Below are 56,906 nucleotides of genomic sequence, written 5' to 3'. Positions count from 1 at the left end.
CATCAGCGGGCCGGTATAGTTCACCTGCGCATTGAGGCACTTGCGCGATCCACGGGGCAAATAAAGCGCCACTTCGCCCTCGCCCACCAGGCCAACGCTTGGACTGGTGCCACCATAGACACTGGCATAGGCGACGATAGCGCCCTCGGGATAGGCCGACACGCGCTCGAAGGCCCGGGCGCCCCAGGTGATGAGCTTCCGCCCTTCCTCGGCGCGCTGCGCCATCGAGGTCAGGCCATGCAGCACCGCGACCAGCCGGCGACCACCTTCAGCAGTCGAAATCACTGAACCGTAGCCGGCCGCCTCCGTATGGCCGGTCTTGAGTCCGTCAACGCCGATCCCCAGCTCCACCAGCGAGTTGCGGTTGGGCTGCTTGATGCCATTCCACTCCATCTCCGGCTCGGAGAAATAGTGGTAGTAATCCGGAAATTCGCGGATCAGGTAGCGCGCCAGGTCGGCGAGATCGCGGGCGGTAACATACATGTTCGGGTCAGGCAGCCCGGTCGGGTTGGTGAAATGAGAATCGGTCAGACCGATCTCTTCCGCCAATTCATTCATCATGGCGGCAAAGCTGCCCTCCGAGCCTGCTATGCCTTCCGCCAGCACGATCGCAGCATCGTTGCCCGATTGGATGATGACCGAACGAACCAGGTCCTCTACCGGAATCTTGGAATTGAGGTCGGCGAACATGGTCGAGCCGCCCGAGGTCGCGCCACCCGTCCGCCACGCGTGTTCCGACACGAAGAACTGGTCGGTCATCCTGAGGCGGCCGTTGCGGATCTCGTTGAACACCACGGCAACCGTCATGAGCTTGGCCATGCTGGCCGGCTCCATGGGCAGGTCGGCGTCCTTCTGGAAGATCACCGTGCCGGAGTCATGATCCATCAGAATGGCGAACTTGGCCTGCGTGTCAAAATCCGCCTGAGCCAGCGCTGGCGCAGTCATTGCCAGCGCGATCGCAAGACTATGCAGAAACTTCTTCACGTCGCCCCCATTCACCACTTCACCACGACTGCCAGGATCTACCAGTGCCGCAGAAGAATGGCTTGCTGCATGCGCGGAGAGGAGACGGTGGTTCAGTTCAGTTCTAGATCATTGAGCCCAAGTTCGCGAGCCAGGTCGAGAACATCTATGCGTGATACGCCGGCCTTGAGATGGGTCAAGGTCAAGCGCGTCGCAAGCCGACCGTTGACCGTTACCGCTTCCTCCTTCACCGCGCCCAGCACGGCAAAGCGCTCTGCCAGGGCGATGGCATTGTCCTGGTCAGCAAAAATGCCGAGCCCGAGCTCGATATCGCGCGCATCCATATCGACAGACTGAACCCAGGCATCAAGCTCAGTAGCGCGCGTCGCCATGGCGTTGACCGCGGCATGGGCGCTGCCAATGGCTGCATCCTGCTCCTGCGGGGTGGTATCGGCATAGGAGAACAGGCTGCCGAAGAAGTTGCCCGCGATGTCCGCAAGGCTGTTGGTGTTGTCGGCCTGGGCAAACTGCGTGTTGCCGCCGCCGAAATCGGCGGGGCCGGAATAGCTAGCCACCAGCATGCGGGTATCGTCGCCTTCGAGCGGCGCGGGACCTACATATTCAGCCCTGATCTGGGTGTGGCCGCTATTGACATAACCCAGCATGGTGGCGGCGCGGTAGCTGAGGTCCATGATGCGACCGGGCATGTAGGGACCACGATCGTTGACCCGAACGATCACCGAACGGCCGTTGGCCTGGTTGGTCACCCGCACATATGACGGCAGAGGCAGCGTCGGATGCGCCCCGGTAATGGCATTGGCGGAGAAGATTTCGCCATTGGCGGTGCGGCGACCATGGAAGTCGGCGCCATACCAGGAAGCATCGCCGGTGGCGGCGTAATCGGGCTGCTCGGCCGGCGTATAGGTGCGACCGTTGACAGTATAGGGCCGACCAACCTGGTAGCGGCCCCCACCCTTGGGAGGATTGGGATTGGTCGTGACGCGCGGGGACGCGGAGCCATATTCAGAACCAAACGCGGCGCGATTGACGGTGGGGCCAATCCCGCCGCCACACGCTGCGATCATGGGCGCGATGAGCGTCGCGAGGGCGACAAGGCGAACGGCATGGCGCCAAGGGGTCGTCACGGTACGCAATACTCTACACTGACTACACGCGAGCGCGGATCATAGCCCGATCAGGCAGCGCTCGCAGTCAGTTAGCGGTTTTCTGGTTTCGGCCAGGTTAAGGGCAACAGAGTGTTAGCGGTTGGCGTAGCATTTGATGCCAATGCGGGTGTGATCCGGGACAAATGCAACCCGCGGCCCCGCTTGCGAACTTGCGGATATAAAGATATCTTTATGTCATCGGACGAAACGACTTGAACCGAGATGACTGGCATGACCCTTCCCCAGCAGCCGCCCCATATCCCCGACTGGAACGAGGTCCGCGCTTCGCTGACCCAGGCGGCGCGCGAGCGCATCCTGATCCTGGACGGCGCCATGGGCACGATGATCCAGCGGCTCAAGCTGGAGGAAGAGAACTTCCGCGGCGAGCGGTTCAAGGACTGGAAATTGCCGCTCAAGGGCAATAACGACCTGCTGATCCTGACCGAGCCCCAGCGCATCGAGGACATTCACCTCGAATACTACCTGGCTGGCGCCGACATCGTCGAAACCAATACCTTTTCCGCGACCTCGGTGGCGCAGGCCGACTATGCCTGCGAAGAAGCGGTCTACGACCTGAACTACCAAGGGGTCCTCGTCGCCCGCCGGGCTGCCCGACGGGCCGAGGCAATCGACGGCAGGCGCCGCTACGTTGCCGGCGCCCTGGGACCGACCAACAAGACGTCGTCAATGTCCACTGACGTCAACAGCCCCGGACACCGCGCAATCAGCTTCGATGAACTGGTGGCAGCCTATGACGAGGCCCTGCGCGGGCTGATCGACGCCGGCGCCGACCTGTTGCTGTTCGAAACCATCACGGACACGCTCAACACCAAGGCCGGCATTTTCGCGGCGCAGCGGATTTTCGAAGCGCGGGGCATAGATGTCCCGATCATGATATCGGGCACGATCACCGACCTTTCCGGCCGCACGCTGTCGGGCCAGACGCCCACTGCATTCTGGTATTCGGTGCGCCACGCCAATCCCCTGACCATCGGGCTCAACTGCGCGCTTGGTGCCAATGCCATGCGCGCGCATTTGGCCGAGCTGTCCGATGTCGCCGACACCTTCATCTGCGCCTATCCCAATGCCGGCCTGCCCAATGCCTTCGGCCAGTATGACGAGACGCCCGAATTCATGGCCGAGCAGATCGAGGGCTTTGCCGCCTCGGGCTATGTCAACATCGTCGGCGGCTGCTGCGGCTCGACGCCGGACCATATCCGCGCCATTGCCCAGGCGGTGAGCAAGCACAAGCCGCGCGTGGTGCCGGAAGCCGAGAAACTGCTGCGCCTGTCGGGCCTGGAGCCGTTCACGCTGACGCCGGAAATTCCGTTCGTGAATGTGGGCGAGCGCACCAATGTCACCGGCTCCGCCCGCTTCCGCAAGCTGATCACGGCGGGCGACTACACGGCTGCGCTTGACGTGGCGCGCGACCAGGTGGCCAATGGCGCCCAGGTCATCGACATCAACATGGACGAGGGCCTGATCGACAGCAAGCAGGTGATGATCGACTTCCTCAACCTGCTGGCGGCCGAGCCCGACATTGCCAAGGTGCCGCTGATGATCGACTCGTCCAAGTGGGACGTGATCGAGGCCGGACTCAAATGCGTGCAAGGCAAGGCGCTGGTCAATTCCATCTCGATGAAGGAAGGCGAAGAGCAGTTCCTGCATTATGCCCGCCTGGTGCGCGCCTATGGCGCGGCCGTGGTGGTGATGGCGTTCGACGAACAGGGCCAGGCCGATACGCTGGAGCGCAAGGTCGAGATCTGCACGCGGGCCTACAAGCTGCTCACCGAGGAAGTCGGCTTCCCGCCCGAGGATATCGTCTTCGATCCCAACGTGTTCGCGGTGGCGACCGGCATCGAGGAGCACAATGGCTATGGCGTTGCCTTTATCGAGGCGACCAAGGTCATCACCGACACCCTGCCCCATGTGCATATTTCGGGTGGTATTTCGAACCTCAGCTTCTCGTTCCGCGGCAACGAGCCGGTGCGCGAGGCCATGCATGCCGTGTTCCTGTACCACGCCATCCGGAACGGCATGGACATGGGCATCGTCAATGCCGGGCAGTTGGCCGTCTATGAGAGCATCGACCCCGAACTGCGCGATGCCTGCGAGGACGTAATCCTCAACCGTAACCCGGACGCTACCGATCGCCTGCTGGCGCTGGCCGAACGCTATCGCGGTACCGCCGGCAAGGAAGCCGCCGCCAAGGATATGAGCTGGCGCGAGGGGACGGTCGAGGAGCGCATCTCCTATGCCCTGGTCAACGGCATAACCGAATTCATCGACGCCGATACCGAGGAAGCCCGGCAGAAGCTGCCGCGGCCGCTGCATGTCATCGAAGGTCCGCTGATGGCGGGGATGAGCGTGGTGGGCGACCTGTTCGGCTCGGGCAAGATGTTCCTGCCGCAGGTGGTCAAATCCGCCCGCGTGATGAAGCAGGCCGTGGCGCATCTGCTGCCCTACATGGAAGCCGAAAAGCTTGCCAATGGCGGAGCGGAGGGCGAACGCCAGAGCGCTGGCAAGGTGCTTATGGCGACCGTCAAGGGCGACGTGCACGATATCGGCAAGAACATCGTCGGCGTCGTGCTCAGCTGCAACAACTACGAGATCATCGACCTCGGCGTCATGGTGCCGACCGCCAAGATCCTGCAGACGGCCAAGGAGCTTGATGTCGACATCATCGGACTTTCTGGCCTCATCACCCCGTCGCTGGACGAGATGGTGCATGTGGCTGCCGAGATGGAGCGTGAAGGGTTCGACATTCCGCTGCTGATCGGCGGGGCAACGACAAGCCGCGTGCATACGGCGGTCAAGATCCATCCCCGCTACAGTGCCGGACAGGCCGTGCATGTGAATGACGCGAGCCGCGCCGTCGGTGTCGTGGGCAGCCTCCTGTCGAAGGACACCAAGGTCAGCTTCATCGAGGATATCCGCGCCGAATACGCCAAGGCCGCGGCGGCGCATGAGCGGGCGGAGAGCGAGAAGCAAAGGGTGCCGCTGGAGAAAGCGCGTGCCAACGCCTTCAAGCCGGACTGGAGCGCATATACGCCCCCCAAGCCGAGCTTCCTGGGCACGAAGGTATTCGAGGATTTCGATCTCGGGACGCTGGCGCGCTACATCGACTGGACGCCGTTCTTCCAGACCTGGGAGCTCAAGGGCCGTTATCCGGCAATTCTCGAGGATGAGCGCCAAGGCGAGGCAGCACGCCAGCTGTTCGATGACGCCCAGACCATGCTCAAAAAGATCATCGAGGAGAAGTGGTTCAAGCCCCGCGCCGTGGTCGGCTTCTGGCCGGCCAATGCTGAGGGCGACGACATCCGCCTCTACAAGGACGAAGGCCGCAACGAGGAGCTGGCAACGCTGTTCACCCTTCGCCAGCAGTTGGGCAAGCGCGACGGCAAGCCCAATATGGCGCTAGCCGATTTCGTCGCGCCATCTGGTACGCCGGATTATGTGGGTGGCTTCGTAGTCACCGCCGGGATCGAGGAAGTGGCGATCGCCGAACGCTTCGAGCGGGCCAATGACGACTATTCCTCCATCCTGGTCAAGGCTTTGGCCGACCGCTTTGCCGAGGCCTTTGCCGAAGCCATGCACGAAAAGGTGCGCAAGGAACTCTGGGGCTATGGCGCGGACGAGACGTTCACCGCCGAGGAGCTGATTGCCGAAACCTATCGTGGCATTCGCCCCGCGCCTGGGTACCCGGCGCAACCCGACCACACCGAGAAGACCACGCTGTTCCGCTTGCTGGATGCCGAGAAGAATGCCGGCGTGACCCTGACCGAGAGCTACGCCATGTGGCCGGGATCTTCCGTCTCCGGCCTCTATTTCAGCCATCCGGAAGCGTATTATTTCGGTGTGGCCAAGGTGGAGCGCGACCAGGTCGTCGACTATGCCGAGCGCAAGAACATGCCGGTGGCCGAGGTCGAACGCTGGCTTGGGCCAATCCTGAACTACATTCCGGGCCCCGCTATCGTGGCGGCGGAGTAACAATGGCCAAGATCGATCAAATACCCGTCACGATCGTCACCGAGTCCAAGCGCCTTCTTGCGCTCGACGCCGACACGGTTCTCCTCCGCCTGCCGGCCAATTCGGGGCACGGGCACGCGGACGGAGCCAGTTGCGTCGCCTGCGCCATGCGGACCGATGTTCGAGCGCTGCTGTTCGATTTGCTCGAACAAGCCAAGCAGGGGCTGCGACCGGCGTTTCGGCGCGTCGTCGTTGACGCCAGTGCCGTGCCCGACCCGGCGGTGGTCATCGCTGCACTGCAGGGCAAGCTGCCCGCGCAGGCGCTGCGGGACCACACGGTGGCGCGGTTGTTTGTCCTGGCCGGAGCCGCCTAGCCTGAGAACCGCACCAGCGCCGTATCTGCCCTGAGGTACAGCGGGTGCTTGGGCGAACCATCGCCATTGGTGCCAAAGCACCACAGGTCGATACCGTCGGCCCGTAGCGCCTCGACCATCGCCTTGCCAGCCGGAGCCAGGGCCTTGTTGAGCTTGCCATGGCATAGCACAACCAGGTCTGCCCCCGCCGCTGCCTTGCGGATCGCAGGGAGGTTGGCTTCGGAGACCGCGACGACTCCCGGCGCCAGCAGCATCTTGGGATCTGTCGCCCGGTAGTCACCCACATTGGCCTTGATCATCGCCGAGTAGCCTTCGCGCTGGGCGAAGGTCCATTCGCGCGCGCAGGTCGGGTCGTTGGCCGTCGCGTCGGCGGTGCTCGGATTCATGCCGATGAACAGGACATAGCGGTCGGGGAAATGCTCCCCGGTCCAGCGCCGCATCAACTGGCGGTAGCGGGCGTCGGCGCTGAATGTAGCGTCTCCCTTGACGCCCGGCATCAGCGGCAGGCGAACCTTGCCGCCGGGGTCGTGGGTGTCCAAGGTCATGCGGTGAGGTCGCTCGGTGGGACCAGGCCATGGATCAGCGACGCGGTCGTGACCGTATTGGCCAACAGGCACGCAATCGTCATCGGGCCGACGCCGCCCGGGACAGGCGTGATGGCGCCGGCAACTTCGGCAGCTTCCTTGTAGGCCACGTCACCCAGTAGGCGCGTCTTGCCTTCACCGCGTTCCGGCGCGTCGATGCGGTTGATGCCCACGTCGATGACCGTGGCGCCCGGCTTGATCCAGTCACCCCTTATCATTTCCGGTCGACCCACGGCGGCGATGACGATGTCGGCCTGCCGGACCAGGTCAGGCAGGTTGCGCGTCCTCGAATGCGCGATGGTGACGGTGCAGCTCTCGCGCAGCAGCAACTGGGCGATCGGCTTGCCCACCAGGTTGGAGCGACCGACGACGACGGCATGAAGGCCCGACAGGTCGCCCAGCGTATCGCGCAGCAACATCAGGCACCCGAGGGGGGTACAGGAAACGGGGCCCGGCAGGCCGATGGCAAGCTTGCCGACGCTGGCGGGGGTGAAGCAATCGACGTCCTTGGCTGGATCGATGGTGTCGATGATCTTGAGCGGATCGATCTGCTTGGGCACGGGCAGTTGTACCAGGATGCCGTGAATAGCCGGATCGGCATTGAGCTTTCGAACCAGCGCCAACACGTCGGCCTCGCTGGTATCCTCGGGAAGCTCATACTTCTCCGAATGCATGCCCATCTCGACGGTCTGCTTGGCCTTTTGCGCCACATAGACCTGGCTGCCGGGGTCATGACCAACGATGACGACGGCGAGGCCAGGCGTAATGCCGTGCTCGGCTTTGAGGCGGACCACATGGTCGGCAATGCGGCCGCGCAGGCCCGCGGCAAAGCTCTTGCCGTCAATGATTTTGGCTGCCATCGGAGCACCTCGCGAGGAATGGAACTGCATTTGCGCGGCAGCAATAGAAAAAGCCGGCCACGCCGTCCATGGGCCGAGCGACACCTGGCCAAATAAAAGCGACACGCATCAACGAAAAAGGCTGCAACGACATCACTGTCATTGCAGCCTTGTGGAATACTGGCCGACCGCGCTGTTGAGGGCTTGGGGGACAAGCGGCCGACACAACATTCCTCGCTCACCAGCTGCATGGGTCGCTTGCCGTGCCAGTGAACTGCATGAAGAGATGGTGGGTAAATGCGGCGAGAAAAGTGCCCTTCACACCGATGTGAAACGTGACGGGAGCTGGTCGCACTGTTGAAGCGCCGCCGCGAAACTGTCATGCAGGAAGGCTAGACGCTGCGCGACAATCCAGCGCGATTCCGCAAGACGGCAGGTTCAATCCGGAACCTGCAACAGAAAGAGCCACATGACCACGATCAGCCCTCCCCGCCTCGAAAAGCAGTCCTTCACCGACCCGGAGAAGGCTTGGGACTATCTGGCCGAGCTCTACCACCGGAATACCGGTTTCATTCGAGGCCACCTCGCCGCGCTGGCAAAGGGCATCATTCCCGACGGTAAGGTGCGCGCCTGCTATCCCCAGGTGGAAGTCCGCTCCACCAGCTACAGCAAGCACGAGAGCACCCTGCCCTATGGATTTCTCCACACGCCAGGGCTCTATCGTACCACGGTGACCGCGCCCGACCTGTTCCGCACCTATTTCCAGGAGCAGTTCATTGCCATCCTCAAGAACCATGGCGGCACGATCGACATCACCGAGAGCGATACGCCCATTCCGCTGCACTTCGCCGTCAATCCCAGCGAGCGCATCGATGGCGAGGCCCTGAACGCCCTCAACATTCCCTTGCGCGATGTGTTTGACGCGCCCGACCTCGGCAATACGGACGACGAGATCGCAAACGGCACCTTTGTGCCGCCCAAGGGCGGACCCTACCCGCTATCGGCGTTTACCGCGCCGCGCGTCGACTATTCGCTCTTTCGGCTGAGCCACTATACCGGCACAGACGCCCGCCATTTCCAGAACTTCGTCATCTTCACGAACTATGCCTTCTACATCGACGAGTTCTGCCGCATAGCCAAGCAGTACATGGCCGAAGGGCATCCGCACTACGAAAGCTTCATCGAGCCGGGCAACGTGGTGACGGACAATGCCCTGCGTGGCGGCAGCACGGCCGGCACGGCTCCGGTGCGCGCGCCGCAAATGCCCGCCTATCACCTGACTGCCGATCGCGGCCGGGGCATCACCATGGTCAATATCGGCGTGGGTCCGTCCAACGCCAAGACCATAACCGACCACATTGCCGTACTGCGCCCGCATGTCTGGATCATGCTCGGCCATTGCGCCGGCCTGCGCAATTCCCAGGAACTGGGTGACTATGTGCTGGCCCACGCCTATGTGCGCGAAGACCACGTGCTGGACGCCGACCTGCCCCTGACCGTGCCGGTGCCGGCATTGGCCGAAGTGCAGGTGGCGCTCGAACAGGCGGTGCACGAAATCACCGATACCGAGGGCATCGAGACCAAGAAGATCATGCGCACCGGCACGGTCGCGACCTTCGACAACCGCAACTGGGAGTTGCGCGACCAGGCCGAGATCGTGCGACAACTCAGCCAGTCCCGCGCCGTGGCGCTCGATATGGAAAGCGCGACCATTGCCGCCAACGGCTTCCGCTTCCGCGTACCCTATGGGACGCTACTCTGCGTGTCGGACAAGCCGCTGCATGGCGAACTGAAGCTGCCCGGCATGGCTTCCGACTTCTATCGCACCCAGGTTAATCGCCATCTGCAGATCGGGCTGCGGGCGATGGAAATCCTGCGCGACCAGCCCGCGGAGCGGCTGCACTCGCGGAAATTGCGCAGCTTTGCCGAGACGGCGTTCCAATAGCGATTGCACACGCCTCAGGGCGTTATGATGATCTTGCCGACATGGTCCCCATTGCCGAGGCGGCGGAACGCGGCTGCGCCCAGGGACAGCGGATAGATGCCATCGACGACGGGACGCACGAGGCCGGTAAGCGCTAGGCTGTCGGCGGGTGCGGCCTTGTAAACCAGCACGCCCAGCCTGCGCTTGCGTCGGACCAAGCCCGACAAGGCGACGCCGATGAGACCGCCATAGGTACCGCCGATAGCGACGAAGTCGCCGCCCGGCCGCAGGCACCGGGCATAGTGCCGGGCAGGCCGATTGGCCACCATGTCGATGATCAGCGTGTAGCGATCGGCCACCGCGGTATAGTCGGTCCTGCGATAATCAAGGAAATCGTCCGCGCCCAGGGCCATGACGGCATCGCGCTTGTCGCCGCGATCGACCGCCACCACGCGCGCACCGATCTGCTTGGCCAGCTGGATGGCAAAGGTGCCAACGCCACCGGCTGCGCCGTTGACGAGCACGGTATCCGCCGGACCCAGATCGGGCCGCCTGCGGATCGCCTGCAGGGCAAGACTGCCGGCTTGCGGCAGGGCGGCAGCGTCTTCAAAGGACAGGCCCGCCGGCATCGGCGCAAGCGCGGATGCGGCGGCCACGACGAAATCGGCCAGACCGCCCCACTTGCCTTCGGAAAGATCGCCGAAGACCTTGTCGCCGACCGCGAATGCCGTCACCCCCTGCCCGACCGCCTCGATGGTTCCGGCGATATCGGCGCCCAGTGTGCGAAATGGCGGCTTGAACGGGCCCATGATCCGTCCCATCGGCGTGCCCGCCAATAGGTCCCAATCCCAGGAATTGAGCGACGCGGCATGGACGCGGACCAAGACCTCGCCCGCCTTGGGCTGCGGCATTGGAACCTCCTCCAGCCGAAGGACGTCCTCGGGCGCTCCATAGCGGTCCTGCACCAAGGCTCGCATCGTCCATCAACTCCTGCGGCGTTCGAAACGGAGGATCTCGCCCTCGTCCGGATCGATATAGGAGCCCGCGGCCAGAAAGCCACAGCGCCGGAGGACGCCTTGCGAAGCGGTGCCGTCGGCCAGTGTTTCGGCGCGGACGGCTGTTACCGTCTCGTCCCGGAAGGCACGCGCCACCAGCAGTTCCACGGCGTTGCTCGCAATGCCGCGGCGCTGGCACTCGGGAATGACGGAATAACCGATCTCGACGCTTCCATCGGCCGAAGGCGGGCCCTTGTATCCGCAAGTGCCACAGAGCTGGCCATCGGCCACGATGAACCAGGTGACCAGCCCGGGGCGCCAGGGTGCCGCTCCCTCATGCCGCGGATCCAGGCAAAGACTTCCGGCTCGTTGTAGAGCGGCGGCCATGAGCCAGGCGGCGCGACACCCAGCGCTTCGGCCAGCTTCGCGCTGCCGACTTCGACAGCGTCGAGCAGAAACGAATTCGCGGCGACAATGGTGACATTGCCGCCGCGTTCGATGAGGCGGTCGGGGCCGACCGCCAAGGGCTCAGCGGCCCTTGACGACCGAGTAGCCGGCATACTTGGCCGAGGTGCCCAGCTGCTCTTCGATACGGATCAACTGGTTGTACTTGGCAAGGCGATCCGAGCGGCTGAGCGAGCCGGTCTTGATCTGTCCACAATTGAGCGCGACCGCCAGGTCGGCAATGGTGGAGTCCTCGGTTTCGCCCGAGCGATGCGACATCACCGACGTGTAGCCGGCGCGGTGCGCGGTATCGACGGCGTTGAGCGTTTCGCTCAGCGAGCCGATCTGGTTGACCTTGACCAGGATCGAGTTGGCGACGCCCATCTTGATGCCCGAGACGAGGCGCTGCGTATTGGTGACGAAGAGGTCGTCGCCCACCAGTTGCACCTTCTTGCCGATGGCGTCGGTCAGGGCCTTCCAGCCCTCCCAATCGTCTTCGCCCATGCCGTCTTCGATGGTGATGATGGGATAGCGATTGGCCAGGTCTTCGAGGAAGCGCACGTTCTCTTCCGAGGAGAGCGACTTGCCCTCGCCTTCCATCTCGTACTTGCCGCCCTTGTAGTATTCCGTCGCCGCGCAATCGAGGCCTAGGAAGATGTCCTCGCCCGGCTTGTAGCCGGCTTTTTCGATCGAGCGCATGATGAAGCCCAGCGCGTCGTCGGCCGACTTGAGGTTGGGCGCGAAACCGCCTTCGTCGCCAACGGCTGTGTTGTGGCCTTCGGCCGACAGGCCCTTCTTGAGGGTGTGGAAGATTTCCGAGCCGATGCGCACGGCGTCGGCAAGGTTTTCCGCGCCCGCCGGCAGGATCATGAATTCCTGCATGTCGATCGGGTTGTCGGCATGCTGGCCGCCATTGATGATGTTCATCATCGGCACCGGCAGGACATGGGCGTTCGGTCCGCCGATATAGCGGTAGAACGGCAGCTCGCTAGACTCCGCGGCGGCCTTGGCAACGGCCAGGGAGACGCCCAGGATGGCGTTAGCGCCCAGCCGGCCCTTGTTGGGCGTGCCGTCAAGCTCGATCATCGCCTGGTCGACCCCAAGCTGGTCGAGCGCGTCCATGCCCTGGATTTCGTCTGCAATCACCGAATTGACGTTTTCGACCGCCTGGGTCACGCCCTTGCCGGAATACTTCTTGCCGCCATCGCGCAGCTCCACGGCTTCGTGCGCGCCGGTCGACGCGCCCGAGGGCACAGCCGCGCGGCCGAAGCTCCCGTCATCCAGCACCACATCGACTTCGACCGTGGGATTGCCGCGGCTATCGTAGATCTGGCGGCCGGTGACATGGATGATTGAAGACATGGAAAGCCCTTTTCCGGTGGGAATTGCACAGCGTTGCGCCTGTCTAGACGCAGAGTGTGACGAGGAAAAGGGGCAGCTTGCAAATAATTGCCTCACGCCGCAGCAGGGCGTTGCCGGGTCATGAAGCAGGCGGCCGGGGGCTGATCGTTACGACCAGTCCCAAGTGATGAATTCGTAGCCATTGCGCTGGAAGATCTCATCGCGCACCGCCGGGTCGATTTCGGGCACGGGCCTGCCCTGCATTCGCATTTCCTCGAAGGCTGCCGCGTCGGTCGCGGGCGCAAAGATGTTGGCGAGTTGCCCCTCTTCCGCGCCAATGTTGCGCCAGCCATGGATCGACCCGCGCGGGATGAAAACCCAGGCGCCCGCCGAAACCTGCATCTGCGTTTCACCCAGGCGAAAGGAAAACTCTCCGCGCTGCACAAGGAGCACTTCGTCGCTGTTACGGTGCCGGTGGAGCGGGGTTCCCGCTCCTGCAGGCACGGTTTCCTCGAAAACGGCGATGCTGCAGCCCGTATCCTGGCTGAGCAGCTTGAATACAGCTGGACGGCCGGGCTCCATGTTCCAGGTATTTCCAGCACCGGGTGCTACGACATATCCTGTTGCGTCCACCATCGCTCGCCCCTCCACACTGGCCGATTGTCGCGAGATGCCCCCTCGGCCGTCAAGTCTGGTGGATGCAGGCTTGCGGCCATTGCCTCTTCGGGTTACCCCTATTTGTATTAGCGATAACGCAGCGAGCAATCATGACCAAGCCGTTCATCACACAGGTCGCCCATACCTGTATTTTCGCCCACGACCTGGCGGCAACAGAGGCCTTCTATCGCGACGTTTTCGGCATCGCCAAGGCGTTCGACTTCAAGCGCGGCGAGGACTGGATCGGCTTCTATCTCGACCTGGGCCAGCGCAGCTTCATCGAGGTGTTCCGCAAGGCGGAATCGAGTTTTGACGAGAAGAACCAGATCAACCACATCTGCCTTGAGACTGAGGATATCGATGGGCTGCTGGCGCATGTGCGCAGCCAGGGCATCGAGATTACCGACAAGAAGCTTGGCGTCGACGGCACCTGGCAGGCCTGGACCAAGGACCCCAACGGCGTGAAGCTGGAGATCTTCCAGTACACCGCCGACAGCATGCAGTTTCAGCCCAAGGGCGGCGTCTGCCAGGTGAACTGGTAGGCCCACTAGGCGGATCAGCGCCCTTGTACCTGGCCGTCGGAGATAAGCCAGGTGACCGCCTCCTGCGCGGCTTCGAGCGAGGTGTAGCGCGGCGCGTAGCCGAGCAGCCGCCGGCCCTTTTCGATCGAACAGTTGGGCGATCGGGCGATATGCTCCCAGGTCGCCTTGGCTTCGTCGGCGTCCTGCGACTTCGCCCATTCCTCGAACCCGGCAAAGCTGAGCCTGGGCTCATGGCCAAACCAGCGATACATCGCCTCGGCATAGCCGCGAAGCGTTACGGCAGCGTCCGAGACGGCGTGGAAGCTCTCGCCGACCGCCGCGGACCGCGTGTCGATGGCCCGCATAACCACCTGCGCCACGTCATCGGCATGCACATGGTGCACCGTTTCAAGCCCGAAATTGGGCAGCGGCAGCGTGTCGCCGCGAGCGATGGTGCTGAACACGGCAGGATTGAAATGTCCGGCCGGGTTGAGCGGCGCCCAGCCGGGACCGACGATATGGCCCGGGTGCACGATGGTGGCGGGGAACCCGCGCATCCTGGCGCGCGACAGAAGGTCCGCTTCTATCGCGGCCTTGGCAGTGCCGTAGTCGCCAAAGGGAAACTTGGCTGCCGATTCCGGGGTCGGAACGACCGTTGCGTGGCCATGCGTCCAGATGGTGCCGATATGGATGAAGTGGCTGACCCCACCCTCGAGGGCATCGGCAATCTGACAATTGCTGGCCTCGGTAAAGCAGATCAGGTCCACCACGATATCCGCGCCCAGGGCTGCAATGGCTTGGCCGAACCGGCCCTTTGGCTCCTCGGCCTCGCGATCGATGGTCACCGATGTGACATGGCGCCAGACGGCGCTCTGCTGGTAGGGCCTGGCAACGCCGCGGCTGATTGCGGTGACGTCGTGGCCCGCCATGACCAGACGCGGTATCAGATAGGTGCCGATATGCCCGGTGGCGCCAATGACGACGACCTTGCTCATTTCGGCGCGTCCTTCTTGTGACCGTCCATATGCTTGTCGGCCAGAGCCTTCTCGCTCGCCCGCCGCAGTTTTTCCGCCTTGGTCTGCCCGAACAGCGCACGGTTCTGCTGCGCTTGCGCCTCCTTGTCAGCACGAGCCTTTTGCTTGCGGGCGTTACGAAGATTGATGATCTCGGCCATGGTGGGACTCTCGGTTCGTCCGACCAGAGATAGCACGAGAATAGGTCAATAGACGAAGAGGCAATAAATCGGGATGACGGTACCCTTCCGCGTTCTGATATCGACCGCATAGGCATACTCGTCCTCGAGCATTCTGGCGCTCTGCACGACGGCGCCAGACGAAATATGTTCGGTAAAAGCGTTATCGAACTTCACGTCGGCGGGATCGGAGATGTCGAGCGGATACCACGCGTCGACGGTGGCATCCGCGTTGAGGAAACCAAAGCTGGTCGGCTCATCGATCCGCAGCGTGCCCTCGTAGGTTTGCGGCCCGTCGCGGTCCGACAGGCATTCGAAGTCCCCGAGCAATGGGGCGGCGGCGGCCGGTGACAATGCGGCGACCAGAAAACCGGTAACAAACAAGGTACGGATCATGGGACCTCACTCCTGAGACCCCAAGATGGCTTGCCTTAGTTCAGCAGCCTACCCCTGTTTCCGGGTGTCGCTGTCGTCAGACCAAGCGGCTCTGCTCCATCGCGGCGGCAATGAAGCTGGCGAAGAGCGGATGCGGCTCGAAGGGCTTGGATTTGAGTTCCGGATGGAACTGCACGCCGATGAACCAGGGATGGTCGGTGCGCTCGACGATCTCGGGCAGCTTGCCGTCCGGGGAGACGCCGGAGAACAGCAGGCCATTCTTCTCGAGCAGCTTGCGGTAATCCATGTTCACTTCGTAGCGGTGACGGTGGCGCTCCGAAATGCGCGTCGAGCCATAGATGTCAGCGACGCGGGAGCCGCGTGTCAGTTGAGCCGGATAGGCCCCCAGTCGCATCGTGCCACCGAGATCGCCCTCGGCGGAGCGGCTCTCGGTCTCGTTGCCCTTTACCCACTCGGTCATCATGCCCACGATCGGCTCCTTGGTCGGGCCGAACTCGGTAGACGAGGCATTCTTGATGCCGGCGGTATTGCGGGCCGCCTCGACGCAGGCCATCTGCATGCCGAAGCAGATGCCGAAATAGGGCACGTCCTTGACGCGGGCGAAGCGGGCCGCCTCGATCTTGCCGGCCGAGCCGCGCTCGCCGAACCCGCCAGGCACCAGGATGCCGTGGACATGCTCGAGATAGGGCGCCGGGTCGTCCCGCTCGAACACCTCGCTGTCGATCCACTGCAGGTTGACCTTGACCTTGTTGGCGATGCCGCCATGGGTCAGGGCTTCGCTGAGCGACTTATAGGCGTCCTTGAGGCCGGTATACTTGCCCACGATGGCGATATTGACCTCGCCTTCCGGGTTGTGAAGTCGGGTCGAGACATCCTGCCAGGCGCTGAGATCGGGCTCCGGTGCGTCGGTGATACCGAAGGACGCAAGGATTTCGCGATCGAGGCCTTCCTTGTGGTAAGCCAGCGGCACGTCATAGATCGAGCCGACGTCGAGGCCCTGGATGACGGCGCTTTCACGCACATTGCAGAAGAGGCTGAGCTTCTTCTTCTCGCCCTCCGGAATCGGGCGGTCGCAGCGCACCAGCAATACGTCGGGAGCGATGCCGATGGAGCGCAGCTCCTTGACCGAGTGCTGGGTCGGCTTGGTCTTGAGCTCGCCGGCCGAAGGAATATAGGGCATCAGCGTCAGATGCAGGTAGCAGGTGTGGCCACGCGGCAGGTCATTGCCCAACTGGCGGATCGCCTCGAAGAACGGCAGGCCCTCGATATCACCCACCGTGCCGCCGATCTCGACCAGCACGAAATCGAAGTCGTCATTGCCCTCGATGACGAAATTCTTGATGGCATCGGTGACATGCGGGATGACCTGCACGGTGGCGCCCAGATATTCGCCACGGCGCTCCTTGGCGAGAATGTCCGAATAGATGCGGCCGGTGGTGATGTTGTCGCGCTTGGTGGCGGCGCGGCCGGTGAAGCGCTCGTAGTGCCCCAAGTCGAGATCGGTCTCGGCGCCATCATCGGTGACGAACACCTCGCCATGCTGGGTGGGCGACATCGTGCCCGGATCGATGTTGAGATAGGGGTCGAGCTTCCTCAGGCGGACCTTGTAGCCACGCGCTTGCAGAACGGCGCCGAGCGCCGCCGATGCAAGACCTTTACCCAATGAGGAGACCACGCCTCCGGTGATGAATACGTACCGAGCCATGGGCGTTCACCTTAATCACATCATCGTCGATTCGTAGAGCTGGTCACCGGCTCTACACAAAAAGAAGAAGGGGATGTTTCCATCCCCCTCTTTGGTCTCGTCAGTTGGTCGCCGGAGCGGCCGGCGTTTGGGCCGGCGTCTCCGCCGGAGCATCGGGCACCGGCGCCGTCGTGGTGGCTTCCGGAGTTGCCGCCGGCGCAGCATCGGCGGCCGGTGCCGTTTCGGTCGTGGCGGGAGCCACGGCGTCCGTGGTCGCGGGCGCCTCGGTAACCGGGACCGGCAGGTCCGATGCAGAAGCGTCGGGCTGCAGCGCGTTCAGCGCGTCCAGCACATTGGTCGGGGTTTCGCCGTCTTCCGTCGTGCTTGCGCCTTCCAGAATGCTGGACGTGCCGCGATCGAGTTCGGACAGAATGGTGAGGCCAATAGCCGTGGCGAAAAAAAGTGTCGCCAGAATCGCCGTGGTGCGGGTCAGCAAGTTGGCGGAGCCGCGCGCGGTCATGAAACCACCGCCGCCACCACCGCCAATGCCCAACGCGCCACCCTCGGAACGCTGCAGCAGGATCACTGCGATCAGCGCGAGGACGATCAGCAAATAGGCCACAATCAGGACGTTTGCCATTGTGTCTCAGTCTATCGGTCTAAGCAAAGATGCGGCGTCATACACGCCTCGCGTGGCAAATGCCAGAGCCCGACGGGATTTTCCGCCGGGCTTGAGCCGTCGCGAGACTACACCGCGGAAATAATGGTGGCGAAGTCCTTTGCCAAGAGGCTGGCCCCGCCCACCAGGCCACCGTTGACATTGTCGAGGGCCAGGATTTCGCGGGCATTCTGCGGCTTGAGCGAACCGCCGTAGAGAATGTGGATGCCCTGCCCCTTGTCGCCGAAGCGATCCACCAGCTGGCGCCGGATCGAATTGTGCATCTGGGCGATGTCGTCGTTGCTCGGCGTGCGACCGGTACCGATGGCCCAGACCGGTTCATAGGCAATAATCACGTCATGCTGACCGGCGGCATCGGGAATGGAGCCGGCAAGCTGTGCGGCAACCACCGATTCAGCGCGGCCACTGTCCCGCTCCGCCTCCGTCTCACCCACGCAGATGATGGGCTTGAGGCCAGCGCCGATGGCCGCTTCGGCCTTGGAGCGAACCAGGTCATCGGTTTCACCATGCGCAGCACGGCGCTCGGAGTGGCCGACGATCACATATTGAGCACCGGCATCGGCAAGCATGCCGGCAGCAATATCGCCTGTATAGGCGCCGTGGGCAGCCGGGTGACAGTCCTGGCCACCTGCCAAAATGCCCGACGTGGCCCCCTGGCGCGCAACCGCCGCAAGGATTGTCGCGGGAGGGCAGACCACGACGATGGCACGTGGCGCGTCCCCGGTTGTCAGGATGCCCGCGAGAGCCGTCAACTCGTCCAGCGAAGCCCTCACGCCATTCATTTTCCAGTTCCCTGCGATCAGCGGCGTTATTGTCGTTGTCACTCTTTGCTCCTGCTGCCTCTTGCACCGGGCCAAGGATTGCCCTAACCCCGGCTGTCAAAATGGATTACTAGTGCCCTCCCGCTGGCGCGGTAAAGCCTCGTGTTGCCCAACTGGAACGTCTCAGATGCTCGATAGTTTGCGTGTTTTTGCAAAATCCTGGCCCGGCAAGATCATGGGCGCGTGTCTGCTGGTGGGTCTGGCGGGCTTCGGCATCAACAATGTGATTGCCGATCTGGGCAGCAATACCGTCGCACGCGTGGGCAACGAGGACATCAACTCGCGGGAGTTCCTGAGGGCCTATCAGAGCCAGCTCAACCAGGTTGCCCAGCAGTTCGGCTCCATGCCGACGCCGCAGGAGGCGATGAGCCTGGGCATCCCCGCGACGGTGCTGCAGAACCTGGCGCAGGATGCGGCGCTCAATCAGCTCGCCAGCAATTTCGGACTGGGTGTTTCGCAGAGGAAGCTCAGCGAGATGCTGCGCGAGGATCCCTCGTTCCAGAACGCGCTGGGCACCTTCAACGCGGACAATTTCCGCCAGGTGCTGCAGGCCAGCGGACTGACCGAGGCCGAGTATTTCGATGACCAGAGCAACGCAGCGCGGCGCCAGCAGCTGATCCTCAGCCTTTTTGGCGACACCAAGCTGCCCGAGACCGCTGCCAGCCTCATCAACCGTTACGTGGCCGATCAGCGGACCATCGAGTATTTCACCCTGGGCGAGACCAATGTGGAAACTCCGGCCGCCCCGACCGAGGACGAGCTGAAGGCCTATCTCGCCGAGCACCAGGCCGAGTTCCGCACCGTCGAGACTCGCAAGGTGCAGATGCTGCGCCTGTCGGCAGCCGACCTGGCCCAGACCAAGGTTGCGGACATCACCGACGATGCCATCGCGGCCGAGTATGAGCGGACCAAGGCGACACTGACCAAGCCGGAGCGCCGGACCATCCAGCAGGTGGTGCTCAACGACGAGCAGGTCGCAGCCTTCGAGGCAGGCCTTGCCGCGGGGACGCCGTTCGAGACGCTCGTGTCCGAGGCTGGATTGACGGCAACCGACCTCGGTTCGCTGACACAGGCCGAAATCAACGATGCCGGGCTGGCCAGCGCGGCGTTTGGGCTGGCCCAGGGCGCCTTTGTCGTCATCGACGGTGTCGCAGGCAAGCGGGCGATCCATGTCTCCGCTATCGAGGCCGGCGGCGTGCCTGCACTGGACGAGGTGCGCGATCAGATCGCCGAGAACCTGGCGCTGGCCGCGGCACGCAATGAGCTGGCCGACGTACAGGACCAGATCGAAGAACTGCGCGCCGCTTTCCGCCCGCTCACCGAGATCGCCGAGCGGTTCAAGCTCGACCTCTATGAAGCCGACGTGACCTCCGGCGGCACCGAGTTGAGCGTGATCCCCGATCTTGCCACCGAAGATGCGCCGCGCGTCACCCAGGCCATCTTCAAGGCGGAACAGGGCGCGCTGACGGCTGCTATCCCGCTGTCGGGCAATGCCAACCTGTGGTTCGACCTCAACGCCATCGAGCCGGCCCGCGACCAGACGCTGGATGAGGTGCGCGAGCAACTGACCACGACCATGACCACCGAACGCGTCAACAACGCCATCATCGCGGCCCAGGCCGAGGCCGTGAAGCGGCTCGATGCCGGCGAGGCGATTGCCGATGTTGCCGCTTCCTACAATGTCTTCCCGCAGTTGAGCGCACCCTTCACCCGCTTCGGCTCGGAGGACGGCACCATCGACGGCGCCCTGGCCTCCGCCGCCTTCGCCGGCGATGCGAGCCATCACGGCTCCGCCGTGACCCAGTCGGGTGAGTTCGTCGTGTTCCAGGTCACCGAACTGACCGAAGCCACCGCCCCGCTCGAAGCCTCGGCTGCCGCCACGCTCGAGAACGAGGCGCGCATCGGCATCTACGGCGACTTCGTCACCGCCGTTCGCGACGACGCGCGCATGACCATCAACCAGCAGACCCTGCAGCAGGTGCTGGCCGTCAATACCGGCCTCTGACCGACAGGCAGGCCTTCACCCAAACTGGATACGACAACGATGGGCGACGACTTCTATCAGCGCTTTTCCGAGCAATACGATGCTGGGAAGTCGCAGATCGTCTGGCGCCGCATCGTGGCCGATCTCGAAACGCCCGTCGGGACATATCTGAAGCTTGCGCAGGACCGGAGGAACACGTTCCTGCTCGAATCCGTGCAGGACGGCACGACGCGCGGCCGCTACTCGATCATCGGCAGCCAGCCGGACGTGATCCTCAAGGTCGAGGCCGGACAGGCCTCGATCAACCGCGCCGCGCAGATCGACGAGACCGCCTTCCAGCCACTGGCCGACCTGCCGCTTGACGCCCTGCGCAACCTGGTGGCCGACAGCAAGATCGACGTACCGCCCGGGCTGCCGCCGCAGTCCGCAGGTATCTACGGCTTCCTGGGCTATGAGATGGTCCGCTACATGGAAGTGCTACCCAACAGCAATCCGGACCACCTGCAACTGCCCGAGGCCACGCTGATGCGGCCCTCGCTGCTGGCGATCTTCGATACGCTCAAGGACGAACTCTACCTGACCGCGCCGGTTTATGTACGCCAGGGTGTCTCGGCCAAGCAGGCCTATGAAGCCGCCGAAGCCCGCATCGACGACGCGATCAGCCGCCTTGGGCGCGCCCTTCCGACCACCACCGCCCTGCCCGATCTGGAATCCATCGCTGTCACCAGCAACACCTCGAAAGACGCGTATTTCGAGATGGTTGCGCGGGCCAAGGACTACATTACCGCCGGCGACATCTTCCAGGTGGTGCTGAGCCAGCGCTTCGAGGCCGAGTTCACGCTGCCTCCGACCGCGCTCTATCGCGCGCTGCGCCGGACCAATCCCAGCCCATATATGTACTTCCTCGATTTCGGTGACTTTGCCGTCGCCGGATCGAGCCCGGAAATCCTGGTGCGAGTGCAGGATGGCGAGGTCACCATTCGGCCCATCGCCGGAACCCGCAAGCGCGGTTCTACCCCGACGCGCGACCAGGAACTGGCAGCCGAGCTGCTGGCCGATCCCAAGGAACTGGCCGAACACCTGATGCTGCTCGACCTCGGCCGCAACGACGTGGGCCGTGTCGCCAAGACCGGCACGGTCAAGGTCACCGACAAGTTCTTCCTCGAATATTATTCCCACGTCATGCACATCGTTTCCAACGTCGTGGGCGTGCTGGACCCCAAATACGACTTCGTCGACGCCCTCTCGGCCGGCTTCCCGGCCGGTACGGTGTCCGGCGCGCCGAAAGTGCGGGCGATGGAAATCATCGACGAGCTGGAGAAGTCGCGTCGCGGCATCTATGGCGGCTGCGTCGGCTATTTCGGCGCCGACGGCACCATGGATACCTGCATCGTGCTGCGCACCGCCATCCTCAAGGATGGCAAGCTCTATGTGCAGTCGGGCGCCGGCATCGTCGCCGACAGCAAGCCCGAACTCGAACAGCTCGAATGCGAAAACAAGGCCCGCGCCCTTTTCAGCGCCGCCGAGGAAGCGCTACGCTATGCTGGCGAGGCGAGGATCGGGCAATGACGGCGCAGTCAACCTTTCAACAACGATGGCGGAACTGGTTCTAACCACCGAACCTGTTCCCATTGCCGCGCTGGAGCCAATAAATGACCCGCACGCTCGTCATCGATAACTACGACAGCTTTACCTACAACCTTGTCCACTTCCTGGGCGAACTGGGTGCCGACATTACCGTGCACCGCAACGACAAGATCACCCTCGACGAAATTGCCGCCATAGCGCCCGAGGCGATCGTTCTGTCGCCCGGTCCCTGCACGCCCAACGAGGCCGGCATCTGCCTGGCACTGATCGACCGCTTCAAGGGCGAGGTACCCATTCTGGGCGTATGCCTGGGCCATCAGGCCATTGGCCAGGCCATGGGCGGCGATGTGATCCGGGCGCCGCATCTCGTCCACGGCAAGACGTCCAAAATCCACCATACCGGCAAGGGCCTGTTCCGCGGGCTGAACAACGACTTCGAGGCGACGCGCTACCACAGCCTGATCGTCAAGCAGGACACTCTGCCCGATGTGCTGGAGGTCACCGCCACCACCGATGACGGCCTGATCATGGGCATGCAGCACAAGAGCCTGCCCGTGCACGGCGTGCAGTTCCATCCCGAGAGCATCGCCAGCGAAAACGGCCATGCCCTGCTGCAGAATTTCCTGAACCTGGCCCGCGACTTCAACCAGAAGCGAGCGGCGTGATGGACATCAAGGCAGCGCTCAACAAGATCGCCAATCGCAGGGACCTGACCGGCGAAGAAATGCGCGGCGTCATGCGCACCATCATGGCCGGCGAAGCCACGCCCAGCCAAATCGGCGCCTTCCTGATGGGTATGCGCGTCAAGGGCGAAACGGTGGTGGAAATCGCCGCCGCCGTCTCGATCCTGCGCGAGCAGATGATCCCGGTATCGGCGCCGGAGCACGCCGTCGACATCGTCGGCACTGGCGGCGACGAGGCCGGTACGCTCAACATTTCCACCGCCAGCGCCATCGTCGTAGCGGCCTGCGGAGTGCCAGTCGCCAAGCATGGCAATCGCGCCCTGTCGTCCAAATCGGGCGCCTCGCAGGTGCTCGAGGCCCTGGGGGTCAAACTTGATCTCACGCCGGCTGAAATCGGCGCCAGCGTCGACACGGCCGGCATCGGTTTCATGTTCGCGCCGATGCACCATCCCGCAATGAAGCATGTGGGTCCCTCGCGCAGCGAAATGGGGACGCGGACCCTGTTCAATCTGCTGGGTCCGCAATCGAACCCGGCTGGCGTCCGGCGCTATCTGCTCGGCGTCTATGCCGAGGAATGGGTGGAGCCGGTTGCCGCGGCGCTGCTGGCCAACCGCGCCGTCAAGGCCTGGGTGGTGCATGGCAGCGATGGGCTTGACGAAATCACCACGACCGGACCGACGCACATCGCCCAGATCGAAGGCGGCAGCCTCACGACGTTCGAGATCACGCCAGAACAATATGGCCTGCCGCGCGCCACGCTGGACGACCTGCGCGGCGGCGACCCGGCCGACAACGCACGCGCCATGACCGCGCTGCTCGACGGCGCGCCTGGGGCGTATCGTGATATCGTGCTGCTCAACAGCGCCGCCGCCTTGTTTGTGGCCGATCGCGTGGACACAATAGACACCGGCATTGCCCTGGCGCGCGCCGCCATCGATTCCGGCAAAGCCAAACAGACACTCGCCCGCCTCGTGGCGGTATCGAACGGACGCGAGCCATGAGCGACATCCTCCAGCAGATCGAAGCCTATAAGCGCGAGGAGATCGCCGCTGCCAAGGCCATGCGCCCATGGGCGGAAGTGGTCGCGCAAGCCCATGACCAGCCCGCCCCGCGCGGCTTCATACGCGCTATCAAGGCCAAGCGGGCGCAGGGGCATTATGCCCTGATTGCGGAGGTGAAAAAGGCCAGTCCCTCCAAGGGCCTGATCCGCGCCGATTTCGACCCGGCCGAGATTGCCCGCTCGTACGAAATGGCCGGCGCCGCCTGCCTGTCGGTCCTGACGGACCGTCCCGGCTTCCAGGGCTCGCCGAGCTACCTGATCGAAGCCCGCGCCGCCACGCAACTGCCCGTGCTGCGCAAGGACTTCCTCTTCGAGACCTACCAGGTCGCCGAAGCCCGGGCCTGGGGCGCCGATTGCATCCTGATCATTCTCGCCGCCGTCGGCGACGACGTGGCCCGCTACCTGCTGGACGCGGCCGAAGAATGGAAGATGGATGCCCTGGTCGAGGTGCACGACCAGCTGGAGCTCGATCGCGCCTTGGCGCTCGGGGCCGAGTTCATCGGCATTAACAACCGCAATCTGCGCACCTTCGAGACGACCCTCGAAACATCGATCAACCTGGCGGTCGGCATCCCCAAGAGCACGCTTCTGGTCAGCGAGAGCGGCATCGTCAATCATGACCACGTCGTCATGCTGGATCAGCGGGCCGGCATCGGCACCTTCCTCGTCGGCGAGAGCCTGATGCGGCAGGACGACGTCGTGGCCGCCACCCGCGCGCTGCTGATGGGCGCCCCGCAGGCTGTGCGCTGATGGCCCCGGGCCTCACCCACCTCAATGCCAAGGGCGAGGCGCATATCGTCGACATCGGTGACAAGGCGGTTACGCGTCGACGCGCCGTGGCGCAGGCTCGTATAGTAGGGCAACCGGAAACGGTCGCCACCATCATGGGTGGAGGCCTCAAGAAGGGTGACGCCCTGGCGGTGGCCCGCATCGCCGGCATCATGGCCGCCAAGAAAACCTCGGAGCTCATTCCGCTCTGCCACCCGATCCCGCTGACCAAGGTCAGTGTGGACATCGAAGCCGATGGTGCTGACGCCATATTGATCCACGCCACGGCCGAAACGACGGGGCAAACGGGCGTTGAAATGGAAGCACTCGTCGCTGCCTCCACTGCAGCCCTGACCCTTTATGACATGGCCAAGGCCATCGACCGCGGCATGGTCGTCACCGACATGTGCCTCCTCGAAAAATCCGGCGGCAAATCCGGCGATTTTACCCGCTCATGAGCCTGCTTCCCGTCGACGACGCCATTGCCGCCATCCTGCAGCGCGTACCGGCGCCAACGGCCGAACGGGTGCCCCTTTCCCAGGCTGGCGGAAGGGTTCTGGCCGAGCCCCTGATTGCCGCCCACGACCAGCCGCCTTTCCATGCCAGCGCCATGGACGGTTATGCCCTGCGGGCGGCCGACGTGGTCGAGGGGCATCGCCTCTCCCTCATCGGCACATCGCAGGCTGGTGCCGGCTTTTCCGGACGGGTCGCCCCAGGTGAGGCCGTCCGCATCTTCACCGGAGCTCCGGTGCCAGAGGGCGCCGATACCGTCATCATGCAGGAAGAGGCCCTCGTCGACGGCAGCCATGTTTCGTTCACGGCGCCCGCGCGTCCCGGTCACAGCGTGCGGCCGCGGGGTAACGATTTTGCGCGCGGTCAACAGCTGATCGCGCCGGGCACACGCATGGGTGCGATGCAATTGTCGGTAGCTGCCGCTGCCAACAGCGCCATACTTAACGTCGCCAGGCGCCCGCGCATCGCCCTGCTGGCCACTGGGGACGAACTGGTTCTGCCAGGCGACCCACTGGGACCCGACCAGATCGTCGCCTCCAACAGCTACGGCCTCGCCCCCCTGCTCTCCCCCTATGCGCAGAGCGTTGATGATCACGGCATCGTCGGGGATGAGCGGGCAAAACTGCGCTCGAAGCTGGCGGACATCTTTGCTGGCGACCTCGATATCCTGATCACGACGGGCGGCGCCAGCGTCGGCGACCATGATATCGTCCAGGAGCTCCTGCTCGAGATGGGCGTGACCCTGGACTTCTGGCGCATCAACATGCGGCCGGGCAAGCCGCTGATGTTTGGCACCCGTGGCAAAACCCTGGTTTTCGGCCTGCCGGGTAATCCGGTATCGGCCATGGTCACGGCGATCGTCTTCATCAAGCCCGCTCTCCGCCGCTGGCTTGGATACGCTGAACCACCAACCTGGCGGTTGCCGCTCGCCGCCGCAACGCCGCCAAATACCGCGCGACGCCATTTCATGCGCGCCCGCCTCGTGCACACGCCCAACGGCCCGCAGCTCGAACCGATCGCCCAGACCGACAGCGGACACACCTCGTCCCTGGGCGGCGCCAACATGTTGATCATCCAGCCAGAGGGTGATCCGGGGCAACCTGCGGGAACCACAATCGAAGCCCTGTCCATCGACGCGTTCTGACAGTCCAACTGGGCGCTAGACTGGTGCGTCAGCAAGCATATTGCGGAACATAACTGGAACACATATAGTCGTTCTGCCTATGTTCCGATTCTCTCCCCGAGGGGCCCATGCTGACGCGCAAACAACACGAGCTGCTGATGTTCATCCACGAACGGATGAAGGAAAGCGGCATCCCGCCATCATTCGATGAGATGAAGGATGCGCTCGATCTGGCGTCCAAGTCGGGCATTCATCGGCTGATTACGGCGCTGGAGGAGCGCGGCTTCATCCGCCGCCTGCCCAACCGGGCCAGGGCGCTCGAGGTAGTCAAGCTTCCCGATTCGATGAACCCGTCGCTGGGCGGCCGCAAGGCGCGCTTCGAGCCATCGGTCATCGAGGGCAATCTGGGCAAGGTGGCTTCGCCGCCCTCGCGTATTTCGGCGACCGAGGACTATGTTCGACCCGTCGCCATTCCGGTCATGGGCCGGATTGCGGCCGGTACGCCGATCGAGGCGATCCAGAGCCACTCTCACACCATCATGGTTCCGCCCGAAATGCTGGGTGCCGGCGAGCACTACGCGCTCGAAGTACGCGGCGACTCCATGATCGATGCCGGCATTTTTGATGGCGATACCGTCTTGATCAAGAAGCAGGACCAGGCCTCGACCGGCGAGATCATCGTGGCCTTGGTCGACGACGAGGAAGCCACGCTCAAGCGCCTGCGCCGCAAGGGCAATACGGTGGCGCTCGAAGCGGCGAACCCGGCCTACGAAACCCGCATCTTCCCACCCGACCGGGTCAAGGTGCAGGGCCGCCTGGTTGGCCTGCTGCGGAAATATTGATGCGCGCCGCCTGGCTGGGTGCCTTGCTGCTGCTGGCCCTGCCGGCGGGACCTGCGCTCGCCCAGGAGGCAAGCGTGAAGGAGACCCGCTGCTGGGTGGGTGACGTGACCTTTTCACCGGGCGCTGGAATCAATGCGGGTGAGTCTGTCTCCATCTGCCAGGCTGGCACTGGCTGGCAAAAAGCCGAGGCCGGGGCGCCGGTCATCGGCTGCCTGCTCGAGGGCGAATTGTCTTCGGTCGGCGCCGTGGTGGGCATTCGCAACAACGACACGCTCTTGCTGCAATGCGATGTCAGCGGTCGCTGGGTGACCATCGGCAGCGATGGCCAGGGATTCGGGCTGACGCTTTTGCGCTGAATGAGTGCTGTCTTTGCCGACGGGTCGCCAGCCTCGAAGAGCGCCCACCGTTGCGGAATTTTGCGATCCCAACCAGCTCTGGCTCTGCGCCGCCAGCATGGTTCGAACGAGACTATTGAGGACGGAGCAGGACTGGTTCTGCTTGGCATTTGGGGCCGCCGAAACGGTAAAGCGCAGTATCTGCAAACTCTTACTGGTGGCCATCTTGCAGAACGATCCGTTCCATGCCACATAGGTACCATACGTTTTCAGCCTAAGTCGGCTGCCTGACGCCGGCCAAGCCGGTCCGTGGCTTCCTTCTCGACCATGCGAACGTTATGTCCCCTTGGCATGTTGCCATCGGATAACCGCTCGTTACGAGCATAAAGGAACCTATCATGGCCCTCATCACCGGCACCGTGAAATTCTTCAACACCACCAAGGGCTTCGGCTTCATCTCGCCCGAAGACGGTGGCAAGGACGCCTTCGTCCACATCTCCGCCGTTCAGCGTTCGGGCCTGCAGGGCCTCTACGAGAACGACAAGGTGACCTACGAGCTGGAAACCGGCCGCGACGGCAAGCAGTCCGCGACCAACCTGACCCTGCTCTAGTCTCCATTGCAAGACGAGCGCGCTTCGGCGCCGCTCACGAGAGGCCATCGCGAAACCAGCGGTGGCCTTTTTGTTTGTCCTTGGCCGGTTCCTGCCCGAAAGCCCCCAGCGCTTCGTCTGGACTGAAGAGCCGCGAACGGGGATGGGCGATACAGCGCAAGAAAAGCAAAGGGGCCCGCACGTGGCGCGAGCCCCCTCCTTGTTACGCTTCGGCGCGATCAGTGGTTGTCGCGCGGCACGCCGTTGGTCTGGGCAATGCGCTGGTACTTCTCTGCCGGCTTGAGGATGGCGCCTTCGCCCAGCTGGCCGACGATGCCGCGCTGGATTTCCTGCCACGGCGTCTGGTGCTTGGGATACTTGTAGCCACCCATCGATTCCAGATCCGCACGCCGCTTGGCGATCTCCTCGTCCGAGATCAGGATATTGGCCTGACCCTTGTTGAGATCGATCCGTACCCGGTCGCCGGTCCGCAGGATGGCAAGGTTGCCGCCCGCGGCCGCTTCCGGCGATGCGTTGAGAATGGACGGCGAGCCGGACGTGCCGGACTGGCGGCCATCGCCGATGCAGGCCAGGGCATGGACACCCTTCTTGATCAGATAGGCAGGCGGTCGCATGTTGACGACTTCAGCGGCGCCCGGATAGCCGATCGGGCCAGCACCGCGCATGAACAGCAGCGTATTTTCATCGATATCCAAGGACGGATCGTCGATGCGGTGGTGGTAGTCTTCCGGCCCGTCGAACACCACGGCCTTGCCCTCGAAGGCGCCCGGGCTCTCGGGGTTGTTGAGATAGCGATCGCGGAACTCGGTCGAGATCACCGAGGTCTTCATGATGGCGTTGTCGAACAGGTTGCCGCGCAGCACCAGGAAGCCCGCATCGGTCTTGAGCGGGTTGTCGAAGCGGCGGATGACCTTCTCGTCCTGGATCGGTGTATTGCGGCAGTTCTCGCCGATGCTCTTGCCGTTGACCGTGGGCGCGTTCTCGCGGATCAGGCCCTGGCTCATCAGCTCGTTGACCACGGCCGGTACGCCACCGGCATGGTAATAGTCCTCGCCCAGATATTCGCCTGCCGGCTGCAGGTTGACCAGCAGCGGCACCTTGTGGCCGTAGGTCTGGAAGTCCTGCAGTTCCAGCTCGACGCCGATATGCTTGGCAATGGCCTGGATATGGATGGGCGCATTGGTCGAGCCGCCGATTGCCGAATTGACGACGATGGTGTTGATAAAGTTGTCCTTGGTCAGGATGTCGGACGGCTTGAGATCCTCGTGCACCATGTCCACGATGCGCTTGCCGGTGCGATAAGCCATTTCCTGGCGGTCGCGATAGGGTGCCGGAATGGCGGCCGAGCCAGGCAGCTGCATGCCGAGGGACTCGGCAAGCGAGTTCATGGTCGATGCCGTGCCCATGGTATTGCAATAGCCCGTTGAGGGAGCCGACGACGCCACCAGTTCGATGAACTGGGGATAGTCGATCTCGCCTGCCGCCATCATCTGGCGGGCCTTCCACACGATCGTGCCCGAACCGGTGCGCTCACCCTTGTGCCAGCCATTGAGCATGGGGCCGACGGAAAGCGCGATTGCCGGAATGTTGACCGTAGCCGCGCCCATGAGCATGGCCGGTGTGGTCTTGTCGCAGCCGATGGTAAGAACGACACCGTCGAGCGGATAGCCGTAGAGCACTTCCACCAGGCCCAGATAAGCGAGGTTTCGGTCAAGGCCGGCCGTGGGGCGCTTGCCGGTTTCCTGGATCGGATGCACCGGGAATTCGATGGCGATGCCGCCGGCTTCGCGGATGCCTTCGCGGACGCGCTCGGCCAGCACCATGTGGTGCCGGTTGCAGGGGCTGAGGTCCGAACCGGTCTGCGCAATGCCGATGATCGGCTTGTTGGACTGCAGCTCCTCGCGCGACACGCCGAAATTCATGTAGCGCTCGAGGTAGAGCGCGGTCATATCGGGATTGTCAGGATTGTCGAACCAGGCGCGCGAGCGCAGCTTCTTGGGCGCATCGCCCTGGCCATTACCTGCAGTCATGTCATGTTCCTCTTGGGTCCGCGGGCGCCGTCGCGCCCATCGTTCGGAGCGGTTCTAGCATGGCTTACGCCAGAGTGAAGTCGATTCCGAGGAAAAAATCATACAAATGAGAATCGCACCCATTCATATTGCTTGGCGCTCCGAAAATCTTACCAAACGAGGGGACCCGATCGGCCAAACCGGAGTCTTCTAGGTCATAATTTCGCGCTGGCTGAAACGGGCATCAGCCTTTAGGGTCGCGCCGCGTCGAGCCTGCCGCGGTGAGGAATATCGTTGACTGAGATCGTAGACTGGGTTGCCGTCGACTGGGGCACCTCCAACCTTCGCGCCTGGGGTATCGGCCAGGACGGCGCCGTGGCGTTCGAGAAGACTTCCCCCAAGGGCATGGGCAAGCTGACCCGCGAGGAATTTCCCGGCGCGTTGGCCGAACTGCTGGAGGGTGTGGAGCCAGCCAGCGCCGGGGCGCCCCTCGACGTGCTGATTTGTGGCATGGCGGGGGCTCGCCAGGGTTGGCTCGAAGCGCCTTACCTGGAAGCGCCGACCGACCTGCGCGGCCTGCTGGACGGTGCGGTGCGTCCAGCCATGCCCGGCGGTCGTATTGCCCCGGCGATCCTCCCTGGGGTCTGCCAGAAAGCCGGCGCCGACAATGTCATGCGCGGCGAGGAAACGCAGTTGCTGGGGTTGGCGGCGTTGACCCCAGGCTTTTCGGGAATCGTCTGCATGCCGGGCACCCACTCGAAATGGGCGCAACTGTCCGGCACGCGCATCGAGCATTTCTCGACGGCCATGACCGGCGAAATCTTCGAGGTGCTGCGCACCCACTCGGTGTTGCGCCACTCGTTGAACGGCGATCTTGACGGCCCCGGGCGCGCCGAGGGATTTGCCGCGGGTGCCGCAATGGGCCTGGAGCATCCCGCGCAGTTGCTCGGTACGCTGTTCCAGGTGCGCGCCAGTTCGCTGCTGTCTGGCCGCCAGCCCGATTGGTGTGCCGGCTATCTGTCCGGGTTGTTGATCGGTACCGAGATTGGCAGCAACCGTCATCTGATCGGCAACACCGCCGTGCCACTGATCGGCTCTCCGGCGCTTTGCGCGCACTACGCTCAGGTGCTTGCCATGATCGGCGCCCGCGGCGAGCCCAAAGACGCCACCGAAATCGTGCTCGCCGGCCTAAAGGCCGCGCGCAGCTTTGCCGTCTAGCCTGGAGTTCCGTCCAATGGACCATCGACACATCATAGCCATCCTGCGCGGCATCACGCCCGCCGAGACGGTGGACGTCTGCCAGACGTTGATATCGGCCGGCATCACCATGATCGAAGTGCCGCTGAATTCCCCCGACGCGCTGACGTCAATCGCCCTGGCCTCAAATTCACTGGGTGACGAAGCCGCGATCGGTGCTGGAACGGTGCTCAGCAGGAAGCATGTCTGGGCCGTGTCGGACGCCGGCGGCACCTTCATCGTTTCACCCGATACCAACAAGCAGGTGATCGAGGAAACGGTGCGGCTGCAGATGCAGTCCTATCCGGGCGTCTTCACCCCCACCGACGCCTTCCGTGCCATCAAGGCCGGCGCCACTGGCCTCAAATTTTTCCCGGCCGAAGTGCTCGGCCCCAAGGGCATCAAAGCCATGAAGGCCGTGCTGCCGGCCGACATGCCGGTCTATGCCGTTGGCGGCGCTAACCCGGACAATTTCGGCGAGTATTTCGCCGCCGGCTGCACCGGCTTCGGCCTGGGCACCTACATCTACAAGCCCGGCATGACTGCGACCGACGTTGCCGCGCGCGCCGCCGCCGCTGTTGCCGCCTATGACGCAGGAAAATCAGCATGAGCCAGACCGCACACCTGCTACTGGATTGTCAGTGCCAACTGGGTGAAGGCCCGATCTGGCATGCTGGCCGTCAGCAGCTGTTCTTTTTCGACATCAACGAGCAAACGCTCTTTGCCGTGACCGCGGCTGGAGAGATCGCCGACAGCTGGCTCTTCAACGAAACCGTCGCCGCGGCAGCGGTCGTCGACGACCACACCCTGGTCCTCGCCACCGACACCGGGCTCAAGCAATTCGACCTGGCCACCGGCGGCATGAACCGCATCAACGAGATCGAGGCGGACAATCCCCAGACCCGCACCAATGACAGCCGGGTACATCCCTCCGGCGGTTTCTGGATCGGCACGATGAAGCGTGCCGAAGATGAGCCGGGCGGCGCCGTCTACCACTATCGCGCGGGGGCACTGACGACGATCCGATCGAACGTCAAGATTCCCAATGCAATCTGCTTTTCACCCGACGGTCGCATTGCCTATTGGACCGACACGCCGACCAAGCAGATCCTGCAGGTGGCGACCGATCCGGCAACCGGCATGCCGGTCGGCGAGTGGACGCTGTTCGCCGACGTTTCGGACGGTCGCGGTTACCCCGATGGCGCCGTGGTCGATAGTCAAGGCTATCTCTGGAACGCCAAATGGGGTGGTTCATGCGTGGTCCGCCACGCACCGGACGGCTCCATCGACCGCATCATCGAAGTTCCTGTAAGCCAGGTAACCTGCCCTGCTTTTGGCGGGCCGGACCTCAAGACCCTCTTCATCACCACCGCCGCCAAGAATCTCAGCGCCAATCAACTCGCCGCCGAGAAACATGCCGGTAGCCTGTTTGCCATCGACGTAGACGTCGCCGGGCAGGCCGAACCCTTCATCGTACTCTGAGATTCTGCCATGACCTCCCCCGCCCTCGGCGTCTGCTACTATCCTGAACACTGGCCCGAGGACGTCTGGGAAAGTGACGCCGCCCGCATGGCTGAGGTTGGCATCCAGTGGGTTCGCATCGGCGAGTTCGCGTGGTCCCGGCTCGAGGCCACGCCCGGCAACCTGACGTTCGACTGGATCATCCGGGCAATGGACGTGCTGGGGCGCCACGGTCTCAAGGTCGTCTTCGGTACCCCGACGGCCACCCCGCCCCGCTGGATGGTCGACAAGCATCCAGACATGCTGGCGGTCGATATCAACGGCCGCCGCCGAGGCTTCGGTTCGCGTCGGCACTACGACTTCAGCCATCTCGGCTACCGCGAGGAATGTGCCCGCATCACCCGCCTCCTCGCCGATGCCGTTGGCAGCCACCCTGCCCTGGGCGCTTGGCAAACCGACAATGAATATGGCTGCCACGACACGACCTATTCCTATTCCCCGGCGGCCAAGGAGGGTTTCCAGCGCTGGCTGGCCGAGAAGTATGGCTCGGTCGAGGCCCTTAACCAGGCCTGGGGCAACGTCTTCTGGTCAATGGAATACAACCGCTTCGACCAGGTCGAGCTGCCCAACCTGCTCGTCGAAAAGCCGACGCCTGCGCATGCCCTCGATTTTCGGCGCTACTCGTCCGATCAGGTCTCGGCCTTCAATAAGGTCCAGTACGACATCCTGAAGGCCAAGCGCCCCGACCTGCCCGTCATCCACAATTTCATGAGCCGCTACACCGATTTCGACCATTATGACCTGGCCGAGACGCTCGACATCGCCAGCTGGGACAGCTACCCGCTCGGTCACCTGGCGGTCAGCGACGAACCAGACGAGGTCAAGCGGCAGTACCGGCGGCAGGGCGAACCCGACAATACTGCGTTCCATCACGACCTTTACCGCGCCGTGGGCCATGGCCGGTGGTGGATCATGGAGCAGCAGCCGGGCCCGGTGAACTGGGCCGATTTCAATCCCGATCCCCTGCCCGGCATGGCCCGCCTGTGGGCCTGGGAAGCGTTTTCCCATGGCGCCGAAGTCGTCACCTATTTCCGCTGGCGGCAGGCGCCGTTCGCCCAGGAACAGATGCATGCAGGGCTGTTGCGGCCCGACAGCGAACCCGCTCCCGCCTACCACGAAGCCATGGAGGTGGCCGAGGAGATCAAGGCGGTCGGCATGGCCGGCACCGCCACCAAGGGCCGCGTCGCCGTGGTGTTCGACTACCAGAGCGAATGGGCCTGGGAGGTCCAGCCGCAGGCCAAGGGCTTCACTCACGGCGCCCATGTGCGCGCAGTCTATTCTGCCTTCCGCAAGCACGGCATCGACATTGACGTCCTGCCGCCCAGCACGAAGAGCTTTGCCGGCTACGACATCGTCGCCATTCCCGCACTGTTCGCCTGGAACGACGACCTGCGCACCGCGATCGCCGACTTCGAGGGCCACCTGCTCATCGGCCCACGCTCTGGGTCGAAGACGCAGGATTTCTCCATTCCGTCCAGGCTGGGCCCGGACCTGCCCAGCAACCAGCTTGATCTCAAGGTCATGCGTGTCGATAGCATCGACCCATCGCTCGAAGTGGAAGTCAAGGGCAGCGGCGGTGTTCATCTCTGGCGGGAGCGTATCGAAACCAAGGCCAATGTGGTGATCGAGGACGCGGAAGGTTGGCCAGTGCTGGTCAACCAGGGCAAGCTCTACTATCTGGGCGCCAGCGGGACCAAAGCACTGGTACAGCGCGTGGTCGACTACCTCATTGAGGAAGTCGATCTGCCGATCCTGGCGCTGCCCGCAGGCGTACGGTGCCGCACGCGCGACGGTTTCCGCGTCTATGTCAACTATGGCTCTGGACGGGCGACGCTGACCCAGGCCAAGGACGAAGCGGGTTACGTGCTCGGTGGCGCCGAACTGCCTGCAGCGGGGGTCACGGTGGCACGACTCGCCACGGCCGGGTGAGATTGGGGATTGCGGCGCGGATATCGAACCGCTCCGCTCCTTCGTTCCAACGCAGCCAGTGCACCCCACCAGCGGCAAGCGCCCTGGCATCGATCACTTGGCTGCCCGCGCAACCGGCGGGGGCACGCAGGCGGGTGATCACCAGCGCATGGCGACCGCAGTCCTCGGCAAACGCAGCCACATCGCGGATGATGGCGACGGAGTAGCGGTCCGTGCGGGCAATGCAGCCGAGGCTGTCGCAGCGCAGTCCATCGACAGTCTCGGCGATCGGCTCCCGGTAGTGTTCGCTCCAAACCTCCGTGGCAAAGCTACCAGCCTGCCCCGAAATCAGGCCCATCCCGGCCTGCGTCCGCAGTGCCACGGCCTGCGTCGTGTCGGCAATGAGCAGGTCGGGCCGCTGGTCCAGCCCCACCATCAGGACCAGTGGCACGGCGACTGCCGGGCCAAGCAGGCGCCACCAGCTATTGACGAAGGCGAACCAGGCCAGCGCGCCCAGTCCGATCATCAGGGCCACGCTGGTCAGCAACGGGTTACCGGTCAACCCGTCGCTCCAGCGCGCCACCAGCGCAGCGCCATCGACCATGCGGTCGATGCCCCAGCCCATGGTCATCACGAATGGCGCTTCCGCGCCCAAGGGCATGGAGAGGACCGACAACACCGCGAAGGGCATGATGATGATGCTGACGACCGGCAGGACCAGCACATTGCCGAGGACCCCCAGCGGGGCAGTCTGCTGAAAGTGGTAGGCCGAGAACAGCAAGGTCGCCGTGCCGGCAATGAAGCTTGTGACAGCGGTCGCCCAGATGGTTGACCAAAGCCGCTCGCCCCAGCCGCGATTGCCGATCGGCGGCGACCTGGGCATTTCATAGATGCCGACCAGCGCCACGACTGCAGCAAAGGACAGCTGGAAGCTGGCGCGGAACACGCTGGCGGGGTCGATGACAATGATGGCCAGTGCCGCGATGGCGACATTGCGCATGGTCAGCGCCCGTCGGCCAGCCAGCACTGCCCCAAAGATCAGGCCGAGCATGATGGTGGAGCGCAAAGCCGGAACATTGGCGATCCCGCCTGCCAGCAACAGGTAGCCCGCGGCGGCCGCAATGCCCCCTACGGCCGCGACCTTCTTGACCGGCCAGCGCGTTGCCGTGGCGGGAATGGACGCCAGCAAGAGGCGCAGCAGGAAGAACATGCCGCCGGCGACGATGGAGAGATGCAAGCCGGAGATCGAATAGATATGCGCCAGACCCGAGGCCGCCATGAGCTCGCGGGTTTCGTCGTCTATGGCGCTCTGGTCGCCAACGACCATGGCGCGTCCGATGGCGGCAGAAGGACCATCAAGCACCGCGTCGATGCGGCTGCCGATCTCCATCCGCAGTCCTTCGACGGCCCGGCTTGGATTGAAGCCCTCTCCCGAAGCGACCAGTGCGAAATCGCCGGTAACGTTGCCATAGGCGCCAATGCCGGCGAAATAGGCATGAAACTGCCCGTCAAACGCCCCGGGCAGGATTGGGCCCGGTACGGGCGCAAGGCGCAGGCGGGCACGGATCGTGTCGCCCGGGGCAAGTGGCGGCTGGGGTGGCACCACCAGCCTGGCACGCGCAATATCGAGGGGGCGGTCGTCCGCCACAGGCGCCAAACCGGAAACCACGATGCGCCGGCTCTCACTCGTCGCCGAGACAATCTCTCCAACCTTAGCCTCGTATAGCCCATAGGCCGGACGGGCGAGCATACTCGCGCCAAACCACGTGGCGTGCAGCGGCAGCAGGCAGAACCCGGTCCATCCTGCGAAAAGAAGCCCGACAAGCGGCAATGCGGCGGCGCGGCGCAACAGGACGGCCAGCACCACGAGTGCAGCGCCAACTGCCGCGAGCGCCTCAGGCATGGGTTCGACCGGGACCGCGGCATAGGCGATCAGCCCCACGATGGCGGCGAAGGGCAACAGCACGAAAATCCGGCGGGTGACGGCCGGGTCGAACAGGCCGGCGCGGACGTCGGCTCGGCCGCGGTAAAGCCGCAATGACGGAGACTTTGCCGCGACCGGCAAGGCCACGGCTCCTGTCTCGCGCTCGCGTGTTTCGACCCCTTGCACCGGCGTAGCCCCCCGCCCTTGCGCTCGTGCGGCTCTATGCTACACACGGCCAACAAATCCTCCAAGCACTCCGGTCTCATGTCCCAGGTCGTTACCCGCTTCGCTCCCTCGCCCACCGGCTACCTGCATATCGGTGGCGCTCGCACGGCCCTGTTCAGCTGGGCCTATGCCCAGAACAAGGGCGGAAAGATGCTGCTGCGCATCGAGGACACCGATCGCGAACGCTCCACCGAAGCGGCCGTGGTGGCGCTGGTCGACGGGCTCAAGTGGCTGGGTCTCGACTGGGAAGGCGAGCCGATCAGCCAGTTCGGCCGCGCGGCGCGTCATGCCGAGGTTGCCCACGAGCTCGTTAAGATGGGCCACGCCTATTACTGCTATTGCTCACCCGCTGAGCTTGACCAGATGCGAGAGGAGGCCCGCGCCGCCGGCAAGCCACCGCGCTACAACGGCTATTGGCGCGACCGCGATCCGAACGAGGCGCCTGCGGGCGTGGCCCCGGTGATCCGCATCAAGGCCCCCCTCAGCGGCGATATCGTCGTGGACGATCATGTGCAGGGCAAGGTCGTGTTCAAGACCGAGAACCTGGACGACTTCATCATCCTGCGCTCGGACGGCACCCCCACCTACATGCATGCGGTGGTGGTCGACGACCACGATATGGGTGTCACGCACATCATCCGAGGCGACGACCACCTGACCAATGCCGCGCGCCAGATCGTCATCTATAACGCCATGGGCTGGACCGTGCCTGAAATGGCGCACATCCCGCTGATCCACGGCCCGGACGGCGCCAAGCTCTCCAAGCGCCATGGTGCGCTGGGCGTCGAGGCTTACCGCCAGATGGGCTACTTGCCCGAGGCGCTGCGCAACTACCTGGCTCGTCTCGGCTGGAGCCACGGCGACGACGAGATCTTTTCCACCCAGCAGATGGTCGAGTGGTTCAGCCTCGAGGGCCTCAACAAGGGCGCCGCGCGCTTCGACTTCGTCAAGCTCGAGAACATCAACGGCCACTATATCCGCGAAGCCAGGCCGGACTATCTGTATGAGGTCATGCTGGCCACGGCCGCCGAAGTTGGTCGCCAGGGCGATGTGGACGGCCTCTCGTCCAACAAGGACACCGTGCTCGCCGCCCTGCCCGAACTGCAGCCGCGGGCCAAGACGGTGCTCGAGCTGATCGACCTTGCGCAATTCATCTACGCGTCACGCCCGCTTGCTATCGACGCAGCGGCTTCGGCCCTGCTGACCGCGGACACCCGTGCCGTGCTCAAGGACATGGCCGAGACCTTGCGGGGTCTGAACGAATGGTCCGTGCCTGCAATCGACGCAGCGATGCGCGCCCTGGCGGAGGCCAAGGGCCTCAAACTGGGCAAGCTGGCACAGCCGCTGCGCGCCGCACTGACCGGACGCACCGTCTCGCCGGGCATTTTCGAGGTCATGGTGCTGATCGGCCGCGAGGAGAGCATGGCCCGTCTCGAGGACCAGGTCGTCGCTGTCTAGTGCTATTCGGAGGGTAAGCCTTGCTTACCCGTCGGTTGCGTCCGACAGGGAAAAACTGATACCCCTGCAAAGCAGCCACGACTGCCCAGTTTACGGCCTCGCGCGACCGCCTTATTCGCGGATGCACAGGCCTTCGAGGAGAGCTCAATGACCGATAAAGTCGCCAAACTCGTCATCGGGGACCAGACCCACGAATTCCCGGTTCTGTCCGGCTCCGTGGGTCCTGACGTGATCGATATCCGATCGCTCTACGCCAAGACCGGCATGTTCACATACGACCCCGGCTTCACCTCGACAGCGGCTTGCGACAGCGCCATCACCTATATCGACGGCGACAAGGGGCAGTTGCTCTACCGCGGCTACCCCATCGAACAACTGTCCGAAAAGAGCACCTATATCGAAGTCTGCTATCTGCTGCTCTACGGCGAGTTGCCGAACAAAACTCAACTGGCCGAATTCACCGAACTGGTGACGCGCCACACCATGGTGCATGAGCAGATGCACTATTTCTACCGCGGCTTCCGTCGCGACGCCCATCCGATGGCCATCATGACCGGTGTGGTCGGCGCCATGGCTGCCTTCTATCACGACTCCACCGACATCACCGACCCGCAGCAGCGCGAGATCGCCTCGATCCGCATGATCGCCAAGATGCCGACCATCGCGGCGATGGCGTATAAGTATTCGGTTGGCCAGCCCTTCGTTTACCCGCGCAACGACCTCGATTACGCCAGCAATTTCCTGCACATGTGCTTCTCGGTCCCGGCCGAGGAATACAAGGTCGACCCGACCATCGCCAAGGCGATGGACCTGATCTTCACCCTGCATGCCGACCATGAGCAGAATGCTTCGACCTCGACCGTCCGCCTGGCCGGCTCGTCCGACGCCAATCCGTTTGCCTGTATCGCTGCGGGCGTTGCCTGCCTATGGGGACCGGCGCATGGCGGCGCCAACGAAGCCGCGCTCAACATGCTCAAGGAGATCGGTACGGTCGACCGCATTCCCGAGTTCATTGCCCGCGCCAAGGACAAGTCCGACAACTTCAAGCTGATGGGCTTTGGTCACCGCGTCTACAAGAACTTCGATCCGCGCGCGACCGTGATGCAGAAGACGGCCAAGGAAGTGCTCGACCTTTTGGGCGTGCACAACAACCCGACCCTGCAGGTGGCCCAGGAACTCGAGAAGATCGCGCTCGAAGACCCTTACTTCATCGACCGCAAGCTTTACCCGAACGTCGATTTCTATTCCGGCATCATTCTCGAAGCGATCGGTTTCCCGACCTCGATGTTCACCGTGCTGTTCTCGGTGGCGCGCACCGTTGGCTGGATCAGCCAGTGGAAGGAAATGATCGCCGATCCGCAGAAGAAGATCGGCCGCCCCCGCCAGCTCTACGACGGAGCCCCCGCGCGCGACTATTCCGCGCTCAGCTCGCGCTAAGCCAGTGTGCGAGGACCCGGTCCGCCGGGTCCTGCCGCGGAAATCCGGCCTCGCCGGTTTCCATCATCATCGAAAGCTCGCCAAAGGCCTCGATCTGGTCATGGCGGGCTTTTTTGTTGTCGAGCAGCATGCGCACTGCCGACTCCATTGCCTGCGCATCCGGCGTTTCCTGCACGAGTTCCGGCACCGCATCGTGGTGGAGGATGATATTGGGCAGCGAGACCGGAGGCTTGCCATGCCGGGCATAGATCCGCGCCTGGTGCGGATCGAGCACGTAGGTGACCACCATCGGCACCCTGGCCAAGGCAAGCTCCAGCGTCACGGTGCCCGATACCGCCAGGGCCAGGACCGCCTCGCGGTAGAGGGCAGCGCGGGCCGCCCGGTCGGACACGATCCGCACTGGCACCGGCCAATCCGCCACCTCGCGCGATAGGCGGTCGTGCAACGTCGGGAGCGTGGGGATGACGATGCCATCCACCGTCGGATGGCTGCCGACCCTTGCGGCAACCTGCCGGAATAGCGGCAGATGCCGGCGCAATTCGCCGTCACGGCTGCCGGGCAGCAATACCAGCGGCCCCCGCTCAACCCCGTCCCGCACCAGGCGCTCGCCCAAGGCGGGATGGCCGACATAGCTGGTCGGTGGCCCATCGAGCCGCTCCATCACTGCCGGCTCGAAGGGCAGGACGGCCAGCACCTCTTCAAACAGTGGCCGCAGCTTGGCGGCGCGCTCCGGCGCCCGGGCCCAGACCGAAGGCGCAACATAAAGAATGAGCTTGCCCGCATAGCCCAGGCGCTTCAGACGACGCGCCAGCAGCTTGGAGAAATCCTGCGAGTCGACCAGCACGACGATATCGGGCTTGGCGGCACGAATGGCGCGGGCCGTCTGCTCGATGCGCCACAGGAGCAGCGGCAGGCGCCGCACGACGTCGCTGATGCCCATCACGGCAAGGTCGCTCATCGGGAACAACGAACGCAGGCCGTGTGCCTGCAGTTCGTGGCCTCCGACGCCAGACAGCGCCAGGTGAACACGCTGCTTCAGGCGGCCGACCAGATCAGCGGCAATGCGATCGCCGGAAGGCTCACCGGCCAGGATGAACAGCTTGAGATGCTGGTCGCGGGTGACGGGCGGCGCCGAACCGCTCATCTAGTCGACGTCGTGGCCGTTGCGGGGCATCAGGATCGGCCGATCCGACGCCGCCGCGATGAAACTGACCACGTCCTGCACCAGCGGGTCGTTCTTGAACAACTCGGTGGCATCCTCTACGCGCTCGCGCAGCGTTCCCTCGCTGGCAAAGATCAGCCGGTAGGCCGCGCGCAGCCTGTGGATGGCCTCGCGGTCGAACTTGCGGCGCTTAAGGCCAACGAGATTAAGCCCGGTCAGTGACGCCCGATTGCCGACGGCCATGCCATAGGGAATGACGTCACCATCCACCATCGATGCGGCGCCGATGAAGGCATGCGCGCCGACGCGGGTGAACTGGTGGACCACGCAGGTGCCGCCGAAGATCACATTGTCGCCGATATGGCAGTGGCCGGCTATGCCGACATAGTTGGCCATGATGACATTGTTGCCGATGATGGCATCATGCGCCACATGGGCGCTGGCCATGATCAGGCAGTCATTGCCGATCTTGGTCAGCATGCCACCACCCTCCGTGCCCGGATTGATGGTCGCCGACTCGCGGATGACGCAACGCTCCCCGATCACGAGGCGGGAAGCCTCGCCGTGATACTTGAGATCCTGCGGCACGTGCCCGACCGAGGCAAACGGGAAGATCTTGCTGCCCGCACCAACTTCGGTATGGCCGTCGATCGAAACGTGGGACACCAGTTCCACATTCTCGTGCAACACGACATTGTCGCCAACAATGCAGAACGGGCCTATCCGGACACCCTTGCCCAGACGGGCGCCGGCCCCGACGATCGCGGTCGGATGAACGACCGCGTCACTCACGAATTGGCCTCGACGATCATGGCAGTGATTTCGGCTTCCGCGATGACGGTGCCGTCCACCATAGCTTCGGCCTTGTACCGCCCGACATTGCGGCGGCGCTGGATCTTGGCGATGTGGAACTCGATGGTGTCGCCCGGCCCGGCCGGCTTGCGGAACTTGGCTTTGTCCACACCCAGCATGAGCACGATGTTTTTCTTGCCGGTGCCCGAGTCGTGCTTGATGACGATCGCTCCAGCCGTCTGGGCCATCCCCTCGATGATCAGAACACCCGGAAAGATCGGGTTTTCGGGGAAGTGACCCTGAAAGATCGGCTCGTTGAAGGTGACGTTCTTGATGCCCACGGCGGTCTCGTCGCCGTCGATGCGGACAATCCGATCGATCATCAGAAACGGGTAACGATGCGGCAGGCTCTTCAGAATCTCGGCAATATGCATTGCTCCGAGTTCCGTGCTCGCTGGTGCGCTGTCGGTCATCCCCGCTTGTCCCCCTTGGAAAGTTTTCGCATGGCGGCGATCTCTCGCCAGAAGTCTCTTATATCCTGCGCCGGCGCCCCGGCAAGTTTGCTGCCCGGCGGCCAATTCTTCGTTACGGCCGCGCGGCCATGCACCACCGAGCCCGCCCCGATCGTCAGGTGACCGGAGGTGCCGACGCCGCCGCCCATCAGGACTCCATCCTCAACAATGGTGGAGCCCGAAAGCCCGCTCATCGCGGCGATGAGACAGGAACGGCCAATCTTGCAGTTGTGGCCAATCTGCACGAGGTTATCGATCTTAGTGCCTTCGCCGATCATGGTATCGCCAAGGGCGCCACGGTCGATGGTCGAATTGGCGCCGATCTCAACCCGGTCCTGGATCAGCACCCGGCCCAATTGCGGGACCTTACGGTTGGACTGCCCGAAATCGAGCCAGCCGAAGCCCTCGGTGCCGATGCGCACGCCAGAGTGGATCACCACCTCGTTGCCGATATAGGCGCAATCAATGGTGCAGTTTGCGGCAATGACGCAATTCCGGCCGATGGTGACGCCGGCGCCGATCACCGTATTGGCGCCGATAATCGTGCCGCGCCCGATCTCCACTCCGGGACCGACCACGACGTTGGAGCCGATCGAGACGTCCCGCTCGAAGACAGGTGCCCCCAGGTCGTCGCGTCCCGACGCGATCACCGCGCGGGTGCTGGATGGATAGAGGTGGTCCAGAATATCGGCGAAAAGCTGATGCGGCTTGTCGGCAACCACCGCCAGGGTGTGCGCCGGGACAACGTCCCGTAGCGCCGGCAAGACGATGACCGCGCCGGCCGAGGTGGCGCGCAATTCCTCGATGTAGCTGGTGTGCGCCGCCAGCGCCAAATCGTTCGCGCCTGCCAGATGGAGTTCGGTCACCCCGGAAATCGACAGGTTAGCGTCGGCAAGACCGGCCACCATGTCGGCGCGTTCAAGTGCAGCCAGGATGGTGCCTATCGGGTGCGGACCGGCAAAACGATGAAAGCGGGTGTCGACCATAAGGTGTCACTTAAAAGAATTGAGCCGCGGTGCTTGCCGCCCGCGGCTCAATGAACTGTCTCATGCCACAGCGGCTAGAACAAGCTGGACATCGTCAGCTGGAAGACCTGGGTACGATCCGAGGTCGACTTGTTGATCACGTGGGCGAAGTCGCCACGCAGCGGGCCAAACGGGCTTTCCCAGATCAGCGAGGCGCCGATCGAAGTCCGCCACGGCACGTCCACGCTGTTGGGGTCAACCGTGTTGCCGTCCAGGCGCGGCACATTCACGCCGTCGATCCAGGCCGCATCGGCCCAGACGGCGCCGCTCAGTCCGTAGCTCTCCGGAATGCCGGGGATCGGGAACTGCACTTCAGCCGAAACACCGGCATAGGCAATCGCACCGAGATACTCGCCGTTCTGGATGCGCGGCCCAAGGCCACGACCCTCGAAGCCACGGATGAGCTGCGAACCTGCCACGTAGGATTCCACGGAGTGGACACCATTGCCGCTCAGGTCGTTGATCACCCCGGCCTGGCCACGCAGGCTGGCCACGATACCGCTATCCTCAACGATCGGCATGAAGTAGCGAGCCTTGGCCTCGGAGCGAACCAGGCTGTGGTTCCAACCGATATACTGCTGCGTGAACGTTGCCAGCATGCCTTCGGTGGGGTGCTTGGCGTCGTCGAGCGTGTTGTAGGTCAGCGTGTAACCGACAAAGGCCTTGTAGAATTCCTGGCCATTCGCCACGAGCAGCGAATTGTCGGGGTTCTTGTCGACAATGACCTTGCGCTCGAGGCCCGCAAACACCGTGCCCGACACGTCGGCCGTGATCGGCACGCCGACACGCAACTGACCACCAGTCGATTCCGAACCGTAGAAGGTTGCCGCCGATTCATCGCTGATGCGGTGATAGACGTCGACACCGGCCGAAACCTTGAGGCCCATGAAGCGCGGTTCGGTGAACGAGAAGTCGAAGGTACGGCCCGACTGCGACGCGCCGATTGCGGCACGCAGATACTGACCGCGACCCAGGAAGTTGCGCTCGCTCAGCGACACTTCGCCCAGGATGCCATCGACGGTCGAATAACCGGCAGTGGCGCCATACTCACCCGTCGAGGTTTCCGTCACGGCGATATTGACGACCACCTTGTCCGGCGCCGAGCCAGGACCGGTCGTAACCTCGACCGCCGAGAAGAAGCCCAGCTTGTCGATATTCTCACGACCACGGACTACCAGTGCACGGTTGAAGGGGTCGCCTTCGGCGAACTCCAGCTCACGGCGGATCACGAAGTCACGGGTCTTGGTGTTGCCGGTGATGTTGATGCGCTCGACATAGACGCGCGCACCTTCATCCACGAGGTAGGTTACGTTGAAGGTCCCATTGGCAACGTCACGATCCAGGCGTGCACGGACGTCGGCAAAGGAATAACCCTGCACGGCGGCTTCGTAAGCCATGTCCTCGATGGACTGCTGGAGATCGCTTGCCGAATAATTACCGCCCTGCCCGGTCTGCACCGTGCCCTTGAGCGCATTGGTGTCCAGGCCGGAAATGCTGGTCTCGATGCCGACATTGGCGAATTCGTACTTCTGGCCTTCATTGATGGTGAAGTTGATGAAATACGCATTCTTGGTCGCGTCGTACTCACCCACAGAGGTGACCTGTGCGTCCGGATAACCACGGTTGGCGTAGTAGAGGCGGATGCGCTCGCGGTCGACGGCGAGCTTGCGCTCGTCATAGCTGTCGTCCTTGAAGAGCCAGCTCAGGATGCCCGTTTCCTTGGTGAGCATAGTGCTCTTGAGGCTGTTGGCGCCGAAGCTGTTGTTACCTGTGAAGTTGATCGCAGCGATACCCGCGCGATTGCCTTCATTGACGGTGAAGATGACCCGAACACGACCGTCATTGGTCGGCTCTGTGCGCGCGGTCACCGAAACAGAAAGGAACCCGTCGCGATCATAAGCCTGGCGGATACTTTCGATATCCGCGGCCAGACGCTGCTGGGTGAAGATGCCCGACGCCGAGACGTCGACCATTGCCAGAAGCTGGCTATCCGAGAAGCGGCGGTTGCCCTCGAAGAGCACCGAGCCGACCAGTTGTTCCTGAGCTTGAGCAGTCACAGCGCCAAGAAGCGGAATGCTGGGTCCGGCAAGCGGAGCGGCACCCAGTATCGCAAGCGCCAGGAGGGCGCCGCGCATCAGCTTGGTGGGATGGATCATATTATTATTGCCTTCTGCGACCAGGCCCGGAGAATCGCCATGCACAGCGCTCCCCCAAGCTAACTCCATTGCACCGTTTTACCGCCTTTTTAACCAAGGACAAGGCGGAAGCCTCGACGCAGTTAGCAAAAGCTTGGTGCACTTGTATTCCTGCAACACCTTACAAACCAAGGTTAACCAAGGGCTAACGCAGGATCCCGAAATAGGCGAACAGCGTGTCGTTGAACAGCGTGAACACCATGAGCGCCAGAACCAGGGCGAATCCGAACCGGAACCCCATTTCCTGCACTCGCATGCTCAGCGGACGCCCCCTGACAGCTTCCACCAGATAGTACAACAGATGACCGCCGTCGAGCATCGGAACCGGCAAAAGGTTGAAAATTCCGATATTTAGCGACAGCAAAGCCGTGAGGTTGATCAGCGCTACGATTCCAAGCGTCGCCACTTCGCCCGATACCTTGGCGACCTTGACCGGTCCGCCCAACTGCTCGACATCGCCGCGGCCAACAAAGAAATCCCCCAGGAACGCAGCGGTGCGCTGGATGATGAAGCGGATCTCCTCGACCGTCATCCCGAGCGCTTCGACCGGACCCGGCCGATAAACCGTTCGATCGATAGCGTCGGGCTGGCCAGAGCCAATACCGACTCGGCCGATGACCTCGGTTTCGCCTGCCCGGGTCTCCACCTCGGTTGCTTCCGGAATCAGCTGGACGGTTTTGAGCTGCCCAGCGCGCTCCAGCTCCAGTGTCACCGGCTGGTCTGGCTTGCCCACGACAAGACGCTGGAAGCCCTGGAAATCGCCCACCCGCTGCCCGTCGACGGAAACGAGGATATCGCCGGCTTCGATGCCGGCCGCCTCGGCGGGCGAGCCTTCGATGACCGAGCCTACCTGAGGCGGGAGGACGAAGGGGTAAGCGCCTACATCGCCGACCCTCTGGCGATTGCCGAAGCGGTCCTTGACCTCGTTGGCGTCAGGCACCACCGTAACCACCTGCCGATCGCCAGCCCGTTCGAACTCGATCGTCACCGGGCGTGCAGGGCTGGTGGCGATCAGCCGGTCGAAGTCCTCGAAGCCGCGAACGGCGTAGCCGTCCACCGAAAGCAGCGTGTCTCCCGGCAGGATGCCCGCTTCCTCCGCCACCGAGTTCATGGCCACCTCGGCCACGACAGGCGTGGTCACGAAGCGTCCATAACCGAGCAACAGGGCATAGAGGATGACAAATGTGAGGATGACATTGGCCAGCGGCCCGGCGACAACGACCGCGATGCGCTGCCACACATTCTTGTTGGCGAACAGCTTGGGGGCCAAGGCGGGATCGACCTTGGCGAGCGCCTCGGGGTCGGGCACGCTGGCCGCGTTCATATCCCCGGTGAAGCGCACATAGCCGCCCAGGGGAATAGCCGAAATCTTCCAGCGCGTGCCGTGCCTGTCAGTGCGCCCGATCAGTTCCTTGCCGAAGCCGATGGAAAAGGCATCGATAGCCACGCCATTCCATCGCGCCACCAGGTAGTGGCCCATTTCGTGGATGAAGACGATAACCGTCAGGACCGCGAGGAAAGGCACCACATAAGACAGCAGCCAGTAGATGAAATCGAACATGGTCTTCCCTATTGCGCGGCAGGACGGGCGTGCCGTGCCCTACCAGTAGAGCAGCCCCTCTGCGACCGAGCCATAGCCGGCATGCAGGGCGCCCACCAACAGCACCAGCAAGATGCCGAATGTGAGGCTGTCCAGCCGATCCATCAAGCCGCCATGCCCCGGAATGATGTCGCCGCTGTCCTTGATCCGAAAATGCCGCTTGATGGCGCTCTCGCCAAGATCTCCAAGCTGCCCCAGAACACTGATCGCGGCCGACAGCACCAGCCCGATCCACCAGGGAGAATCGGTCGCCACGATCCAGAACAGCAACCCTGCCCCGGTTCCCAGCGCCAGTCCGCCCAATGCGCCCGACCAGGTCTTGGACGGCGAAATCTGCGGCGCGAGCTTTTCGCCACCGATCTGCCGGCCGGTGAAGAAAGCTGCGGAATCGGTCATCCACACCACGGTCCCCAGGTAGACCCCCGCCCAGACGCCGATCAGCGTATCCCCGCGCATCGCCAGCGCCGCCACGATGACCGCGCCATAGATCACCAGGCCCAGGATGCGCCAAAGCACCCCTTCGCCACGCATGGCGACGGCCACGAGACAAGCCAGCCCGATGACTCCGGCGGTGCCGAGCGGTCCAAACAGCGGATGGATGAGTCCCGCGACCGCCACCAGCCCGATCAGCACCATCCCGGCCGGGGTCAGCGGCGCGCGCGAAACCATGGTCTCCCACTCGCGATAGGCGCCGGCAAATACGGCGCCAACCACAGCGGCAAAGACATAGCCCCCGACATAGAGCGCGGTCGCGGTCAAGGCGATCAGCACGAAGGCCGAGACCAGTCGGGGGCCCAGGTCGGCCCAGGTGCGGCGGCGACCGGCGGCAGGCTCTGACGCGGGATCGCCCGGACTGGTCAAGATTGCACTGCCTCTATGCCGCCAAAGCGCCGATCGCGCCGTGAGAAGGTCTCCAGCACACGTACGAAGCTGGCCTCGTTGAAATCGGGCCAGTTCTCTTCGACGAAGACGAACTCGGCATATGCCGCCTGCCACAGCAGGAAATTGGAAATGCGCTGCTCGCCACTGGTGCGGATGATCAGGTCCGGATCGGGCAGGCCCGCAGTATAAAGCGCGCCGGCGAGCCGTTCTTCGGTAATAGCGTCAGGCGAGAGCCGACCGGCCGCGACCTCGCGTGCCAACTTGCGAGCGGCCTCCGCTATTTCGGCCTTGCCGCCATAGTTGAAGGCGACGACGAGCACGAGCCCGGTATTGGCTTGGGTCTTGGCTTCCACGTCATCGATCAGCCGCACCAGGCTGGGCTCCAGGCCCTCGCGGGTGCCGATGATGCGGACGCGAACATTGTTGCGGATCAGTCGCTGCAGGTCCGATGCAACAAACCGGCGCAGCAGATTGAATATGAAGGATATTTCGTCCTTTGGCCGCGCCCAGTTTTCCGAAGAGAAACTGAACACCGTCAGATGCCCGACGCCGTAGGTGATGCAAAGCTCGACCAGATTGCGGAGCGCCTTCACGCCCTCGATATGGCCCTCGGTGCGGCGCTTGCCGCGCGCCTGTGCCCAGCGGCCATTGCCGTCCATGATCACGCCAAGATGCGCCGGAATGCGCAGACGCGGGCGCTGCGCGAAGTCGGCGTTGATGGCTGGATCAATGGACATCTACGCCCTCCCGGCGCAGCGCAGCCGACTTAGACCTGCATGATTTCTGCTTCTTTGGCGGCCAGGACCTGGTCGATCTCCGCCACCGCAGCATCCGTCGCCTTCTGGACGAGGTCGGCCTGCACACGCGAATCGTCCTGGCTCAAGTCGCCATCCTTTTCCGCCTTCTTGAGCGCATCCATACCGTCGCGGCGGATATGCCGAACAGCCACGCGAGCAGCCTCCGCGTAGTTGTGCGCAACCTTGGCCAGTTCCTTGCGGCGCTGCTCGTTGAGCTCCGGCAGCGGCACGCGGATCACCTGCCCCTCCCCCATCGGGTTGAGACCCAGGCCACTGTCGCGGATGGCTTTTTCGACCGCATTGGCCATCTGCCGGTCCCACACCTGCACGCTAAGCATGCGCGGCTCGGGGACGGTTACGGTCGCAACCTGGTTCAGCGGCATGCGCGAGCCATAGGCCTCGACAGTCACGGGCTCCAGCAGGCTGGGGCTGGCGCGGCCAGTCCTGAGGCCCGCGAGTTCATCGCGCAGGGACGCAATGGACTTCTGCATACGGGTCTTCAGATCGGAAAGGTCATAGGCCATGGTCTTCTTCCTTCAAGTCTAGAGCGGCTGTCCGACGCGCGTGCTGCGGACTCGGCCTTCCAGGACGCCGGACAGACCTTCCTTGTCGTCCAGCGAATACACGATTATCGGCAGGTTGTTGTCGCGGGCAAGGGCGAAAGCCGCCGTGTCCATGACCCGCAGGTTCTGCTTGATGACGTCGTCGTGGCTGATCTGATCGTAGCGCGTTGCATTCGGATCCTTTTTGGGATCGGCCGAATAGACACCGTCGACATTGGTGCCCTTGAGCACCACATCGCATTGCAGTTCGATGCCACGCAAGGCAGCGGCGGTGTCGGTGGTGAAAAATGGATTGCCGATGCCGCCGCCCAATACGACGACGTAGCCGTCTTCCAGCGCCGCCTTGGCCGCGCGAGCAGTGTATGTGTCGGCAACGGACGGCATGGTCGTGGCGCTGAAGACCTTGGCCTTCACACCCGCATTGGTAAGGGCCCCGGCCAGCGCCAGCGCGTTGATAACAGTGCCCAGCGTGCCCATCATGTCGGCGGTGACTCGATCACCGCCATTGGCCGCTACAGCCATGCCGCGGAAGATGTTGCCGCCACCGGTGACGATCGCGATTTCGACGCCCGTCTTGGCCACTCCGGCAATCTGCTGAGCGACGCCATCGAGGAATTCCGGTTGGATGCCGAACTGCTGGTCGCCACTGAGCGCTTCGCCCGATACCTTGAGCAAAATGCGTTTGTAGGCAGGCGCCATCGGCAAACCCCTCTATGGAACACGCGGCGGGGCACCGAATCCGGCAACGCCCGACCGACACTAAGGCAAAAGCGCTCTCAAAAGAAAGCGTCACGCCAGTCGAAATGCAATTACGGCGGGCTTTTGCGCTCGATCCCGGGCCAAATCATGGCCGCCGGGAGAGCAGCGCGCGGGCCATTGGTCCGCGCGCCAATATTGGGCTTACGCCTTGACGCCGGCAGTGGCGGCGACTTCGGCGGCGAAGTCGGTCTCGACCTTTTCGATGCCTTCGCCGAGGGCATAACGCACGAAGCGGGTCAGCTTGATCGGAGCGCCGACGTCCTTCTCGGCATTCTTGATCGCATCGCGGACCTTGGTCTCGCCATCGATCACGAAGGTCTGGGCCAGGAGCGTCACTTCCTCGAAGTACTTGCGCATGCGGCCATCGACCATCTTCTCGGCGATCTCGGCCGACTTGCCCGATTCCTTGACCTGCTCGAGGATGATGGCGCGCTCGCGGGCGACAACAGCCTGGTCCAGGTCTTCCGGGTCGATCGACAGCGGGTTGGTGGCGGCGATGTGCATGGCCAGCTGCTTGCCCAGGGCGCTCAGCGCGGCCTTGTCGCCGGTCGACTCAAGAGCCACCAGGATGCCCATCTTGCCCATGCCCGGCTTGACGGCGTTGTGGACATAGCTTTCCACCACGCCATCGCCGACCGACACGACTTCGGTGCGGCGCAGGTTCATGTTCTCGCCAATCTTGGCGATCGCTTCGGTCAGCTCGGCCGAAACCGAGTGGCCCGAACCGGGGAACGGCATTTCGCCCAGCTTGACCACGTCGCCATCGGCGTCGAGGGACAGCTTGGCAATGTTGCCGACGATGCCCTGGAACTGCTCGTTGCGGGCAACGAAGTCGGTTTCCGAGTTCACTTCGACGACGGCAGCCTTGGTGCCCGAGGTGGCAACGCCAACCAGACCTTCGGCAGCGACGCGATCAGCCTTCTTGGCAGCCTTGGCGAGACCGCGGGTGCGCAGCCAGTCGACCGCGGCTTCCATGTCGCCATTGGTCTCGGCCAGGGCCTTCTTGCAGTCCATCATGCCGACGCCGGTCGAGTCGCGGAGCTGCTTGACCAGGCTTGCAGTAATTTCAACCATGATAACACCTTTCGGCGGCCCCTTTGCGGGGCCGCATGGTTCAGATCAAGATGAAGTCCGAATGACGGACTTAGTTGGCAGCCGGAGCTTCTTCGGTCGGCAGGTCTTCTGCCGGAGCGCGCTCGGAGGCACCCAGATCGGCACCCAGGCCCGAAGCCGAACGGCCGATGCCGTCGATGGCGGCCTTGGAGACCAGCGAGACATAGAGCTCGAGGGCGCGCGAGGCGTCGTCATTGCCCGGAATGGCGTAGTCGACCGTGTCCGGATCGCAATTGGTGTCGACGATGGCGACGACCGGGATACCCAGGCGGCGGGCTTCCTTGATCGCGTTGGCTTCCTTGTTGGTGTCGATGACGAACAGCAGGGACGGCAGGTTGCCCATGTCCTTGATGCCGCCCAGGTCACGCTCCAGGCGTTCCTGTTCGCGGCTCATCATCAGGCGCTCCTTCTTGGTGCGCAGGGCGAGCTGGTCTTCCGTCATCGATTCGAGTTCGCGCAGGCGCGAGATCGAGTTCGAGATCGTCTGCCAGTTGGTCAGCGTACCGCCAAGCCAGCGGGAGTTGACGAAGTACTGGGCCGACTGCTTGGCAGCCTCGGCTACCAGCGGAGCGGCCTGGCGCTTGGTGCCGACGAACAGCACGCGGCCACCGTCAGCAACGGTGTCCGAGATCAGCTGCAGGGCGCGGCTCAGGGCCGGAACGGTCTGGCTCAGGTCGAGGATGTGGATGTCGTTGCGAACGCCAAAGATGTAGCGCTCCATCTTGGGATTCCAGCGGTGCTTCTGGTGACCGAAGTGGACGCCTGCTTCAAGCAGTTGGCGCATGGAGAAATCGGGCAGTGCCATGATGGCTGCTCCTTGTTTACCGGTTGATGCCGCCACGAGGCCTTGCGACGGTCTCCCGTCACCGGATGGCTTTTCGATCGCTCGAAACGCCTGCCTCGTGTGTGAAATCGCGCTGACGCGCAGTCAAACGCAGGGGCGATATAGGGGAAGCCACCGAAAAGAGCAAGGGGCGTACCGAGGTGCCGCCTGGGTCGCGGTCCCACCTTCCGCTGCATCACTGCACTGGCCAACTCCACATTGATCGTTTTGCGAAACATCGAACCGCAAAACGGCCTAACAAGGCAAAATCTAATACTCGACTAAACCTATAGAGATAGTCTGTATTTAAGGGGCGCTGCACATTTGGTGCGGCTGATAGCGAGAGGTCGAGATGAGCGATTCACCCCGGAAACTACGCCTTGGCGCCTTCATCATGGCGACTGGCCACCACGTTGCCGCCTGGCGGCATCCCGACGCCGATGCCGATGCCGGTCACAACATCGATCATTACCGGGGGCTTGCCCAGACGGCTGAGCGCGGCCTCTTCGATCTGGTCTTCGTGGCCGATAGCCCCGGCGGCTGGGACGGCGATCGCGATCCGGAAATCCGCAGCCGCGTCAGCCATTCGGCGCATTTCGAGCCGGTAACCCTGTGGTCCGCACTGTCGCAGGTGACCAGCAACATCGGCTTCGTCGCCACGGCATCGACGACCTACGAGGACCCGTATCTGCTGGCCCGCAAATTCGCCTCGCTCGATCACATCAGCAAGGGCCGCGCGGCGTGGAACGTGGTGACGACCGGCGCCGATGTCTCCCGCAATTTCTCCATTGCCGGCCACCCCGCCCATGCCAACCGATACGAGCGGGCCGAAGAAGTGGTCGATCTCGTCCTGGACCTCTGGGACAGCTACGAGGACGACGCGCTGATCCGCGACAAGCAGAGCGGCATCTTCCTTGATCCCGGTAAGGTGCATCGCGTCGACCATCACGGGCAGTTCTTCGACGTTGCCGGGCCACTCAATGTCGCCCGTTCGCCGCAGGGCCGCCCGGTCGTCGTGCAGGCCGGCGCCTCCGAAGCCGGGCGAAACCTGGCAGCCCGCACCGCCGAGGTCATCTTCACCGCCAACCAGACGCTTGCCGACGGCCAGGAATTCTATTCCGACATCAAGGGGCGCCTGACCAAGCATGGCCGTCGCCCGGAACAGTTGCTGATCATGCCCGGCCTCTTCCCGGTGCTGGGCGGCACCAAAGCCGAGGCCAAGCAGAACTACGAGTTCATCCAGTCGCTGATCCACCCCGCCATCGCCTGGGGCATTCTCAAGCAATATTACGTGGGCGTGGATCTCAGCGGCTATTCGCTGGATGACAAGGCCCCGCCCCTGCCGGCTGATACCGAGCTCAACAAGAGCCGCCTCAAGCTCGTGTCCGACCTCGCCAGCACCGGCCTCACCCTGCGCCAGCTCTATCTGTCGCTGGCGACCGCCCGTGGTCACCGCACGGTTGTCGGGACCCCCGAACAGATCGCCGACGCGCTGGTCGAGTGGTTCGCCAACGGCGCCGCCGATGGCTTCAACATCATGCCACCGGTTTTGCCCACCGGGCTTACCGATTTCGTCGACCAGGTCGTGCCCATCCTGCAGAAGCGCGGGCTGTTCCGCACCGAATACGAAGGCGCAACCCTGCGCGAGAACCTGGGGCTGGAGCGGCCGATCAACCGTTTCGTTGCCCGTGCCAGCCAGCAGCAGCGGAGCGCCTGATGAGCCAGCTTCATATCGTCGGCTTTGCCGGCAGTTCCTCGGTCCCCTCCCGCACCCGCAGCCTTGTCGAGACCATCGTCGCCACCACTGCAGATCGCACCGGTGCGCGCACCACCGTCTATGACCTGGTCGATATCCACCCATCCCTGGGCGCGACGCTCGATCCACGCCAGGCGCCGCCAGACTTGGTCGATCTCATCGACACCATCACCAATGCCGATGCGCTGGTGGTCGGCTCGCCGGTCTACAAGGGCACCTATACGGGCCTGTTCAAGCACCTGTTCGACCTGATCGATCCCAAGGCGCTCAAGGACAAGCCCATCGTGCTGACCGCCACCGGCGGCAGCGAACGCCATGCGCTAGTCGTCGATCATGGCTTGCGCCCGCTGTTCGCGTTCTTTTCCGCCGACATCCTCTCGACCGGAATCTACGCCACCGAGCCCGACTTCGCCGACTACCTGCCTGACAGCGTCAACCTCAAGGCGCGCATCGAACGCGTGGTGGACGAGCTGGGCTGGCGCCTCGCCGCCGTCCGCAATGCCGGCCTTCTGGCGCAATCGGCCTGATCTTCCCCAACGGAGCCTACCATGTTTACCCGCAGACAGACTTTCCAGCTTTTCGCCGGCGCCGCCGCCGTGCTCGGCCTCCCCTCGCTTGCCCGCGCTCAAGACACTGCCAAGGAGTTCCGCATCGGCTGGCAGAAGGGCGGCGTCTTTGCCCTCGCCAAGAACAGCGGCGCCCTTGAAGCGCGCCTCGCCGCGCGCGGCGTCACCGTCAGCTGGGCCGAATTTACCTCCGGCCCGCCTCTACTCGAGGCCCTGGGCGCCCATGCCATCGACTTCGGCTCCACCGGCGACGTCCCGCCCCTCTTTGCCCACGCCGCCGGTGGCGACCTGGTCTACGTGGCGGCGACGCCCGGCAGCCTCGACGGCTCGGCCATCCTGGTCAAGCAGGATAGTCCGGTTCAGACCATTGCCGACCTCAAGGGCAAGCGCGTCGCCTTCAAGCGTGGCTCCAGCTCGCACAACTTCATCGTCAAGGCGCTGCGGACCGTCGGCCTGACACTGGACGACATCACCCCGCTCGATCTGGGTCCGCCCGATGCCGCGCCGGCTTTCGCCAACAACCAGATCGATGCCTGGGTTATCTGGGACCCCTACTACGCCATCGCCGCGCAGGATCCGGATACCCGCGTCCTCGCCACCACCGAGGGCATCGTGGATTCCTACGGCTTCTACCAGGCCAATGGTGCCTATGCGAAGGAGAACCCGACCATCCTGGCCGAGGTGATCGACGAGTTGCGCAAGGTGGGTACGGCGGCGCAAACCGATCTGGATGCGACCGCGGCGGCCATCTCGGCCTCGACGGGCGTACCGACGGACATCACCCGCATCACCCTGGGCAGAAAGGCCGCCGACCTGGGGGCCATCCTGCCGCTCGATGCCGAGATCATCGCCTACCAGCAGGCGCTGGCCGATGAGTTCTACGATCTCAAGATCATCCCCAGGCAACTCAACGTTGCTGATGCGGTCTGGCAGGCCCCGGCCATCTGAACATCGTCGGGCCGGCGACAGGCTGGCCCGCTTTCTCATTCACGGAGGCCAACATGACCCTCGCCGCTGACCTCGGCAAGCCGATCACCCTGCCCAAGCGTCCGCCCCATCGCGCGACCGGACGCGCCTCACAGATATCGCCGTCTGCCCTCCTGCCTTTCCTCCTGCCGATCACCATCGTGCTGCTCTGGCAGGCGGCCGCCTCGTTCGGCTGGATCACCAATCGCCTCATGCCGGCGCCCATCCAGGTTGTCTGGGCCTTCTGGGACAAGCTCACGAGCGGCCAGCTCGCCACCGACGTTCAGGCCAGCGCGGTGCGCGCCGTCTCGGGCCTGCTGGTCGGCGGTTCGATCGGCTTCCTGCTGGGCCTCGCCAATGGCGTGTCGCGCCTCAGCCACGCACTGACGGACACGACGCTGCAGATGTTGCGGACGATCCCCAACCTGGCGCTGATCCCGCTGGTCATCCTATGGTTCGGTATCGGCGAAGAGGCCAAGCTGTTCCTCACAGCCCTCGGCGTGTTCTTCCCCATCTACCTCAACACCCTGCATGGCGTGCGCAATGTCGACCCGCAACTGATCGAGATGGGCCGGGTCTATGGCATGAACGGCTGGACCCTGTTCCGCAAGGTCATCTTCCCCGGTGCCCTGCCCTCGATCTTCGTGGGCCTGCGCTTCTCGCTCGGCATCATGTGGCTGACGCTGATCGTGGCCGAAACCATGGCCGCATCGTCGGGCATCGGGCACATGGCCAACTCCGCGCGCGAATTCATGATGACCGATGTCGTGATCCTGGCCCTCGTCATCTACGCCCTGCTCGGCAAGCTGGCCGACGTCATCGCTCTCACGCTGGAACGCCTGACCCTGTCGTGGAACCCCGCCTACCAGAAGCCCGTGAGGAACTGAGACATGAGCACATCCGTCCGTACCAAGAATGCTTGGGGCAAGGACATCGAGCCCGAATATGAGACACGCCTGCCGCGGCAGCGTCAGGGTGAGCGCGGCGTCGGCATCCGCATCGAAGGGCTTGCGAAGAGCTTCGGCGCCGTGACCGTGCTGCACGACCTGGACCTCGAGGTGCCGGCGGGCCAGTTCCTGGCCATTGTGGGCAAGAGCGGCTGCGGCAAGAGTACCTTGCTGCGCCTGCTGGTCGGCCTCGATACCCCCACTTCCGGCCACATCACCTTCGTGGGCGCCGACGGAGCGGAGACCCCGCCCAGTGCACGCATTGTCTTCCAGGAGCCGCGGCTTTTGCCTTGGGCCAGCGTGGTGGACAACGTCGCCGTGGGACTGGGCGAAGGCATCGACCGGCGCCAGGCCCGCCGCCAGGCCGAGACGGCGCTGGCCGAGGTTCAACTGGCCGAGAAGGCCGGCGAGTGGCCGTCGCGGCTGTCCGGTGGGCAACGGCAGCGCGCCGCGCTTGCCCGTGCCCTGGTCAGCCAGCCGAGCTTCCTGGCGATGGACGAACCGCTCGGCGCTCTCGACGCCTTGACCCGTATCACCATGCAGTCACTGGTCGAACGCGTCTGGCAGGAGCAGGGCTTCACGGCACTCTTCGTTACCCACGACGTCACCGAAGCCGTGGCCCTGGCCGATCGCGTCATCGTGCTCGACGAGGGACGCATCGCACTCGACATCACC

53 protein-coding genes (2 of these 53 cut by a window edge) are annotated in these 56,906 nt (G+C 63.6%); 25 read left to right on the top strand and 28 right to left on the bottom strand.

Features of this window, described 5'->3' with window-relative positions; genetic code table 11:
- Together JI749_RS11365 and JI749_RS11360 are read right to left on the bottom strand one after the other, a co-directional pair.
- A protein-coding gene (locus tag JI749_RS11365; RefSeq protein WP_233280738.1) for a D-alanyl-D-alanine carboxypeptidase family protein crosses the window boundary here: on the bottom strand, positions 1–984 show its 5' portion. 162 nt of this gene lie to the left of the window's left edge; the window shows 984 of its 1,146 coding nt (coding positions 1–984); it begins with the start codon at positions 982–984; its stop codon lies beyond the left edge, outside the window.
- Between the two features lie 92 nt (positions 985–1,076).
- Positions 1,077–2,108 carry a septal ring lytic transglycosylase RlpA family protein gene (locus JI749_RS11360; protein ID WP_233280737.1) on the bottom strand — a complete coding sequence of 344 codons (1,032 nt, stop codon included), beginning with the start codon at positions 2,106–2,108 and terminating at the stop codon, positions 1,077–1,079.
- 252 nt (positions 2,109–2,360) lie between these two features.
- Between JI749_RS11360 and metH the strand changes: the two genes are divergently transcribed.
- Positions 2,361–6,119, top strand: a complete 3,759-nt coding sequence (metH, locus tag JI749_RS11355) for a methionine synthase (RefSeq protein ID WP_233280736.1) — start codon at positions 2,361–2,363, stop codon at positions 6,117–6,119.
- A gap of 2 nt (positions 6,120–6,121) precedes the next feature.
- Positions 6,122–6,472, top strand: coding sequence for a hypothetical protein (locus tag JI749_RS11350; RefSeq protein ID WP_201653688.1), 351 nt, complete (start codon positions 6,122–6,124; stop codon positions 6,470–6,472).
- Here JI749_RS11350 and JI749_RS11345 read toward each other — a convergent pair.
- A complete protein-coding gene (locus JI749_RS11345) occupies positions 6,469–7,017 on the bottom strand; it encodes a DUF1643 domain-containing protein (RefSeq protein WP_201653685.1) in 549 nt (182 codons plus the stop codon). The genes JI749_RS11350 and JI749_RS11345 overlap by 4 nt on opposite strands.
- Positions 7,014–7,916 carry a bifunctional methylenetetrahydrofolate dehydrogenase/methenyltetrahydrofolate cyclohydrolase gene (locus tag JI749_RS11340; RefSeq protein ID WP_201653682.1) on the bottom strand — a complete coding sequence of 301 codons (903 nt, stop codon included), beginning with the start codon at positions 7,914–7,916 and terminating at the stop codon, positions 7,014–7,016. The genes JI749_RS11345 and JI749_RS11340 overlap by 4 nt, the downstream gene beginning before the upstream one ends.
- A gap of 448 nt (positions 7,917–8,364) precedes the next feature.
- Here JI749_RS11340 and JI749_RS11335 point away from each other — a divergent pair, with 448 nt between their 5' ends.
- Positions 8,365–9,840 (top strand): AMP nucleosidase, encoded by a 1,476-nt coding sequence (locus JI749_RS11335; protein ID WP_201653679.1) that lies wholly within the window; start codon positions 8,365–8,367, stop codon positions 9,838–9,840.
- Positions 9,841–9,854: 14 nt separating this feature from the next.
- Here the strand turns inward: JI749_RS11335 and JI749_RS11330 are convergent, their stop codons facing one another.
- The 4 genes from JI749_RS11330 to JI749_RS11315 all read right to left on the bottom strand — a co-directional run bounded on the left by JI749_RS11330 (position 9,855) and on the right by JI749_RS11315 (position 13,235).
- Positions 9,855–10,730 carry an NAD(P)-dependent alcohol dehydrogenase gene (locus tag JI749_RS11330; protein ID WP_201653676.1) on the bottom strand — a complete coding sequence of 292 codons (876 nt, stop codon included), beginning with the start codon at positions 10,728–10,730 and terminating at the stop codon, positions 9,855–9,857.
- Positions 10,731–10,802: 72 nt separating this feature from the next.
- On the bottom strand, positions 10,803–11,201 hold the full coding sequence (locus JI749_RS11325; RefSeq protein WP_201653673.1) for a GNAT family N-acetyltransferase: 399 nt from the start codon (positions 11,199–11,201) through the stop codon (positions 10,803–10,805).
- Between the two features lie 141 nt (positions 11,202–11,342).
- The gene (gene eno / locus JI749_RS11320; protein WP_201653670.1) at positions 11,343–12,620 is read right to left on the bottom strand and encodes a phosphopyruvate hydratase; all 1,278 of its coding nucleotides are present in this window, start codon (positions 12,618–12,620) and stop codon (positions 11,343–11,345) included.
- A gap of 147 nt (positions 12,621–12,767) precedes the next feature.
- A complete protein-coding gene (locus tag JI749_RS11315) occupies positions 12,768–13,235 on the bottom strand; it encodes a cupin domain-containing protein (RefSeq protein WP_201653667.1) in 468 nt (155 codons plus the stop codon).
- A gap of 131 nt (positions 13,236–13,366) precedes the next feature.
- Here JI749_RS11315 and JI749_RS11310 point away from each other — a divergent pair, with 131 nt between their 5' ends.
- Positions 13,367–13,798 (top strand): VOC family protein, encoded by a 432-nt coding sequence (locus JI749_RS11310; protein ID WP_201653664.1) that lies wholly within the window; start codon positions 13,367–13,369, stop codon positions 13,796–13,798.
- A gap of 14 nt (positions 13,799–13,812) precedes the next feature.
- Here the strand turns inward: JI749_RS11310 and JI749_RS11305 are convergent, their stop codons facing one another.
- The 6 genes from JI749_RS11305 to tpiA form a co-directional block, all read right to left on the bottom strand.
- Complete coding sequence (locus JI749_RS11305; protein ID WP_201653661.1) at positions 13,813–14,772, bottom strand: NAD-dependent epimerase/dehydratase family protein; 960 nt, start codon at positions 14,770–14,772, stop codon at positions 13,813–13,815.
- Complete coding sequence (locus JI749_RS11300) at positions 14,769–14,951, bottom strand: DUF4169 family protein (protein WP_201653658.1); 183 nt, start codon at positions 14,949–14,951, stop codon at positions 14,769–14,771. The genes JI749_RS11305 and JI749_RS11300 overlap by 4 nt, the downstream gene beginning before the upstream one ends.
- 45 nt (positions 14,952–14,996) lie before the next feature.
- Positions 14,997–15,365: a hypothetical protein gene (locus JI749_RS11295; RefSeq protein WP_201653655.1), complete on the bottom strand. Its 369-nt coding sequence runs from the start codon at positions 15,363–15,365 to the stop codon at positions 14,997–14,999.
- Between the two features lie 76 nt (positions 15,366–15,441).
- Positions 15,442–17,070 carry a CTP synthase gene (locus JI749_RS11290; RefSeq protein WP_201653652.1) on the bottom strand — a complete coding sequence of 543 codons (1,629 nt, stop codon included), beginning with the start codon at positions 17,068–17,070 and terminating at the stop codon, positions 15,442–15,444.
- A gap of 100 nt (positions 17,071–17,170) precedes the next feature.
- Positions 17,171–17,689 (bottom strand): preprotein translocase subunit SecG, encoded by a 519-nt coding sequence (gene secG / locus JI749_RS11285; protein ID WP_201653648.1) that lies wholly within the window; start codon positions 17,687–17,689, stop codon positions 17,171–17,173.
- Positions 17,690–17,796: 107 nt separating this feature from the next.
- Positions 17,797–18,552 (bottom strand): triose-phosphate isomerase, encoded by a 756-nt coding sequence (gene tpiA / locus JI749_RS11280; protein ID WP_201653645.1) that lies wholly within the window; start codon positions 18,550–18,552, stop codon positions 17,797–17,799.
- A gap of 124 nt (positions 18,553–18,676) precedes the next feature.
- Between tpiA and JI749_RS11275 the strand changes: the two genes are divergently transcribed.
- From JI749_RS11275 to JI749_RS11230, 10 genes are all read left to right on the top strand, one after another.
- On the top strand, positions 18,677–20,554 hold the full coding sequence (locus JI749_RS11275; protein WP_201653641.1) for a peptidylprolyl isomerase: 1,878 nt from the start codon (positions 18,677–18,679) through the stop codon (positions 20,552–20,554).
- A 39-nt stretch (positions 20,555–20,593) separates the two neighbouring features.
- On the top strand, positions 20,594–22,102 hold the full coding sequence (trpE, locus tag JI749_RS11270) for an anthranilate synthase component I (protein WP_201653637.1): 1,509 nt from the start codon (positions 20,594–20,596) through the stop codon (positions 22,100–22,102).
- 83 nt (positions 22,103–22,185) lie between these two features.
- Positions 22,186–22,785: an anthranilate synthase component II gene (locus JI749_RS11265; RefSeq protein ID WP_201653634.1), complete on the top strand. Its 600-nt coding sequence runs from the start codon at positions 22,186–22,188 to the stop codon at positions 22,783–22,785.
- On the top strand, positions 22,782–23,804 hold the full coding sequence (gene trpD, locus JI749_RS11260) for an anthranilate phosphoribosyltransferase (protein ID WP_407644879.1): 1,023 nt from the start codon (positions 22,782–22,784) through the stop codon (positions 23,802–23,804). The genes JI749_RS11265 and trpD overlap by 4 nt, the downstream gene beginning before the upstream one ends.
- Positions 23,801–24,613 carry an indole-3-glycerol phosphate synthase TrpC gene (gene trpC / locus JI749_RS11255; RefSeq protein ID WP_201653628.1) on the top strand — a complete coding sequence of 271 codons (813 nt, stop codon included), beginning with the start codon at positions 23,801–23,803 and terminating at the stop codon, positions 24,611–24,613. Before trpD ends, trpC begins: the two co-directional genes overlap by 4 nt.
- Positions 24,613–25,089, top strand: a complete 477-nt coding sequence (gene moaC, locus JI749_RS11250) for a cyclic pyranopterin monophosphate synthase MoaC (protein WP_201653625.1) — start codon at positions 24,613–24,615, stop codon at positions 25,087–25,089. Before trpC ends, moaC begins: the two co-directional genes overlap by 1 nt.
- Positions 25,086–26,288 carry a molybdopterin molybdotransferase MoeA gene (locus tag JI749_RS11245; RefSeq protein WP_201653621.1) on the top strand — a complete coding sequence of 401 codons (1,203 nt, stop codon included), beginning with the start codon at positions 25,086–25,088 and terminating at the stop codon, positions 26,286–26,288. The genes moaC and JI749_RS11245 overlap by 4 nt, the downstream gene beginning before the upstream one ends.
- Before the next feature lie 107 nt (positions 26,289–26,395).
- Positions 26,396–27,109, top strand: a complete 714-nt coding sequence (gene lexA / locus JI749_RS11240) for a transcriptional repressor LexA (RefSeq protein ID WP_201653618.1) — start codon at positions 26,396–26,398, stop codon at positions 27,107–27,109.
- Entirely contained in the window at positions 27,109–27,465 is a 357-nt protein-coding gene (locus JI749_RS11235) for a hypothetical protein (protein WP_201653615.1), read from the top strand. Before lexA ends, JI749_RS11235 begins: the two co-directional genes overlap by 1 nt.
- 377 nt (positions 27,466–27,842) lie before the next feature.
- Complete coding sequence (locus JI749_RS11230; RefSeq protein WP_201653612.1) at positions 27,843–28,055, top strand: cold-shock protein; 213 nt, start codon at positions 27,843–27,845, stop codon at positions 28,053–28,055.
- Positions 28,056–28,273: 218 nt separating this feature from the next.
- Here the strand turns inward: JI749_RS11230 and JI749_RS11225 are convergent, their stop codons facing one another.
- Positions 28,274–30,085 carry an IlvD/Edd family dehydratase gene (locus tag JI749_RS11225; RefSeq protein ID WP_201653609.1) on the bottom strand — a complete coding sequence of 604 codons (1,812 nt, stop codon included), beginning with the start codon at positions 30,083–30,085 and terminating at the stop codon, positions 28,274–28,276.
- Between the two features lie 273 nt (positions 30,086–30,358).
- Here JI749_RS11225 and JI749_RS11220 point away from each other — a divergent pair, with 273 nt between their 5' ends.
- From JI749_RS11220 to JI749_RS11205, 4 genes are read left to right on the top strand one after another with little or no spacing between them, the layout of a single operon-like run.
- Positions 30,359–31,282: a 2-dehydro-3-deoxygalactonokinase gene (locus JI749_RS11220; protein WP_201653606.1), complete on the top strand. Its 924-nt coding sequence runs from the start codon at positions 30,359–30,361 to the stop codon at positions 31,280–31,282.
- 16 nt (positions 31,283–31,298) lie between these two features.
- On the top strand, positions 31,299–31,910 hold the full coding sequence (locus JI749_RS11215) for a 2-dehydro-3-deoxy-6-phosphogalactonate aldolase (RefSeq protein ID WP_201653603.1): 612 nt from the start codon (positions 31,299–31,301) through the stop codon (positions 31,908–31,910).
- On the top strand, positions 31,907–32,782 hold the full coding sequence (locus tag JI749_RS11210) for an SMP-30/gluconolactonase/LRE family protein (protein ID WP_201653600.1): 876 nt from the start codon (positions 31,907–31,909) through the stop codon (positions 32,780–32,782). The genes JI749_RS11215 and JI749_RS11210 overlap by 4 nt, the downstream gene beginning before the upstream one ends.
- A 9-nt stretch (positions 32,783–32,791) precedes the next feature.
- Complete coding sequence (locus JI749_RS11205; RefSeq protein ID WP_201653597.1) at positions 32,792–34,750, top strand: beta-galactosidase; 1,959 nt, start codon at positions 32,792–32,794, stop codon at positions 34,748–34,750.
- Here JI749_RS11205 and JI749_RS11200 read toward each other — a convergent pair.
- On the bottom strand, positions 34,719–36,794 hold the full coding sequence (locus tag JI749_RS11200) for a ComEC/Rec2 family competence protein (RefSeq protein WP_201653594.1): 2,076 nt from the start codon (positions 36,792–36,794) through the stop codon (positions 34,719–34,721). The two genes, JI749_RS11205 and JI749_RS11200, sit on opposite strands and share 32 nt — an antisense overlap.
- 123 nt (positions 36,795–36,917) lie before the next feature.
- Here JI749_RS11200 and gltX point away from each other — a divergent pair, with 123 nt between their 5' ends.
- Complete coding sequence (gene gltX / locus JI749_RS11195) at positions 36,918–38,336, top strand: glutamate--tRNA ligase (RefSeq protein ID WP_407644878.1); 1,419 nt, start codon at positions 36,918–36,920, stop codon at positions 38,334–38,336.
- A 147-nt stretch (positions 38,337–38,483) separates the two neighbouring features.
- Positions 38,484–39,773, top strand: a complete 1,290-nt coding sequence (gene gltA / locus JI749_RS11190) for a citrate synthase (RefSeq protein ID WP_201653588.1) — start codon at positions 38,484–38,486, stop codon at positions 39,771–39,773.
- Here the strand turns inward: gltA and JI749_RS11185 are convergent.
- The 12 genes from JI749_RS11185 to rpsB all read right to left on the bottom strand — a co-directional run bounded on the left by JI749_RS11185 (position 39,760) and on the right by rpsB (position 51,978).
- A complete protein-coding gene (locus JI749_RS11185) occupies positions 39,760–40,917 on the bottom strand; it encodes a lipid-A-disaccharide synthase (protein ID WP_201653585.1) in 1,158 nt (385 codons plus the stop codon). The two genes, gltA and JI749_RS11185, sit on opposite strands and share 14 nt — an antisense overlap.
- Positions 40,918–41,727 carry an acyl-ACP--UDP-N-acetylglucosamine O-acyltransferase gene (gene lpxA / locus JI749_RS11180; RefSeq protein WP_201653582.1) on the bottom strand — a complete coding sequence of 270 codons (810 nt, stop codon included), beginning with the start codon at positions 41,725–41,727 and terminating at the stop codon, positions 40,918–40,920.
- Positions 41,724–42,200: a 3-hydroxyacyl-ACP dehydratase FabZ gene (gene fabZ / locus JI749_RS11175; RefSeq protein WP_201653579.1), complete on the bottom strand. Its 477-nt coding sequence runs from the start codon at positions 42,198–42,200 to the stop codon at positions 41,724–41,726. The genes lpxA and fabZ overlap by 4 nt, the downstream gene beginning before the upstream one ends.
- Positions 42,197–43,225: a UDP-3-O-(3-hydroxymyristoyl)glucosamine N-acyltransferase gene (gene lpxD / locus JI749_RS11170; RefSeq protein ID WP_201653576.1), complete on the bottom strand. Its 1,029-nt coding sequence runs from the start codon at positions 43,223–43,225 to the stop codon at positions 42,197–42,199. The genes fabZ and lpxD overlap by 4 nt, the downstream gene beginning before the upstream one ends.
- Positions 43,226–43,299: 74 nt before the next feature.
- The gene (bamA, locus tag JI749_RS11165; RefSeq protein ID WP_201653573.1) at positions 43,300–45,420 is read right to left on the bottom strand and encodes an outer membrane protein assembly factor BamA; all 2,121 of its coding nucleotides are present in this window, start codon (positions 45,418–45,420) and stop codon (positions 43,300–43,302) included.
- Between the two features lie 184 nt (positions 45,421–45,604).
- Positions 45,605–47,020, bottom strand: coding sequence for an RIP metalloprotease RseP (gene rseP / locus JI749_RS11160; protein ID WP_201653570.1), 1,416 nt, complete (start codon positions 47,018–47,020; stop codon positions 45,605–45,607).
- A gap of 39 nt (positions 47,021–47,059) precedes the next feature.
- The gene (locus tag JI749_RS11155) at positions 47,060–47,920 is read right to left on the bottom strand and encodes a phosphatidate cytidylyltransferase (RefSeq protein WP_201653567.1); all 861 of its coding nucleotides are present in this window, start codon (positions 47,918–47,920) and stop codon (positions 47,060–47,062) included.
- Positions 47,917–48,678, bottom strand: a complete 762-nt coding sequence (locus JI749_RS11150; RefSeq protein WP_201653562.1) for an isoprenyl transferase — start codon at positions 48,676–48,678, stop codon at positions 47,917–47,919. The genes JI749_RS11155 and JI749_RS11150 overlap by 4 nt, the downstream gene beginning before the upstream one ends.
- 29 nt (positions 48,679–48,707) lie before the next feature.
- Positions 48,708–49,262: a ribosome recycling factor gene (frr, locus tag JI749_RS11145; protein WP_201653559.1), complete on the bottom strand. Its 555-nt coding sequence runs from the start codon at positions 49,260–49,262 to the stop codon at positions 48,708–48,710.
- Between the two features lie 18 nt (positions 49,263–49,280).
- Complete coding sequence (gene pyrH / locus JI749_RS11140) at positions 49,281–50,000, bottom strand: UMP kinase (RefSeq protein ID WP_407644877.1); 720 nt, start codon at positions 49,998–50,000, stop codon at positions 49,281–49,283.
- Positions 50,001–50,201: 201 nt separating this feature from the next.
- A complete protein-coding gene (gene tsf / locus JI749_RS11135) occupies positions 50,202–51,134 on the bottom strand; it encodes a translation elongation factor Ts (RefSeq protein ID WP_201653554.1) in 933 nt (310 codons plus the stop codon).
- A gap of 70 nt (positions 51,135–51,204) precedes the next feature.
- Positions 51,205–51,978 (bottom strand): 30S ribosomal protein S2, encoded by a 774-nt coding sequence (rpsB, locus tag JI749_RS11130; RefSeq protein ID WP_201653551.1) that lies wholly within the window; start codon positions 51,976–51,978, stop codon positions 51,205–51,207.
- A gap of 370 nt (positions 51,979–52,348) precedes the next feature.
- On the opposite strand from rpsB, the gene JI749_RS11125 reads away from it, so the two are divergent.
- The 5 genes in view from JI749_RS11125 to JI749_RS11105 are tightly spaced (at most 53 nt apart) and all read left to right on the top strand, a layout consistent with a single transcriptional unit that may run on beyond the window.
- Positions 52,349–53,713 carry an LLM class flavin-dependent oxidoreductase gene (locus JI749_RS11125; RefSeq protein ID WP_201653548.1) on the top strand — a complete coding sequence of 455 codons (1,365 nt, stop codon included), beginning with the start codon at positions 52,349–52,351 and terminating at the stop codon, positions 53,711–53,713.
- Positions 53,713–54,279 carry an FMN reductase gene (gene msuE, locus JI749_RS11120; RefSeq protein ID WP_201653545.1) on the top strand — a complete coding sequence of 189 codons (567 nt, stop codon included), beginning with the start codon at positions 53,713–53,715 and terminating at the stop codon, positions 54,277–54,279. The genes JI749_RS11125 and msuE overlap by 1 nt, the downstream gene beginning before the upstream one ends.
- Before the next feature lie 21 nt (positions 54,280–54,300).
- The gene (locus tag JI749_RS11115) at positions 54,301–55,266 is read left to right on the top strand and encodes an aliphatic sulfonate ABC transporter substrate-binding protein (RefSeq protein WP_201653542.1); all 966 of its coding nucleotides are present in this window, start codon (positions 54,301–54,303) and stop codon (positions 55,264–55,266) included.
- A gap of 53 nt (positions 55,267–55,319) precedes the next feature.
- Entirely contained in the window at positions 55,320–56,171 is an 852-nt protein-coding gene (locus JI749_RS11110; RefSeq protein ID WP_201653539.1) for an ABC transporter permease subunit, read from the top strand.
- Between the two features lie 3 nt (positions 56,172–56,174).
- On the top strand, positions 56,175–56,906 hold the 5' portion of the coding sequence (locus JI749_RS11105) for an ABC transporter ATP-binding protein (protein WP_201653536.1). The gene runs 84 nt beyond the window's last position; only the first 732 of its 816 coding nucleotides appear in the window; it begins with the start codon at positions 56,175–56,177; its stop codon lies beyond the right edge, outside the window.

The sequence above is a fragment of the Devosia oryziradicis genome, from assembly GCF_016698645.1.
Lineage (GTDB): Bacteria > Pseudomonadota > Alphaproteobacteria > Rhizobiales > Devosiaceae > Devosia > Devosia oryziradicis.
Note: the sequence above shows the minus strand (reverse complement) of the source record. Positions and strands in the feature narration are given on the sequence as shown.

Excerpts from the sequence above, each read along its gene's own strand:
- JI749_RS11265 (WP_201653634.1), top strand. The coding sequence starts at position 22,186 with ATGACCCGCACGCTCGTCATCGATAACTACGACAGCTTTACCTACAAC.
- JI749_RS11305 (WP_201653661.1), bottom strand. The coding sequence starts at position 14,772 with ATGAGCAAGGTCGTCGTCATTGGCGCCACCGGGCATATCGGCACCTAT.
- JI749_RS11235 (WP_201653615.1), top strand. The coding sequence starts at position 27,109 with ATGCGCGCCGCCTGGCTGGGTGCCTTGCTGCTGCTGGCCCTGCCGGCG.
- JI749_RS11345 (WP_201653685.1), bottom strand. The coding sequence starts at position 7,017 with ATGACCTTGGACACCCACGACCCCGGCGGCAAGGTTCGCCTGCCGCTG.
- JI749_RS11125 (WP_201653548.1), top strand. The coding sequence starts at position 52,349 with ATGAGCGATTCACCCCGGAAACTACGCCTTGGCGCCTTCATCATGGCG.
- msuE (WP_201653545.1), top strand. The coding sequence starts at position 53,713 with ATGAGCCAGCTTCATATCGTCGGCTTTGCCGGCAGTTCCTCGGTCCCC.
- JI749_RS11210 (WP_201653600.1), top strand. The coding sequence starts at position 31,907 with ATGAGCCAGACCGCACACCTGCTACTGGATTGTCAGTGCCAACTGGGT.
- JI749_RS11110 (WP_201653539.1), top strand. The coding sequence starts at position 55,320 with ATGACCCTCGCCGCTGACCTCGGCAAGCCGATCACCCTGCCCAAGCGT.
- JI749_RS11185 (WP_201653585.1), bottom strand. The coding sequence starts at position 40,917 with ATGAGCGGTTCGGCGCCGCCCGTCACCCGCGACCAGCATCTCAAGCTG.
- lpxD (WP_201653576.1), bottom strand. The coding sequence starts at position 43,225 with ATGGTCGACACCCGCTTTCATCGTTTTGCCGGTCCGCACCCGATAGGC.
- JI749_RS11245 (WP_201653621.1), top strand. The coding sequence starts at position 25,086 with ATGAGCCTGCTTCCCGTCGACGACGCCATTGCCGCCATCCTGCAGCGC.
- bamA (WP_201653573.1), bottom strand. The coding sequence starts at position 45,420 with ATGATCCATCCCACCAAGCTGATGCGCGGCGCCCTCCTGGCGCTTGCG.
- JI749_RS11340 (WP_201653682.1), bottom strand. The coding sequence starts at position 7,916 with ATGGCAGCCAAAATCATTGACGGCAAGAGCTTTGCCGCGGGCCTGCGC.
- frr (WP_201653559.1), bottom strand. The coding sequence starts at position 49,262 with ATGGCCTATGACCTTTCCGATCTGAAGACCCGTATGCAGAAGTCCATT.
- trpC (WP_201653628.1), top strand. The coding sequence starts at position 23,801 with ATGAGCGACATCCTCCAGCAGATCGAAGCCTATAAGCGCGAGGAGATC.
- JI749_RS11335 (WP_201653679.1), top strand. The coding sequence starts at position 8,365 with ATGACCACGATCAGCCCTCCCCGCCTCGAAAAGCAGTCCTTCACCGAC.
- JI749_RS11230 (WP_201653612.1), top strand. The coding sequence starts at position 27,843 with ATGGCCCTCATCACCGGCACCGTGAAATTCTTCAACACCACCAAGGGC.
- gltX (WP_407644878.1), top strand. The coding sequence starts at position 36,918 with ATGTCCCAGGTCGTTACCCGCTTCGCTCCCTCGCCCACCGGCTACCTG.
- JI749_RS11295 (WP_201653655.1), bottom strand. The coding sequence starts at position 15,365 with ATGATCCGTACCTTGTTTGTTACCGGTTTTCTGGTCGCCGCATTGTCA.
- gltA (WP_201653588.1), top strand. The coding sequence starts at position 38,484 with ATGACCGATAAAGTCGCCAAACTCGTCATCGGGGACCAGACCCACGAA.
- JI749_RS11215 (WP_201653603.1), top strand. The coding sequence starts at position 31,299 with ATGGACCATCGACACATCATAGCCATCCTGCGCGGCATCACGCCCGCC.
- trpE (WP_201653637.1), top strand. The coding sequence starts at position 20,594 with ATGGGCGACGACTTCTATCAGCGCTTTTCCGAGCAATACGATGCTGGG.
- secG (WP_201653648.1), bottom strand. The coding sequence starts at position 17,689 with ATGGCAAACGTCCTGATTGTGGCCTATTTGCTGATCGTCCTCGCGCTG.
- JI749_RS11315 (WP_201653667.1), bottom strand. The coding sequence starts at position 13,235 with ATGGTGGACGCAACAGGATATGTCGTAGCACCCGGTGCTGGAAATACC.
- JI749_RS11330 (WP_201653676.1), bottom strand. The coding sequence starts at position 10,730 with ATGCCGCAGCCCAAGGCGGGCGAGGTCTTGGTCCGCGTCCATGCCGCG.
- JI749_RS11115 (WP_201653542.1), top strand. The coding sequence starts at position 54,301 with ATGTTTACCCGCAGACAGACTTTCCAGCTTTTCGCCGGCGCCGCCGCC.
- lexA (WP_201653618.1), top strand. The coding sequence starts at position 26,396 with ATGCTGACGCGCAAACAACACGAGCTGCTGATGTTCATCCACGAACGG.
- JI749_RS11150 (WP_201653562.1), bottom strand. The coding sequence starts at position 48,678 with ATGTCCATTGATCCAGCCATCAACGCCGACTTCGCGCAGCGCCCGCGT.
- JI749_RS11300 (WP_201653658.1), bottom strand. The coding sequence starts at position 14,951 with ATGGCCGAGATCATCAATCTTCGTAACGCCCGCAAGCAAAAGGCTCGT.
- pyrH (WP_407644877.1), bottom strand. The coding sequence starts at position 50,000 with ATGGCGCCTGCCTACAAACGCATTTTGCTCAAGGTATCGGGCGAAGCG.
- eno (WP_201653670.1), bottom strand. The coding sequence starts at position 12,620 with ATGTCTTCAATCATCCATGTCACCGGCCGCCAGATCTACGATAGCCGC.
- JI749_RS11325 (WP_201653673.1), bottom strand. The coding sequence starts at position 11,201 with ATGGCCGCCGCTCTACAACGAGCCGGAAGTCTTTGCCTGGATCCGCGG.
- JI749_RS11290 (WP_201653652.1), bottom strand. The coding sequence starts at position 17,070 with ATGGCTCGGTACGTATTCATCACCGGAGGCGTGGTCTCCTCATTGGGT.
- rpsB (WP_201653551.1), bottom strand. The coding sequence starts at position 51,978 with ATGGCACTGCCCGATTTCTCCATGCGCCAACTGCTTGAAGCAGGCGTC.
- moaC (WP_201653625.1), top strand. The coding sequence starts at position 24,613 with ATGGCCCCGGGCCTCACCCACCTCAATGCCAAGGGCGAGGCGCATATC.
- rseP (WP_201653570.1), bottom strand. The coding sequence starts at position 47,020 with ATGTTCGATTTCATCTACTGGCTGCTGTCTTATGTGGTGCCTTTCCTC.
- JI749_RS11350 (WP_201653688.1), top strand. The coding sequence starts at position 6,122 with ATGGCCAAGATCGATCAAATACCCGTCACGATCGTCACCGAGTCCAAG.
- fabZ (WP_201653579.1), bottom strand. The coding sequence starts at position 42,200 with ATGACCGACAGCGCACCAGCGAGCACGGAACTCGGAGCAATGCATATT.
- tsf (WP_201653554.1), bottom strand. The coding sequence starts at position 51,134 with ATGGTTGAAATTACTGCAAGCCTGGTCAAGCAGCTCCGCGACTCGACC.
- JI749_RS11310 (WP_201653664.1), top strand. The coding sequence starts at position 13,367 with ATGACCAAGCCGTTCATCACACAGGTCGCCCATACCTGTATTTTCGCC.
- metH (WP_233280736.1), top strand. The coding sequence starts at position 2,361 with ATGACCCTTCCCCAGCAGCCGCCCCATATCCCCGACTGGAACGAGGTC.
- JI749_RS11275 (WP_201653641.1), top strand. The coding sequence starts at position 18,677 with ATGCTCGATAGTTTGCGTGTTTTTGCAAAATCCTGGCCCGGCAAGATC.
- JI749_RS11205 (WP_201653597.1), top strand. The coding sequence starts at position 32,792 with ATGACCTCCCCCGCCCTCGGCGTCTGCTACTATCCTGAACACTGGCCC.
- JI749_RS11225 (WP_201653609.1), bottom strand. The coding sequence starts at position 30,085 with ATGACTGCAGGTAATGGCCAGGGCGATGCGCCCAAGAAGCTGCGCTCG.